The following is a 56269-nucleotide window of genomic DNA, read 5'->3' as shown; positions in this document are numbered from 1 at the left end:
TGGAACTCGTATTCGAAGTCCGACACGGCGCGCAGGCCGCGCAGCAGCACGTTGGCATTCACCTCCTTGACGAAGTGCGCGAGCAGCGAGGAGAACCCGACCACCTCCACATTGGGCATATGCGCCAACACCGCCCGCGCCATCTCGACTCGCTGCTCCAGGTCAAAGGCCGGATTCTTCTTCGGGCTGGCGGCGACCGCCACGACCACCCGGTCGAACAGCTTCGATGCCCGCTCGACCAGATCGGTGTGGCCCTTGGTGATGGGGTCAAAGGTGCCAGGGTAGAGAACCGTATTCATCGATCGGGTGATCCTGAGCCAAAGGTGGGGAAGCAGATGGTAGCGCAATGCGCCGGCTGGACCAAGCGGGAGGGGCCGGAGCCCGCTCCAGTCTGGCTCAGGCAAGCGCTTCCGCCAGCCCGGTAGCGAGCCGCGCGACGATGCCGTATATCGACAGCTGCGGGTTGGCGCCGATGCTGGTGGGGAACAGCGACCCGTCGAGAACCGACAGATTCTGCAGATGATGATGACGTCCACGGCTGTCGACCACGGACTGCGCCGGGTCCTCGCCCATGGCGCAACCGCCCATGACATGGGCGCTGGCCAGGCGTACGTCGTGAAGCCGATAGCTGAGCGCTTCGACCTGGCTGCGGTAGTCGCTCCAGCTGTGGCTCAGCTGGCCATGGCTGTGGGTGGGCGACACGGCACGCGCTCCGGCGGCGAACTGGATCTCACCCATCGCCAGAAACGCCCGACGCGCACCCGCCATCAGGTAGTCGTTGATGGGGTAATCGAGCACCGGGGTACCGTCGTCGCGAAGGAGCACCGCGCCGCCGACGCTCTCCTCGTGAAAACCGTCGCGCATCAGCGCGATCATGACGTTGCTGTGCGAGAGCTTGCGCACCCGTGCGAGGTTGTCGCTGCCATGCCCGCCAAGCAGCGCCGAGGTGATGCTCGGCTGCATCGGGGGCACCTCGAGCTTGAACCCCATCGGGCCGGCGGTGCCCTCCTGCCATTGAAAGTGGTCGGAATAAATCGACTGCGGCGCGCCGTAGAAGCCATTGATCGGCTGGTCGAACTGCCCGACGCTGAAGTTGACCGGATGCAGAAAGGTGCGCTTGCCGGTGCGCTGATGCGGGTCCGGAGCCTTGGAGCGCAGCAGCAGCGCCGGGCTGTTGATGCCGCCGCCGGCGAGCACCACATGCCGGGCGCGCAGCCGAACCTGTTGCCCGTCCGCTTGCGTCAGGCGCGCATTCATCGCCCGGCAGCGGACCTCGCTGATCCGGTCGCCGTCGAATACCAGTTGCTCGGCGCGAACGCGGTGGATCAGCACGGCGCCCTTTTCCAGAGCGGCAGGGAGGGTGGTCACCAGCATCGACTGCTTGGCGTTGGTCGGACAGCCGGTTCCGCAATAGCCCAGATTCCAGCAGCCGCGAACGTTGCGTGGAATCACTGCCCAGTGCCAGCCAAGCGACTCGCAACCGGCGCGCAGCACATCGTTGTTGGCGTTGGGCGGCACCGCCCAGGGCGATATTCCCAGACGCTCCTCCATGCGCGCGAACCAGGGCGCCAGGCTGGCTTCGTCCATGCCCTCGACACCATGCTGCCGGGCCCAGTGCTCCAGCGTAGGCGTCGGCGTCCGGAAGCTGCTGGTCCAGTTCACGGTGGTAGTGCCACCGACGGTGCGTCCCTGCAGGATGCCAATTCCGCCGTCTCGGGTGGCCCGGGCGGCGCCTTCCTGATAGAGCTCGGCATAGGCCTTGGCTTCGTCATTCCTGAAGTCGCCAGACGTCTTCAGCGACCCTTCTTCCACCAGCACAACCCGCAGCCCGGCATTGGCGAGGATCTCGGCCGTGGTACCGCCGCCCGCTCCGGTGCCGATGATCGCCACGTCTGCCTCGAAGGTGCGCTCGCCGTCGAACTCGCTGGCGTCCAGTACCTGCCAGCCGCGCGTGACGCCTTGCATGAACAGATCGGGTACGGGCATATCGGATTCCCTCGGGCGGTTCAGATGGTCGGCGGACCGGGATAGCCGGTTTCGGCCCAGGACTGCGGCAGGGCATACCAGCTCATCAGAAGCAACTGGCAGAGTGCCTTGTAACCCTGGCGAAGCATGTCCAGGCGACTGTTTTGCCAGCGTTCGAGAAAACGCTGTAATGCGTCGGGCGATGCGCTGTCCCAGCTGCCCCAGATGCCGGTCAGCGGACCCCGCGTCACCGGCAGACTGAGCATGCCGAGCAGGTCCAGAACGTCGCGCTGCACGGCCGGCGACGTGCTGTCCAGTGTGGTATCCAGCTGCCGGACAGCCAGTTCGAGCGCAGTACCGTCAGCCTGAAGGGCCGGGTGCGAGCCGACGATCGCCGGGAACAGTGCCCGCAGAACGGGCAGGTCGGAGTCACGCAGCACTGCGAAATCGTTGGCAGCCTGGCTGGACGAACAGCCGCTCAGCGTCGCGGTGAGGCCCGCGGTGCTCAGCACCAGGCTGGCACAGGCCCCGAGCTTGAGCAGTTCACGCCGTGACAGATTGGATGAATCCCTGGCCATGCTGATGCCTGCATTTTTTATTTTAAGAACAGCTTGTACACCATCTTCAGCAGCGCTCCGCCATAGGGCGGATAGACCGGGCGCGCGCCGTTGAAACGTTGCTTGATGTATACACCCTTGGCCTTGCTGAACGTCAGGAAGCCCTCGTGTCCATGATAGTGGCCCATGCCGGAAGGGCCGACGCCGCCGAACGGCATGTCATCCTGTGCCACATGGAACACGGTGTCGTTGATGCACATGCCGCCGGCGTGGGTCTGTTCCATGATCCGCTTCTGCGCGGCCTTGTCGTAACCGAAATAATAGAGCGCCAGCGGCCGCGGGTGGTCGGCAATGTAATCGAGGGCTTCGTCGAGCGTGGCATAGGGGATGATCGGCAATAGCGGGCCGAAGATCTCTTCCTGCATCACTTTCATGTCGTCATTCACATTCAGCAGCAGCGTCGGGGGAATGATCCTGGTCTGCGTGAAGTCTTCGCCTGCCGGATTGACCTCGATCACCCGCGCGCCGCGATTGGTCGCATCGGCAAGGTAGCCGAGCAGCCGCTTGTACTGGCGTGGATTGATGATCTGGGTGTAGTCGCGGTTGTCGGCCAGCGTGGGATAGAAGGTGCTGAACTGCCGCCGCAGCGCATCGACCAGCTCGTTCACGCGCTCGGCGGGGCACAGTACATAATCTGGCGCCACACAGGTCTGCCCCGCATTGAGGCCCTTGCCGAAGGCAATGCGCTCGGCCGCGTCAGCGATAGGCACGTCCGTCGACACGATTGCCGGCGACTTGCCTCCCAGCTCCAGGGTCACCGGCGTGAGATTGTCGGCGGCGGCGCGCATGACGTGGCGTCCGATCCCGGTCCCGCCGGTAAACAGCAGGTGATCGAACGGCATCTGGGAAAACGCCTGCCCGACCTCCGCCTCGCCGGTGATCACGGCGACCTGTTCTTCGTCGAACACGCCGGCGAGCATGTTTGCCAGCGCTTCGGCTGTGGCTGGCGTGGACTCGCTCATCTTGACCATGGCCCGGTTGCCGGCGGCCAGCGCTGTCGTCAGCGGGCCCATCGCGAGATACAGAGGGTAGTTCCAGGGCACGATGATGCCGATCACGCCCAACGGCTGGTAGATGACCCGCGCCTTGCCTGGCTGAAACGCCATCCCCACTCGACGGCGGGAGGGCTTCATCCAGCCGCGCAGGTGCTTGATCGAATAGTTGAGCGCCTCGATAGCGGGCAGGATTTCAGCAAGGCGCGTTTCGTCAGCCGAGCGGCGACCAAAATCCGCATTGATCGCGTCGATCAGCTGTTGCTGATGGGAAAGCAGGGCAGACTTCAGCGCCCTCAGCTGGCCCAGGCGAAGATCGACATCGGGCATGGGTGCGGCACGAAAGGCGGCGCGCTGACGATCAAAGACCTCGCCCATGCGTGTGAGCGATGCCTGCTGATCCTGCATGGGGGCTATATCGGCTACCATTGGGGCCTCGGTAAGGTCGATGACGACTCTTGTTGTTGTCGCTATTGTTAGAGCAATTGCTCTAAAGTGTCAAACGGACATAACAAGCCAGGGCGCCATGAAAACCCGCGAACGCATTCTTCAGGCCAGTCTCCAGCTGTTCAACGAGCAGGGAGAGCGGGCTGTGACCACCAATCACATCGCAGCGCATCTGGAGATGTCGCCGGGTAACCTGTATTACCACTTCCGCAACAAGCAGCAGATCATTGCAGAGCTGTTTGCCCGCTACGAGGCGCAGGTGGATGCATACCTCAGGGTGCCGGAAGGCCGCGCGCTGACGCTTGCCGACAAGAGCACCTACCTGGAATCCATGTTCCATGGCTTGTGGGACTACCGGTTTCTGCTGCGCGACCTGGAGCATCTGCTCGATTGCGACGAGCAGCTTGCCGAACGCTACCGCGCATTTTCACGGCGCTGCATCGACGGCGCCCGGGCAATCTATCAGGGGCTGGTGGACGCCGGCATCCTTCGCCGGTCGCTCACCGACCCGGAGGTGCTGGCGGTAAACAGCTGGTTGCTGATGACCAGCTGGGTCAGCTTCCTCTGCACGTCGGTGCTCGAGGCAGGGCAAGCCTTGACGCCCGAGCTGTTGCGACGTGGTGTGTATCAGGTTCTGGCTCAGGAAAGACCGCTGCTGTCCGACGAGGCACGGCCAGCCGTCGAAGCGTTGCTGCAGGCTTATCATTCCCCGCTGCGCTGATCGTCACGCCAGGGCGGCAATTGCTCGGCCAGCCACTGCGGCAGGCGTCGTTCCAGGTAGAACCGTGGGCGCCAGGGTGGACCTTCGACGAAGCCGACATGTCCGCCGCGCGAATGCAGCTCGAACGTCATCGAGTCGGGCAGCTCTTCAATCGGCGGCAGGCTGCGGGGATAGACGAACGGGTCGTCGCTGCTTTGCACGATCAGCGTCGGCGTGACGATGGCGCCTAGAAAGTAGCGGCTGCTGCAGCGGCGGTAGTAATCCTGCGCATCCGCGTAGCCATGCAGCGGAGCGGTGACCCGCTCATCGAACTCCCAGAAGGTAGACATGCCTTCCAGCGAGCCCAGGGCGACCAGCCTGGCGTGCTCCTGCTCGCGTCGTGTACGGGCAAAGGCTGCCTGCTTGTTTGCCACGTAGGCAACCATCTCGCGCATGAAGCGCGCCTGGTAGATCCGCGAGAACCCTTCGCCGAGGCGATCGGCAGACTGGTCCAGCCTGAACGGGACCGATACGGCCGCAGCGGCGACCAGCGGGCTGGTGGCTCCGCGCTCACCCAGGTACTTGAGCAACACATTGGCACCCAATGAATAGCCGATGGCGGCCAGCGGACGGTGGGAGCCTGCCATATCGCGCAGCTGGTCGATGATCTCGCCCAGATCATCGCTGGCGCCCGAATGGTAGCCGCGTGGCAAATGATTCGGCTCGCCTGAACAGCCCCGCCAGTTCACCGCCACGCTGCGCCAGCCGGCGGCGGCGAGCGCCTTCTGCTGCCCCAGCACGTACAGCGAATCGGAACTCCCGGTCAGGCCATGCAGGAGGATCACCCAGGGGCCGCCGGCCCGATCGGGGCCGTACCAGTCAAGATCGATGAAGTCGCCGTCTGCGAGAATCAGACGCTGGCGCGTCCGCTCGAGCCGAGGCGGGCGCCGGAAAAACGGACTGTACAACGTTTGCAGATGCCCGCCTGGTAGCCATGCGGCGGGGTTGAACGCTGTCACCCCTGACGCCGCCAAAGGCTGTACCACACCTGACCCGCCCGCTTTTCCCGGTACAGCTGCCAGGTGCCCGGATGGGCCAGGGCTGCCGGAGCGGACTCGCTCTCGGTGTAGATCCAGGCGTGGCGGGTCAGCCAGTGGTTTGCTTCAAGCGCTGCACAAGCCGGCTCGAGCAAGCCCTGGCGAAAGGGCGGGTCGAGAAAGACCACGTCGAAGGGTTGGTCGGGCGCGCTTGCCAGCAGGCCCAGCGCATCCTGCTGGCGCACGTCGGCGTGATCGCAGCCGAGCGTTGCCAGATGACCCCGAAGCGTCTGCACCACGCCACGGCTGGTGTCGCATCCGAGCGCATAGGCTGCGCCGCGTGACAGCGCCTCCAGCATCAGCGCGCCGCTGCCGGCGAACGGATCCAGGCAACGCGCTCCTTCCAGTTCGCCGCTGAGCCAGTTGAACAGCGTTTCGCGCACACGGTCCGGGGTCGGACGCAAGCCCGGTTCTTCGGTGAAGCCGAACCGACGACTGCGCCATTCTCCGCCAATGATGCGCAGTTGGCTGGTTGCCGGCTGGGGCCGCCGGCTCATGGCTGCTCCCCTGCGGCGGCTTCCGCCGGCTCGGTCGTTTCGAGCAGCTCCGGTTCGGGTTCCGGCTCCGGCGTCGGCCCGACGGTGACGATCAGCTGCTGGTCGAGGGTGATATGCCGGGCGAAGGCTTCACGGACCTGCTCGACCGTGAGTGCCTGCACCTGATCCATGAACAGCTGCAGATGATTGAGCGGCAGATCGTAGAAGCCGATCATGCCCAGCTGTCCGACGATCGAGGCATTGCTGGCAGTGCTCAGCGGAAAGGCGCCCATCAGCTGGCGCTTGGTACGCTTGAGCTCGGCTTCGGTCGGGCCTTCATCGATGAACCGCTGCAGCGACTCGTTGATGACGCCCAATGCAAGGTCAGCCTGATCGGCCCGGGTCTGCATGCTGATGGTGAACGGGCCGGCTGTCTGCATTGGCGAGAAGCCGCTGCTGACCGAGTAGGACAGGCCGCGCTTCTCACGGATTTCTTCCATCAGGCGCGAGCCGAAGCCGGAGCCGCCGAGAATCTCGTTTGCCACGTACAGGGCCGCGTAGTCCGGATCGTCACGGGAAATGCCGCGCTGGCCGGTGAGAATGTGAACCTGCTGGCCCTGAAATTCGACGTGGCGCCGCCCGCCGTCTTCCGCGGTTGGTTCCGGCGCCGGTATCGGGTCGGCCGCCGGCCCTTGCGGAAGCGCATCGGCAAGCCGCTGGGCGATGCGTTCGGCCTGCTGGCGATCGACAGCCCCGACAATGGAAATCACTGCGTTGCCAGCGCTGTAGAACTGCTGATGAAAATTCTCCAGCGCCTCTGGCGTCAGCGTGCTCAGGCTTTCCGGAGTCCCCTGAGGCAGGTGACCGTAGGGATGATCGCCGTAGAGAGCGTCCCAGAAGGCTTCGCTGGCCAGCGAAGAAGGTTGCTGCAGCCGAAACTGCAGGCCGGCGAGGAGCTGATTACGCAGACGTTCGAAGGCATCCTCGGGAAAGCTGGGTCGAGTGACCACTTCGGCAAACAGGTTGATCGCAGGATCCAGCTTGTCAGCGGCCGATAGGCTGCGCAGGCCTGCCAGAGCCATGTCGCGGTGGGAGCTGTTGCTGAACTGCGCACCGATGCGCTCGAAGCCGGCAGCGATTTCGCCAGCGTCGCGGTTTTCAGTGCCCTCGCCCAACATGCCGTTGGTCAGCGTAGCCAGGCCCGGTTGGCCGTTGTCCCGGCTGGAGCCCGCTGAGAACAGCAGCTGCACGTCGATCATCGGCAGCTCCGTGGCGGACATGAAATACACCCGCGTGCCTTGCTCGGTGGTCCAGTGTTGCAGATCCAGATTGCGCCTGGCCGGCGGTTCGTCCTTGTCCCAGCTGGGTAACGAGTCGAGGACCGGCAGAGCCTCTTCGACCGAGCCATCGACCTCGGCGACCGGCTCGGCCTCCGTGCTGACCGCTTCGCTGGTTGCAGCAGGCTCTTCGGACGGGGCAGTGGAGTTCGATCGGGCCTGGAACAGCAGTACCACCAGCAGTCCGACCAGGAGAGCAACGGCCCACAGCCAGCGGAAACGATGCAGGGAATCGCTCATTGTGTGGCCTCCTCGGCCGGGACGGGGAGAACATGGGCTCGGGTCAGGCGTTCGCGAACCAGATAGCGACGGGCCACCTCGCTGATCTGCTCGGGTGTGATCGCCTGCAGGGTTTCGATGTCATCGTCGAGCAGCCTCCAGGGCAGGCCCACCGCCTCGAGAGCACCGATGCGGTTGGCCTGCTGGCTGATGCCGTCCTGGTCGTAGACCAGATCGGCGATCATCTGCGCCTGCACCCGTTCCAGCTCCGAGCGCTCCGGAGGCTCGCTCTGGATTCGCTCGATCTCCGTCCACAGCGCTTCCTCAAGCTTCTCCAGGGAAACTTCGCGGGCCTGATTGGGAATGCCGCTGAGCATGAACAGCGTGTCGCCGCGGGCGAAGCCGTCGTAACTGGCCGACACGGAAGTAGCGACCGACTCGCCTCGCTCGAGCCGGCTCGGCAGGCGGGCGCTGTAGCCGCCATCGAGGACCGCTTCCAGCAGGCGCAGCGCATGCGCCTCCCAGGGCTGGGCAACAGTGGTCAGACTCGGCACGTTGAAGCCCAGCATCAAGGTCGGTAGCCGCACGTCCAGATGCATGCTGAGCTGACGTTCTCCGCCTCCTGGCAGTTCCAGCGGCCGTTTTGCCTCGGGCGCGGTTCCGGCGGGGATCGGTCCGAAGTAGCGTTCGACCATGGGCCGCACTTCGTCGATCTCGACGTCACCGACGATCACCAGAATCGCATTGCCCGGCTGATAGTAGAGGTCGTACCACTGGCGCAGATCATCGACTGTCAGACGATCGAGATCGTGCATCCAGCCGATGACCGGCTGAGCGTACGGGCTGGCAAAGTGCGCCTGGGTCAGGAAGCGCTCGTAGGCCAGCGCATTGGGATTGTCTTCGGTGCGCAGACGGCGCTCTTCCTTGATCACTTCCATCTCGCGCATGACCTCGTCTTCCGGCAGGGTCAGCTTGCGCATCCGCTCGGCCTCGAGTTCCAGCGCCACGGCCAGTTGATCACGGTTGAGCACCTGATAGTAGGCGGTGTAGTCGCGACTGGTGAAGGCGTTTTCCTGCGCACCCAGGCTGTTGAGTATGCGCGATGCCTGACCCGGGCCGAGTCGCTCGCTGCCCTTGAACATCATGTGCTCCAGGGCGTGGGACATGCCGGTCTTGCCGGGCGGCTCGTAACTGCTGCCGACCTTGTACCAGAGTTGCGACACCGCCACCGGCGCGCGATGGTCTTCGCGAACGATGACCTTCAGGCCATTGTCCAGGGTGAATTCGTGGGTTTGCTGTTGTTGTTCCAGGTCAGTATTGGCACCAGCCATGGTCGGTGCCAAAAAAGCGAGGAAAATCGTCAAGATAGGCCGCAGCATGCTTGGATCCTTGGGAACGACTTCGTACCGCCGACGGCGGAAGTGGGGTAGGATAACCCAACCTTCAACGCGGCAGCCAAACGCAGCCGCCCCGAATCGATAGTGATTGTTCATGTTTGGTTCCAAAGACAAATCCAACCGTGGCGCGGACGACGGCGATCAGAAGCCCAAGCGCGGGCTGTTTGGCTGGGGCCGTCGGCGGCAGGACGATGCTGCACCGGCGCAGGACGATCCGGCCGAGGTCCGGCCTGCCACGGCCGAGACGGAATCCACCCGCGACGCTGCCGACAGCGCGCCGGTACAACCCGTCACCGACCCGGCAACCGTTCCGGCTGCAGAGCCTGTTGTTCGGCCGTCCGCAGCGCAACCCGATGCGGCACGTGATGTCGCCCAATCGTTGTTCGGCGATCTCGGCCAGGCCGAGCCCGACGCAGCACCAGCGCCGCCTGCCGAACCCCGCGGCTTTCTTGCGCGCATGCGCGCCGGTCTGTCGAAGACCAGTGCGAATCTCGGCGAAGGCATGGCCAACATGTTCCTCGGCGAGAAGGAGATCGATAACGAACTCCTCGAGGACATGGAGACACGCCTGTTGATGGCCGATGTGGGCATCGAGGCGGCCACCATGATCATGGAGACGTTGCAGCAAAGCGTCCGCCGCCGCGAAGTGTCCAACCGCAAGGCGCTGTACGCAGCGCTGCAGCGCGAGCTGGAAAAGCTGCTGGCCAATGTGGCCAGGCCGTTGGAGATTCCGGCTGACAAGACGCCGTTCGTGATCCTGGTAGTGGGCGTCAACGGCGTCGGCAAGACCACAACCATCGGCAAGTTGGCCAAGCGCCTGCAGGGCGAGGGCAAGCAGGTCATGCTGGCAGCCGGCGATACGTTCCGCGCTGCGGCAGTTGAACAATTGCAGGTGTGGGGCGAGCGCAACCGGATCCCGGTGATTGCCCAGCACACCGGCGCCGATTCCGCCTCGGTGACGTTCGATGCCCTCCAGGCCGCCAAGTCCCGGGGTGCGGATGTGCTGATCGCCGACACCGCCGGCCGCCTGCACAACAAGGACCACCTCATGGACGAGCTGAAAAAGGTCAAGCGGGTCATGGCCAAGCTCGATCCCGAGGCGCCACACGAGGTGCTGCTGGTGCTCGACGCCGGTACCGGTCAGAACGCGATCAGTCAGACCCGGCTGTTCAACGAAGCCGTCGGCCTGACCGGCCTGGTCCTGACCAAGCTCGACGGCACTGCCAAGGGCGGCGTGATCTTTGCCCTGGCCAAGCAGTTCGGCCTGCCGATTCGCTACATTGGTGTCGGGGAGCAGATCGATGATCTGCGTCCGTTCACCGCCCCGGAATTCGTCAAGGCTCTGTTTGGGCGCGATTGATCGATGATTCGCTTCGAACAGGTCAGCAAGCGCTATCCGAACGGGCACAAGGGGCTGGAGAACCTCAGCTTCCATATCCGCACCGGTGAGATGGTGTTCATCACCGGTCACTCCGGTGCCGGCAAGAGTACGCTGCTCAAGCTGATCATGTGCATGGAGCGTCCTACTGCGGGCCAGGTGCACATCGGTGGTCAGGACCTGCGTCAGCTCGGCAGTGACGACATCCCCTACCTGCGCCGGCAGATTGGCGTGGTCTTTCAGAACCACCAGCTGCTGTTCGACCGTACGGTGTTCGACAACGTCGCTCTGCCGCTGATCATCAACGGAACACCGCGCGACGAGATCGGACGCCGGGTGCGCGCAGCCCTGGACAAGGTTGGCTTGCTCAGCAAGGAAAACGTCCATCCCATCGCGCTATCGGGTGGGGAGCAGCAGCGGGTCGGTATCGCCCGTGCAGTGGTGCACAAGCCGGCACTGTTGTTGGCCGACGAGCCGACCGGGAACCTGGATCCGGCGCTGTCTGCTGAAATCATGGCCTTGTTCGAGGACTTTAATCGCGTTGGCGTCACGGTACTCATCGCCAGCCACGATCTGCCGCTGATAGCCCGTCTGGACCATCGCATGCTCACCCTGGGTGAGGGTCGATTGCTGCGCGACGGAGACCAGCCATGAGCGCCCGCCAGCCTGAGCGCAAACCGGCCGAGAAGCGTGCCCGGCCCACCGGCGCAGCGCGTTCCGGGCAGGACTGGAAGCAGCCGCTGCGAGGTTGGCTGGGCAGTCACCGCGACAGCGCCGGGCAGGCACTGGCGCGGATCCGCCAGCAACCCTTCAGCAGCGCGCTGACGGTACTGGTCATGACCATCGTGCTGGCGCTGCCGATGGGGCTTGCGGTACTGATCGATCAGGTCGAGCGGCTGGGTGTCGACTGGCAGCGGGCCGCGCAGTTGTCTGTCTACCTTGATGACGACGTCATGGCCGAGCCGGCCCTGGCGCTGCGTGACCGGATTCGCGAGCTTGACCAGGTCGCCAGTGCACAGCTGCTCGACAAGGAACTGGCGCTGGCCGAATTCCAGCAGCATTCGGGGCTGGGAAATGCACTCGACCAGCTGGCCTACAATCCCTTGCCCTCGGTGATTCTGGTCACGCCGCACAGCATCGAGGGTGGCGCCGCGGCGCTCGCGCCGCTTCGTGACCGGCTGGCCGGCTTCGATGGCGTCAATACCGTACAGATCGATCTGGAATGGGTAGAGCGTCTCAGCGCCATTCTCGGCATGATCGAGCGTTTCACCGGGGGGCTCGCGCTGTTGCTGATTCTCGCCTTGCTGCTGGTCATGGCCAATACCATCAGACTGGCCATCGAGAGCCGCCGGGAAGAAATTCAGGTGATCAAGCTGGTGGGCGGAACCGATGCCTTCGTGCGTCGTCCGTTTCTGTACGTGGGCGTGCTCTACGGTCTGCTCGCCGGCCTGCTGGCCTGGCTCTTGCTGTCGGGCGGACTGGCCTGGCTGAATCTTGCCGTTCGCGATGTAGCCAGTCTCTATCGGAGTGACTTCGAGCTTGACGGTGTGCCCCTGGAAGACGGCTTGACGCTGCTCGGCGGTGCCATGTTGCTGGGGTTGACGGGCGCCTGGCTGGCCGTCGGTCGGCATATCCGCGACATCGAGCCGCAGTAGCCCGCGCGAGGCCGAAAATTGCCAGCGAAGCCGCGTGAATACTGGCCCCGGGCTTGAACTCGCAGCGCCATTCACAGTCTGATATGCCGGTGATAAACTGAGCCGTCAACTTCTCTCGGAGTTCAAACATGAGCACTGCTTTACAGCCCGTACACAACCTGGTTCCTGGTGCGAACCTGGAAGCGTATGTTCAGACCGTAAGCAGCATCCCGGTACTGAGTATCGAGGAAGAGCGCGAGCTGGCTGATCGTTTGTTCTACCAGCAGGACCTTGAAGCGGCCCGGCAACTCGTCATGTCGCACCTGCGGTTCGTGGTGCACATCGCTCGCAGTTATTCGGGCTACGGCCTGGCGCAGGCCGATCTGGTCCAGGAGGGCAACGTCGGCCTGATGAAGGCGGTCAAGCGATTCAATCCGGAAATGGGCGTGCGGCTGGTGTCCTTCGCCGTGCACTGGATTCGGGCGGAGATTCACGAGTTCATCCTGCGTAACTGGCGCATCGTCAAGGTCGCCACGACCAAGGCCCAGCGCAAGCTGTTCTTCAACCTGCGCAGCGCAAAGAAGAAACTGACCTGGTTGTCGCATGACGAAGTCAACGCGGTGGCCGAGGATCTTGGCGTCGCAACGCGCGAAGTGCGCGAAATGGAAAGCCGATTGTACGGCCAGGACCTGGGATTCGATGGTGCGCAGGATGATGATGACGATGGCGCAGCATACGCCCCGGTCCATTATCTGGAAGACAAGCGCTACGATCCGGCAACGCAGCTGGAGTCGGCCGACTGGTCAGACAGTTCGGTGAACCAGCTCCAGCAGGGTCTGGAACAGCTTGATGACCGCAGCCGCGATATTCTCTACCAGCGCTGGCTGGCGGAGGAAAAAGCCACACTCCACGAACTGGCGGCCAAGTATCAGGTGTCGGCCGAGCGTATCCGCCAGCTTGAAAAGAACGCCATGAACAAGCTGAAGAAGAATCTCGAAGTCGACGTCGAGGCCTGATCAGCACGATTGAAAGCAGGGCACCTCAGGGTGCCCTTTTTATTGCGCCGGTACATTCCTAGGGAGAACAACAATGAGTCCACGCATGGGCGTCCGTCTCGTCACCATCTTCAGCGCCGTGGTGCTGGCCTTCTTTCTGCTGGGAGACTGGCTGGCGCAGCGCGACGCACCCCGGCAGATGGTGTGGTACGAAACCTACCGCGAGTCCCTGTGGCAGCCGTTGCATGAACGCAGCCTGACGCTGGCACAGGCCGATGAGACGCTCGGCCGTGGGCATCTGTGGATGATCAGCGCCGATGGCGAACCTGCGCTGGTCAGCCGCTATAACCTGGAAAGCGAGGAGCGACTCTGGCAGGCCCAGGCGGTCATCGGCCTGGGTGCCGCGGAGATGGACAGCCTGGTCGAGGCGCAGGCCTGGGAGCCGGGTATCGCTGATCAGCCGGTCGCGCCGGCCGTGGGTGAGGCGCTGGCAGACCGGGAGATTCTTCGCATGAGCATGATTCCTGTCGAGCCGCTCGACCTGCAGAGCATTGAGGGCACGTTCGGTGGAGCCGAGGTGCGCATGCCTGTCAGCGACGGCGAAGCCTGGGTCTATCCGCGCATTGGCGCAGTGGTGGCAGTCGGGGAAGACGAAGCCTATTCGATCATGTTCGGGCTGCGCGACGACTCCTGATACACCGCTCAGAAGCGGCTGCGCCAATGTTCGACTGTCAGCCAGTCGGGTAGCGGGCGACCCGATTCTAGCTGATCGAGGTAATGCCTGCCGCCGAGCTGCCTGGACTGGCGCTGGATCCAGCCGGCTCTTTGTTGCACATGTGCCGGCGGGCGGCTGGCGCTCCAGCGCAGCGGACTGGGCAGGACGGCGGCAAGCTGTGCTGCCTGCCGATCGGACAGCACACTGGCGCTTACCCCGAAGTGATGTCTGGCGGCCGCCTCGACGCCGAACACGCCCTCATCCCATTCAGCCACATTCAGGTACATTTCCAGAATTCGCTGCTTGGGCCAGAGCACCTCGATCCACAACGTGAACCAGGCTTCGAGACCTTTGCGCAGCCAGCTGCGCCCGGACCAGAGGAACTGGTTCTTCGCTACCTGCTGGGTCAGAGTGCTGGCCCCGCGAACGCTGCCGCCCTGACGGTTATGTTCCATGGCCGCGCGAATCGCCTGAAGATCAAAGCCGAAATGCTCGGCAAAACGCTGATCTTCTGCAGCAATCACTGCCATCTTCATGTTGTCGGGTATCCTGTCGTACGCGATCCACTGGTGGCGGATGTCCAGGCCGCCGTCGGCACGCGCTGCTGCCCATCGCTCGAGCATCAGCATCGAGCCCGGCGTGGGCACCCAGCGCAAAACGATGACCGGAATGAGACTCAGCGCCATGAGGACCAGCAGCCATCTGGCTGCCTTGGCAAGTATGCGTTTGATCATGCAATCACTACATGCGGGACAGGACCGCAGTATAGACCGGGGGGTTTGAGGGTGGCCAAGATATTGCTTTTGCTCGCATCGTTCAGCGGGTTTACCGGCGTTGCACTGGGTGCCTTCGCCGCACATGGTCTGCGCAACCGACTGCCGGAGAACCTGCTGGCAGCATTCCAGACCGGCGTGCAATACCAGCTCTGGCATACCGCAGCACTGATCGGCGTGGCCCTGCTGTTGCTGCGCTCACCGGACAACCTGCTGCTGAAAGCCGCCGGCATGCTCTTTGCGCTGGGCATTCTGCTGTTCTCCGGGAGTCTGTACACGCTGGCGCTGAGCGGGATCGGCAAGTTCGGGATCATCACGCCGATGGGGGGTGTGCTGTTCCTGGTGGCGTGGATCTGCCTTGGGGCAGGCGGATGGCGTCTGAGCTGACATCGATTGCCCTGGCTGCCCTCGGCAGGGGCGATGTTTAGGGGTATCATGGCGCCTTTCCCACCTGTCCCCGAGTGCAGCATGCAGATTCAGCTGAACGGCGAAGCCTATTCCGTCGAGCAACCAGCCACGCTGGCCGATCTGATCGAACGTCTCGGCCTGATCGGCAAGCGTCTGGCTGTCGAGCTGAACCTCGAGATCGTGCCGCGCAGTCAGTTCGCCGAGACGCAGCTGTCGGACGGCGACCGGGTGGAAATTGTCCACGCCATCGGCGGCGGCTAGCCCCAAGCGGAGCACACCATGACAGATCTGACCCAGGACGCGCTGGAAATCGCCGGCGTTCGCTATCGTTCGCGCTTGCTGGTGGGTACCGGCAAGTACAAGGATCTCGAAGAGACCCGCCAGGCCATCGAGGCCTCGGGCGCCGAGATCGTCACGGTTGCCATCCGCCGCACGAATATCGGCCAGAATCCCGGAGAGCCGAACCTGCTGGAAGTGATTCCGCCGGATCGCTTCACCATTCTACCGAACACCGCCGGCTGCTACACCGCAGAGGACGCGGTACGCACCTGCCGCCTGGCGCGTGAACTGCTCGGTGGCCACAAGCTGGTAAAGCTCGAGGTGCTCGCCGATCAGAAAACGCTGTTTCCCAACGTGGTCGAGACCATCAAGGCGGCCGAAGTACTGGTGAAGGATGGCTTCGACGTAATGGTGTATACCAGCGACGACCCGATCATCGCCCGCCAGTTGGCCGAGATCGGTTGCGTTGCGGTGATGCCGCTGGCCGGCCTGATCGGTTCAGGCCTGGGCATCTGCAACCCGTACAACCTGCGCATCATCCTCGAAGAGGCCACGGTACCGGTGCTGGTCGATGCCGGTGTCGGCACGGCGTCGGATGCAGCCATCGCCATGGAGCTGGGCTGCGCCGGCGTACTGATGAATACCGCGATTGCCCATGCGCAGCAGCCGGTGTTGATGGCCGAAGCCATGAAGCATGCAGTGCTCGCCGGCCGTGGTGCCTTCCTCGCCGGGCGCATGCCGCGCAAACTTTACGCCAGCGCATCATCGCCGCTGGCTGGGACCTTTTTCTGATCGAGCAACCGATGTCCGAGAACCCGCACGACCAGCCCGAGACGCTCGAGCACCCGGAAGAGGCGTTGCACCGCCGCGCCATTCGCAGTTTTGTCATGCGTGCCGGGCGCATGACGGATGCGCAGAAGCGCGGCATTGATCACGGATGGCCTCGCTTCGGGCTGTCGCTGGAGCAGGGGTTGCTGGATCTGGATCAGGTCTTCGGACGCCAGGCGCCGCGGACTCTGGAAATCGGATTCGGCATGGGGCATTCGTTGCTGGAAATGGCCCAGGTGGCACCGGACCAGGATTTCATCGGCGTCGAGGTACACCGCCCGGGTGTCGGATCGCTGCTCAACGGGGTGCTCAACGCCGGCATCGACAACCTTCGGGTGTTCGATTGCGACGCGATCGAAGTGCTGAATCGCTGCATACCGGACGGGAGTCTGGACCGCGTGTTGCTGTTTTTCCCCGATCCCTGGCACAAGAAGAAGCACAACAAACGGCGCATCGTACAGCTTGGCTTCGCCGAAGCGTTGCGTCAGAAGTTGAAGGTCGGTGGCGTATTCCATATGGCCACCGACTGGCAACCCTATGCCGAACACATGCTCGAGGTCATGAGCGCGGCGCCGGGTTATCGCAACCTGGCTGAGGGCGGGGGCTTTGTGCCGCGTCCCGAGGAGCGCCCCGTCACCAAGTTCGAGCGTCGCGGAGAACGTCTTGGGCACGGTGTCTGGGATCTGAAGTTCGCACGCAGCGAGTGAATCGTCGGCATCCGTGACAGCTATGCCGAGGCATATCGAATCGCAAGGGTGATGGCCGCCGCGTCGGCTGGCTCCTACACTGTCCCGATCTTATCGGACAGAAACAGGAGCCAGCCGTGGACTTTGAAACGCTCGACTATCAGGTCGAAGAAGGCATTCTTACCCTTACGTTGAACCGCCCCGATCGCATGAACGCGTTCAATGGGGCGATGCGCCGCGAATTGATCGCCGCGTTCGATGCAGCCGATGCGGACGACGCGGTGCGCGTGATCATCGTTACTGGAGCCGGCAAGGCGTTCTGCGCAGGCGCCGATCTGGAGAAAGGCGGCGACACCTTCAATCGCCACAAGCGCCAGAGCGAGCCCGAAGGCGCCGAGCTGCGTGACGGGGGCGGCACTGTTTCCCTGCGAATCTACGAGTGCACCAAGCCGGTCATAGGCGCGTTCAACGGCGCTGCCGTGGGCGTGGGCGCAACCATGACCCTGCCCATGGACATTCGTATGGCGTCGACCAAGGCGCGCTTCGGCTTCGTGTTCGCCCGCCGCGGGATCACCATGGAAGCCTGCTCCAGCTGGTTCCTGCCGCGCCTGGTGGGTGTGCAGCAGGCCGCCGAATGGGTCTACACCGGTCGTGTATTCGATGCCGAAGAGGCGCTTCGCGGCGGGTTGGTGCGCAGCCTCCACGAGCCGGACGAACTGCTGCCGGCGGCCCGTGAACTGGCGCGTGAAATTGCCGACAACACGTCGGCCATGTCTGCGCTGCTCAACCGTCAGATGATGTGGCGCATGCTCGGCACCGATCACCCGATGGAAGCCCATATCGTCGACTCGCGCGCGATCGCCTTCATGGGCGAATCGGACGATGCCAAGGAGGGGGTCCAATCCTTTCTGGAGAAGCGTCAACCTCAGTTCAAGCTGCGCCCGAGCCAGGATCGCCCGCCGTTCTACCCCTGGTGGCAGGATCGCCCTTTCCGTTGAGCCGGATGCCCCGGGGCGGTGCTAAGCTGTCGCATTCAAGCCTTCACCAGAGGAGTAGTGCATGAGCCGTCACTTCGAAGCCGCCCCCGGTCTGTGCGAGGAGCGTGACCCATCCACGGAAGGGTTCGTGTTCAATCAGACCATGCTGCGCATCAAGTCGCCCGAGAACAGTCTGGATTTCTATACCCGGGTGATGGGCATGACGCTGGTCAAGCGCCTGGATTTCGAGGAGATGAAGTTCAGCCTGTTCTTTCTTGCGGCAATCGACGAGAAGGACATGGGCTACTGGTCACCGGAACCGGACAAGCGACTGGTACAGACCTTCGGTCGACCGGCGATGCTCGAGCTGACGCACAACTGGGGCGCCGAGGATGATCCGCAGTTCGCCTATCACAACGGCAACGACGAGCCCAAGGGCTTCGGTCATATCGGCTTTGCCGTACCGGATCTCGATCTTGCCTGCGAGCGCTTCGAGAAGCTCGGTGTGTCCTTCGTCAAGCGCCCCCAGGACGGCAAGATGAAAGACATCGCTTTCATCCGCGATCCGGATGGTTACTGGATCGAGCTGTTCACGCCGGGGCGATTGCCAGCGGTACTCGGCTGACAGGCGGAGCCGTGTAGGAGCGCACCTGGGCGCGAAAGCGAAGTCCGAGCCACCTTGTTCGCGGTCATGCCCGCTCCTACAGGGTTGGGGCGGACGTAGGTATTTGTGGGAGCGCACCTGGGCGCGCGAAGCCGAGCCCGAGTCACCTTCTTCGCGGTCATGCCCGCTCCTGCAGCGGCTCGCCCAGCAGGGGCGCTATGCTGGCTGCGCCGTCTCGACTGCCGGGGGGCTAACCGCGAACCAACCGCTCCAGCGCTGCCCGCGGGCCCGGCGGAATGGGGCATGGACGATTGTTTGAACGCTCGACGAATACATGTACGAAGCGCCCTGCAGCACAGGCCTCCTCGCTACCCGCCTTGAACACCCCTAGCTCATACTGCACCGAGCTGTTGCCCAGCTTCGCCACCCGCACGCCCACTTCAACCTTGTCCGGAAAGGCGATCGGCTGGAAGTAATCGCAGGCCGAACTCACCACGAAGGCCACCTGGTTCCCCTGATGTATATCGAGGCCCCCTTGCTCGATCAACCAGGCATTCACGGCGCTATCGAAGTAGGCGTAGTAGGTGACGTTGTTGACGTGGCCGTACACATCGTTGTCGTGCCAGCGGGTGACGATCGGGTGCAGGTAGTTGAAATCCGCGCGGCGGAGCGCTTGCTTCTCGGTCATGTAGGTTCCGTACGAATGAACAGACGCCGGGCCGGCAGGCCCGGAGGTCAGGATCAGTAGGCTTTGCGGTAGATGGCCAGTGCGTCGGCTTCGGTCAGCTCGCGCGGGTTGTTTACCAGCAAGCGTTGCTGAAGCATTGCATCGCGCGCCAGCATCGGCAGCGCATCTTCGGGCACGCCGGCGTCGCGCAGGCGGTTGGGCAGGCCTGAGCGCGGGCTCAGCTGGCACAACGCTTCGATCAGCTGCTCGGTCAGGCTGTGATCGTCCCCTGGTTTGAGGTCCGGGACCAGCAGCGGGGCGAGCTCAGCATACAGCGGCGCAGTATGCGAGGCGTTGAACTCGATGACGGCTGGCAGTACCAGCGAATTGGACAGGCCATGCGGTATGTGAAAATGCCCGCCCAGGGGATAGGCCAGCGCGTGCACTGCCGCGACCGGCGCATTGGCGAAGGCCTGGCCGGCGAGCAGCGCACCGAGCAGCATCGCCTGGCGGGCCTCCCGGTTGCTGCCGTTGTGTACCGCCTCATCCAGATTGGCTGCCAGCAGCCGCAAGGCCTCGCGGGCAAGCATGTCCGACAGCGGGTTTTTCTTGATCTTGCTGGTGTACGCTTCGATGGCATGAACCATCGCATCGATGCCGGTGGCTGCGGTAACGCTGGGCGGCAGACCGACCGTGAGCTCTGCATCGAGCACGGCCAGATCCGGCAGCAATACCGGCGAAACGACGCCCATCTTGGTCGTCTCGCCGGTGGTGATGATCGCAATCTGGGTGACTTCCGAGCCGGTCCCGGCGGTGGTAGGCACCTGAATCAGCGGGAGCCGTGGACCGTGGGCGTTACCCACGCCATAGATATCGCTGAGCTGCTGCCTGCACTGCGGGTGGGCAAGGAAGGCCACCAGTTTGGCAACGTCCATCGAGCTGCCCCCGCCGAAACCTATGACCAGATCGGCCTGCATGCGGCGGCCCTGCTCGACGGCGCTCATGACCACGGCCTCGGGCGGGTCGGCCTCGACCTGGTCGAAGATTTCATACCCGAGCTGAGCGGTTGCGAAACCGGGCAACACGGCCTCCAACAGGCCGAGGCGGGTGATGCCGGGGTCGGTCACGATCAGGACGCGTCGGGCGCCGCGCTCCCGACAAAGGTCACCGAGACGGGCTGCAGAGCCGGATTCGCAAAGAATCTGCGCGGTGGTGGCGAAGCTGAACGGGTTCAAGGAAACCTCCTCTGTCGAGACAGTTTGCATAACTGTACGGGTCGCATATGGCACCGCGCAAGCACGCAGCGGACCCGTGAATGATAGGACATCGTTCGCCGGAGGCGGGGCGATGCCTAGAGAAACATCTCCAGCAGGTCGTTCAGAAACAGCCGGCCACGCTCGGTGGGCCGCAACTGTACCTGCCATGGTTCGAGCAACCCGCGTTCCACGGCGAGATCCAGCTTTGCGGCGACTGTTTCGAGCGGCTGCCCGGTACGCTCGCCGTAGAGACGGCTCGGCACGCCGTCGACCAGTCGCAGGGCATTCATCAGGAAATCGAATGGCAGCTCCTGGCCGGCGATTGTCTTGCTGCCGGCAGCGAACGCCTTGGCAGGATCCAGGTAGTCGCGGGGCAGACGCGTTTTCCAGTATCGCTCGACCGCACCGTCGGCGCGGGTAAGCTTGCCATGCGCGCCAGCGCCGATGCCGAGAAAATCGCCGTATTGCCAGTAGTTGAGATTGTGCCGCGCGCGACGGCCGCTGAGCGCGTAGGCCGATATTTCGTACTGCTGCAGTCCGGCCGCAGCCAGTTGCGCCTGCCCGGCCTCCTGGATGTCCCAGAGAATGTCATCCTCCGGCAGCACGGGCGGCTTGCTGTAGAACACGGTGTTGGGCTCGAGGGTGAGCTGGTACCACGACAGGTGTTCGGGACCCAATTCGATGGCCTGAGCAATATCGGCCAGCGCCTGATCGACGGTCTGACCGGGTAGCCCATGCATGAGATCGAGGTTGAGGTTGTCGAAACCCGCACGCCTCGCCATGTCCACCGCGCGCAGGGCTTCGGCGTCATCATGGATGCGGCCGAGCGCTTTGAGATGCCCGGCGTTGAAGCTCTGGATGCCGATTGACAGGCGATTGATGCCGGCCGCTCGGTAGCCGGCAAATTTTTCCTGCTCGAAGGTGCCGGGGTTCGCTTCGAGGGTGATTTCGATATCCGCAGCGAAGGACAGGCGATCCTCCAGTGCGTGGAGGATTCTGCCCAGGCTGGCGGCGGAGAACAGGCTCGGCGTGCCGCCGCCGAAGAAGATCGAAGCAAGCGGCCGGGACTCGCCGCCGATCAGCTGCTGATCAAGGTCTGCAATGAGCGCATCGACATACTCGGTTTCAGGCAGGCCGGTGGCCGATGTATGCGAGTTGAAGTCGCAATACGGGCATTTCTTCACGCACCAGGGTATGTGGACGTATGCCGCCAGCGGCGGCGACACCGCTGGCTGAAGGCTGGAGGCTGAAGGCTGAAGGGCGCGGGAGTTATGCACCTCTGCCGAGCCCGGAGAACGCGTGGAGACCGTCATGACACTTCAAGGCCTTTCATGTGCAGCCCCCTGACGACAGCGGGAAGGGCGGCAGACTCGCCTTCCAGCCTCCAGCCTCCAGCCTCCAGCCTGTGCTCATGCCAATCCCAGCCGCTCGCGCAGCCGCTGCATCGCCCGGGCGCGGTGGCTCATGCCGTTCTTCTCGGCGGCGGTCAGTTCCGCGCTGGCGCGACCGGCCTCAGGCACCCAGAACAGCGGGTCGTAACCGAAGCCGTTGGTGCCGCGTGGCTCGCTCAGGATGCGGCCTTCCCAGACGCCTTCGCAGATGATCGGTGTCGGATCGTCGGCATGGTGCAGTAGCGCCAGCACACAGATGAATCGAGCGCCGCGCTGATCGTCCGGCAGCCCGCGGAGCTCGTCCATCAGCTTGACGTTGTTGGCCGCGTCACCGCCGAAGGCATAGCGGGCGGAATAGATCCCCGGCGCGCCGCCAAGTGCATCGACTGCCAGACCGGAATCGTCTGCCAGAGCCGGTAGCCCCGAGGCACGCGCCGCATGACGGGCCTTGATCAGGGCGTTTTCCACGAAGGTAAGTCCGGTTTCCTCGGCCTCCTCCTGGACGAACCGGCTCTGCGGCAGAACCTCGACCGCGTTGCCGAGCATGGCCTGCAGTTCGGCGAGCTTGCCGGTGTTGCCACTGGCAAGCACGAGTTTGTCGAAGGGCAGTACAGGGTCACTCATCGGGATGAAATTCCTGTTGAAAGCGCAAGGTATGAACCGGGGCGCCTTTCTCGGCCTGCACGTTCACTTCGAAGCGCAGCACACCGCGTTGTGCGGCGGTGTAGTTGGCCACGAAATAGATCGCTTCATCTTCCTGGATACGTATGAACTCGATCGGAGCGCTTTGTTGCAGCAGGTTGCTCACGGTTCCGCTGACGCGGGCGTCCACCGGAATCTTGCCCTCCCTGGTGTCCCGCTGGACCAGCAGAGTGATCACCCCGTGGGTGGGTCCCCGGGAGAGCCCGGCGTTGGCCGCGATCTCAGGTTCCAGATAGCTGCTGTTGAGCAGATTGTAATGCACCAGCAGGTCGCCGAAACGCTGCGGGTTCGATTGTGCCTGGCCCAGCACCGTGGCGGAGGCAAGCAGCAGTAGACAGCCGATCATCTTGCGTAACATGACACTTCCTCTTTAGCGGGTAACTCGGTAGATCGCCACCTCACCCAGCAGGTTCGGCCACAGGGTTGTGATCCGGCTGCTGCGGTGAGTCTGGTCGACCACCAAACGGTCGAGAATCTGAATGTTACGGCTGCGGCACAGGTCTTCGAAGTCCTGAAATGTACAGAAATGAATGTTCGGTGTGTTGTACCAAGTGTAGGGCATGAACTCCGATACCGGCATCCGCCCCTTGGTTCCGAGATAGAACCGGCACCGCCAGTGAGCGAAGTTGGGAAATGTAATGATCGCCTCGTGCCCGATACGCAGCATGTCCTCGATGACGCGGTCCGGGTAGTGCAACGCCTGCAGCGACTGGGTCATGACTACCGTATCGAAACTGCCGTCGGCGAAGTTGTCGAGACTGTGATCGAGATTCTGCTCGATGACGCTCAGGCCTGCTTCGATGCAGCGATTGATCTTGTCCGGATCGATTTCCAGACCGTATCCCTGTACTGACCTGTGGTCGCGCAGGAAGCGCAGCAGCTCACCCACGCCGCAGCCAAGGTCAAGGACGCGGCTCCCGGGCTTGATCCATTGCTGGATGATCTGCAGATCGGCGCGCAGGCTCATTGATCCACCTCGATCTGATTCATGTACCGACTGAGTGCCTCGACGTAGCGGGGGATCGGCAGCAGAAACGCGTCATGCCCCTGGGCGGCGTCGATCTCGACGTAGCTCACTGCCTTGCGCGCCGCCAGCAGACCATTGACCAGCTCGCGCGAGCGGGCCGGAGAAAACCGCCAGTCGGTAGTGAAGGAAATCACCAGAAAGCGCGCCTGTACCGGTTCGAGCGTGAGCGCGAGATTGCCACCATGTGCCTCGGCTGGATCGAAATAGTCCAGCGCCTTGGTCATCAACAGATAGGTGTTGGCGTCGAAGCGTCCGGAAAACTCCTGGCCCTGATAGCGCAGATAGCTCTCGACCTGGAATTCGACGCTGGTGAAGTCATAGTTGAGCCGGTCAGTGCGCAGTTCGCGGCCGAATTTCTCGCCCATGGAATCATCGGACAGGTAGGTGATGTGCCCGACCATGCGGGCGAGCATCAGCCCGCGCTTGGGTATCACACCGAACGCAGCGTAGTCGCCGTTATGAAAGTCCGGATCGGTGATGATCGCCTGCCGGGCCACTTCATTGAAGGCGATATTCTGCGCCGACAGCTTGGGAGCGGTGGCAATGGCGACGCAATGCCGTACCCGCTCGGGGTAGCTGATGGTCCACTGCAGGGCCTGCATACCGCCCAGACTGCCGCCTACCACCGCAGCCCAGGCCCGGATGCCAAGCATGTCGGCCAGCCGGGCCTGACTGTTGACCCAGTCTTCCACGGTCAGAATGGGGAAGCTGGCGCCGTAACTCTTGCCCGTCTCCGGATTGGTACTGCACGGGCCGGTCGAGCCGTGACAGCCGCCCAGATTGTTGAGTGACACGACGAAGAATCGGTTGGTATCCAGGGCCTTGCCCGGACCGATGCAGGCGTCCCACCAGCCCGGCTTGCGCTCGTCCTCATCGTGGTAACCGGCGGCGTGATGATGGCCGGACAGGGCATGGCAGATCAAAACGGCATTGCTGCGGCTGGCATTGAGCTCGCCATAGGTTTCGTAGACCAGATCATACCCGGCCAGGTCCCTGCCACACGCCAGGCGCAACGGCTCGGCGAAGGACTGGTACTGCGGGGTGACCAGGCCGACGGAATCAGCGGGAAATCGGGACATCGTGAACCTGTTCCTATAAGGGTTGGCCGGCAGGACCAGGCAGTATTGGCGGCCAACGATCGAGGCGCCAGTCTAAAGAGCGGGGCGGGGCGACGCAATATTCAGCGGCGCGCTATGCCCATTTCCGCCGGCAACCGCGAAGGGCGCCTGATAGCAACCCGCTTGTATCGGCTTTGATCACCCTGTAACAGGCTGACCTGGCCCAGCGGAACGCCAAACGCTTCTGCCAGAAATCGCAAAAGACGCTCGTTGGCCCGGCCATCGACTGGCGGTGCCGCGATCCGGATCTTCAGCCGTGAGCCATGCACGCCGACAATGCCTTCCTGCCTGGCGCCCGGTTGCAGATGGCAATCAATGACAAGCTGGTCAGCGTTCCAGTGATAATGATATTCCACTAAAAGTTATAACCAGATAATTATCTATTCTTTGACGGTATATAACAGGCGACATACGCTGCTCGCCTCGTATGCCATCTTTTCGGTGAAAGCATGAAAATCCGCCATCTCGATACCGCCGACGGCCCGCTCGCTCGCGAGCACTCGGCTCTGGGCCTGCCGCCGGTCGAGCACAGCATAGCCCAGCCGGCCGCCCATCCGCTGCTGCGCGGTGCAATGTGGCTGATCATCTTCGTTCTGGCGGGTCTGGTGGGATACCTCGGATGGCGGCTGTTCCTTGGCGACCATGCCGGATTGACGGCAGGCGACGTGCTGCGCGGTGCGGCAGAAGATCCGGCGTTCTGGAGCGCGCTCGCCGTGGGCTTTTTTGCGCAGGTCATCGACGGCGCCCTGGGAATGGCCTATGGCATTACCGCAACGAGCTTTCTGCTCAGTACCGGCGTCCCACCGGCCGCGGCCAGTGCCAGCGTACACATCGCCGAAGTATTCACCACTGGCCTGTCGGGGGTCGCCCATGCAAAGCTGGGCAATATCGACCGCCGCCTGTTTCTCAAGCTGCTGTTGCCCGGCATGATCGGTGCGGTGATGGGCGCCTACGTCATCACCCAATTCGACGGAGACATGCTCAAGCCGTTCATCTCGGCCTATCTGCTGTTGATGGGCCTGTACATCCTGTGGAAGGCAATCGGTAAAAAGCTGCAGTCACGCAAGGCGCAACATGTAGCCAAGCTGGCTCTGCTTGGCGGCTTTGTAGATTCGGCAGGAGGTGGTGGCTGGGGACCCGTGGTGACATCGACGCTGCTCGGCTCGGGTAGCGATCCGCGGACAACCATAGGGTCGGTGAACTTCGCCGAGTTCTTCCTGACGCTGATCACCGCGGCGTCGTTCATTCTGCTGGCAGGCCAGCCGGATACCTGGCTGCTGGTGTCCGGCCTGGTCCTCGGTGGGCTGTTCGCAGCGCCGTTTGCAGCGCTGTTGTGCCGAGTGCTGCCGGCTCGAGCGCTGCTCTTCGTGGTGGGAGTGCTGATTACCGCAATCAGCGCCTGGAATCTGCTCCAGACGCTGGGTTGAGCGACCCGCTCGTCACAGGGCCAGGGTGAGGCCGCGGGGCATGCCGGTTGCCTGAGCGAGATTGGCGATCAGCAGCATGTCGAGCAGGCGCAGGGCAATAAAGGCAAAGATCGGCGACAGATCCAGGCCGCCCAGTGAGGGCAGGATCTTGCGGATCGGCGCCAGTACCGGCTCGCAAACCTGATGAACCAGCTGGGCTGCGGGATTGTGGCTGTTCGGCGCGACCCAGGAAAGAATCACGCTGATGATCAGTGCAAAGAAAAACACCTTGAGAAACAGCGCCGTCACGCCGACCAGCGACCATACCAGCAACTGCAGGATGCCGGGCAGTGCGTAGCCCATCAGCTTGACGATAATCGTCATCAGGACCAGCTGCACGATGATAGCCAGCACCAGCGAGGCGAAGTCGATGCCCTTGAAACCCGGAATGACCTTGCGCAGGGGGAACACCAGCGGCTGGGTGGCGCGCACGATGAACTGCGACAGCGGGTTGTAGAAGTCGGCGCGTACCAGTTGAAAGATGAAGCGCAGCAGTACGATCAGCAGGTACAGGCTGCCAAGTGTCTGTACGACGTATACGGCAGCCATGTTCAGGTTGTTCATGTTGTATTCCTTACGCGAGTTCCCGGGACAGTTCGGCACCACGGGCGGCAGCGGCCTGCATGCCCCGGGCGATGATCTCCGGGAAGCCATCCCGGGCAAAACTGTTGATGGCCTGTTCGGTCGTGCCACCGGGCGAGCTGACCCGGCGACGCAGCTCGGCAGCGTCCACGTCGCTGTGCACCGCCATGTCCGCGGCACCGAGCGCCGTGAACAGCGTCAGACGCTCTGCTGTTTCACGCGGCAAGCCAAGCTTTTCGCCTGCGGCGGTCATCGCCTCGATCAGATAGAAGAAGTACGCCGGCCCGCTGCCGGAAACAGCGGTCACCGCGTCGATCTGCGCCTCGTCATCCAGCCAGAGGCTGATACCCACGGCGTTGAGGATGTTCTCGGCCTGCTGCTTCTGCTCATCACTGACCCGGCCTGTGGCGAACAGGCCGGACACGCCTTGGCGTCGCAGCGAAGGCGTATTCGGCATGCAGCGTACCAGCGCCGTGCCTGCGCCAAGCCATTGCTCCAGGCTTTCGCAGGAAATGCCCGCAGCGATGGAAATGATCAGCTGACCACTCTTGCGCTCGGTCGGCAGCGCGCGACATACCGCCTGCATGACCTGGGGCTTGACTGCCAACACCAGCACGTCGCACTGGCGCGCCAGCTCGGCGTTGTCGCTGCTGGTACGGATGCCGAACTGTCTGGCGAGCTTGTCGCATTGCTCGGCGCTGTGATCGCTGGCCATGATGCGAGAGGCCTTGATGTTCTGCTGCAGCATGCCGCCGATCAGGCTGGTGGCCATGTTGCCGGCGCCGATAAAACCAATATGCGGAGCGCTCATGAAAACTATCCTTGCTCGTGTTTGATAGTGGGGTAGTCGCGCTCGCCGAACAGGGCTGTGCCGATGCGGACGATGGTCGCGCCTTCCTGCACCGCTTCGGTGAGGTCGTCGGTCATGCCCATCGACAGCGTGTCCAGCGGTATGTCGAGGCTGTTCATCAGCTCGCGCAGCGCAGCCAGCGGCGCCCGTTTGCCGGCGCCGTCGTCAGCCGGTGCAGGGATTGCCATCAGCCCGCGGAGCCTCAGATTGGGCAGTTCGGCCACCTCTGCAGCGAGTGCAGCGACGCCCTCCGGCAGCACGCCGGACTTGCTCGCTTCACGACTGATGTTGACTTGCAGGCAGATGTTGAGCGGGGGAAGGTGTGCGGGACGCTGCTCGGAGAGACGCCTGGCCACCTTTATACGGTCGACACTATGCACCCAGTGGAAGTGTTCGGCGATGGGTTTGGTTTTGTTCGACTGGATTGGCCCGATGAAATGCCAGATCAACGGCAGCTCGTCTAGTTGCGCTATCTTGTCGAGCGCTTCCTGCAGATAATTCTCGCCGAAATCGCGGACGCCGGCAGCCCAGGCATCACGGATGGCACTGGCCGGGCGGGTCTTGCTGACGGCCATCAGAACCACCGAATTCGCCGGTCGCTCGGACGCGACAACAGCACGGTGAATCCGTTCACGAACGTTTGCAATATTCTCTGCTATCGTGGACATTACTGTCGTTAGACACCTTGCCAATCGAATGTAACCTGCCCCGCATTCTACATGCTCGCAGGACGCAATGGGGAACCCAATGGATATTACCGAGTTGTTGGCCTTCAGCGCCAAGCAGGGCGCGTCGGACTTGCATCTTTCGGCAGGATTGCCGCCCATGATTCGTGTGGATGGCGACGTGCGTCGGATCAACGTGCCGGCCATGGAGCACAAGCAGGTGCATGCGCTGATCTACGACATCATGAACGACAAGCAGCGCAAGGACTTCGAGGAATTCCTCGAGACCGACTTCTCTTTCGAAGTCCCTGGCGTGGCCCGCTTCCGCGTCAATGCCTTCAACCAGAATCGCGGTGCCGGCGCCGTCTTCCGGACCATTCCTTCCAAGGTCCTGACCATGGAAGACCTGGGCATGGGTGACGTGTTCAAGAAGATTTCCGACGTGCCACGCGGTCTGGTGCTGGTGACCGGGCCGACCGGTTCGGGCAAGTCGACGACGCTGGCGGCGATGCTCGACTACATCAACAGCACCAAATATCACCACATCCTGACCATCGAAGACCCGATCGAGTTCGTTCACGAATCGAAGAAGTGTCTGGTCAACCAGCGTGAAGTCCACAAGGACACCCTGGGCTTCGCCGAGGCACTGCGTTCAGCTCTGCGGGAAGACCCGGACATCATCCTCGTCGGCGAGATGCGCGACCTGGAAACCATCCGCCTGGCGCTGACCGCAGCGGAAACCGGGCACCTGGTGTTCGGCACGCTGCACACCACCTCGGCAGCCAAGACCATCGACCGCGTGGTCGACGTGTTCCCCGGTGATGAAAAGTCAATGGTGCGATCCATGTTGTCCGAATCCCTGCAAGCGGTCGTGTCGCAGACCCTGCTGAAGAAGATCGGTGGCGGACGGGTGGCTGCCCATGAAATCATGATCGGCACCCCGGCGATTCGTAACCTGATCCGCGAAGACAAGGTGGCGCAGATGTATTCGGCCATCCAGACTGGCGGCAACATCGGCATGCAGACCCTCGACATGTGTCTCAAGAGCCTCGTGGCCAAGGGGCTGGTCAGCAAGGACGCGGCGCGCGAGAAAGCCAAGAGCGCCGATAGCCTGTAATCACATTCAGTACAGCTGAGCCGGCGCCGGACAGCGCCGTCGCAGAAGCAGAGGGATAGCATGGAGTTCGAAAAGCTGTTGCGCCTGATGGTCGAGAAGGGCGCCTCCGACCTGTTTATCACTGCCGGCGTCGCGCCGAGTATGAAGGTTAACGGCAAGATCCTGCCGGTGACCAAGACTCCGCTCTCCCCCGAACAGACCCGTGAAACCGTGCTCGGCGTGATGACCGAGGCGCAGCGTCGCGAGTTCGCCGACAAGCGCGAGTGCAACTTCGCGATCAGTGCCCGCGGAATCGGGCGCTTCCGGGTCAGCGCCTTCTACCAGCGCAACCTGGTCGGCATGGTGTTGCGACGTATCGAGGTCAATATTCCCACCATGGAGGATCTGCGCCTGCCGGAGGTCCTCAAGAAACTGGCCATGACCAAGCGCGGCCTGGTGATCTTCGTCGGTGCCACCGGTACCGGCAAGTCGACTTCGCTGGCCTCGATGATCGGCTACCGCAACAAGAATTCCAGCGGCCACATCATCACCATCGAAGACCCGATCGAATTCATTCACCAGCACCAGAATTGCATCGTGACCCAGCGCGAGGTCGGCATCGATACCGACTCGTTCGAAGTTGCGCTGAAGAACACGCTCCGGCAGGCGCCAGACGTAATTCTGATCGGTGAGGTGCGTACTCGCGAGACCATGGATCACGCCGTGGCCTTCGCCGAAACCGGTCACTTGTGTCTGGCTACCCTGCACGCCAACAATGCCAACCAGGCACTTGACCGGATCATTCACTTCTTCCCCACCGAGATGCATCAGCAGGTGTGGATGGACCTTTCGCTGAACCTCAAGGCGATCGTGGCGCAGCAGCTGATCCCGACGCCGGATGGCAAGGGCCGGCGGGCGGCCATTGAAGTGATGCTCAATACCCCGTTGGCGGCCGATCTGATTCGCAAGGGCGACGTGCACGAACTGAAATCGCTGATGGCTCGCTCCAACGAGCTGGGCATGCAGACCTTCGATCAGGCGCTATATCGCCTGTACAGCCAGGGCGAGATCACCTATGAAGACGCGCTGGCCCACGCCGACTCGGCGAACGATCTGCGTCTGATGATCAAGCTGGGATCGGAGACCGATGGCAAGCATCTGATGGGCAACGCGAACAGCGGTTTCGCGCTGGAAGAGGACGACGACATTCGCCGTCGCTAATCGGCCGATGCGGCTCTGCTGGCCTTCTCGAACCGGTTGCGTCCCAGGCGCTTCGCCGCCAGCAGCGCGCTGTCTGCGTGGTTGATGGTATCGGAATAGGTCTCGTCGTCGTGATGTTCGGCGAGCCCCATGCTTACCGTTACCGCAACCGTTTCGGTATGCACTCGTACGTTCAGCCGCTCCACCGCTCCGCGCACCCGGTCCAGTACCACGCCGGCCGATGCCAGGGGCGTCTCCGGCAGCAGCAAGAGAAATTCTTCCCCGCCCCACCGACCGCACAGATCCTGATCGCGTAGCTCCGAGCGCAACACGCGGGCGACCTCGGTCAGTACCTGATCGCCCACTTCATGGCCCCATCTGTCATTGACCTGCTTGAAGTGGTCGATGTCGAGCATGGCGATGCTGAAGGGGTGACGATAACGCCGGAACCGCTCGGATTCTTCACGCAGTCGTTCAAGCATCAACCGGCGGTTGGGCAAGCCGGTCAGAGGGTCGTGCGTGGATGCCTCGCGAAGCGCGAGATTCAGGTCATGCATGATCTTCTGGTAATGGTCGGATATACGCGCGACCTTTTCCAGCTGACGCAACTGTTTGTTGAGGCGTTGCGCGAGACTCATCTCGTTGCGCTTGGCTTCGCTCTGGTAGGCATCGGAAATGCGGCTGATGCGTTCGATACGCCGAGCCATGTCCTGATGTGCTTCCCAGAGTTCAGCCAGTGGTTCGCTCAGAGGGTTCGCCGGCGAGGTCTGGTCCGCCAGCACCCGCCGTATTCGCTCCTCGAGCGCCTCGCGATTGGCTTTCATGTCAGCTGTGACTGACGATCTGGAACGGAAACGTGCAGTCTTCCTTGAACTCTTCAGCCAGTTCGGCGACGCGTTCGTTGCGCTGGTCGTAGAACCAGTCGACGCTCACCGGCTTGCCGTCGCCGTGGGCAGCTTCCAGTGTGTCGAAAATGTCCATCATGGCCTTGATACTGCTCGTATTCAGATACAGCAGGTGCAATTCGAGCTTGAGCGGCCGCTCCTCTTCTCCCAGAAATGCCTCGATCCATTCGAACACCTGGTTGAACAGCTCGTAGGAGTTTTCCGGATAGGAATCACCCTTCATAAACAGCTTGCCTGCTTCCCAGTCACTGCGAATCTCGGGGGTCGACTGGGTGCCGGCAATGGAAAAATCGGTCATGACGGTTTGGCTCATAGCATTCAGATGACAGCGCTCAGGCTGAAGAAGCCCCGACCATCCGGGACGGGTTGAAGGGTGGCTGCCAGTGGCTGGCTTGCCTTGCGGGCGATGTCGATCAGCCCCAGGCCGGCGCCCGTTGGCTTGGCTGCGTCCCGCGGGCGCCGGAGTTGCTCCTTGTAGGCGGACTTGAGCTGCGCCTTGTCGAGCCCGGCAAGCGAGTCGACAGCGTCGAGCAGACGCTGGCCGTCTGTCATCTCGATCAGATTCCCTGCCGAAACGATGTAATGCCCGTCGTCGTCCCGCGAGACCACGACCGTCGCGCCGCCTTCCTGCTCATTCCAGCCCTTGGCGCGAGAATAGTGGCTGATGTTCTGGGTCATCTCGATGTACACCGCGAACACGTCCATGGCCGCCGACGGATGAGCATGATCGGCGGAGAGGTAGTTGCGCAGAGCATTGCCGATCTCTTCGATCAGGCTACGGGTGATCGGCCCGTTGAAGCAGAGCATGATGCGCTGATCGTTGAATCGCTCGCGCATGGCGAACAGATCGATGTTTTCCATTACTGCTCCCGGAAAGGATGCTGGCGGAGTCGAAAGAGCATAGCAGGGCTCGCCTGCTCAATCGAAACGGAAACACAGCATGGTGATGTCGTCTCGCTGAGGATACTCACCCTGGTATCGCGCCAGCGTTTCGCTGAATGCGGCACTCTGTTCGTCCAGCGGCAGCTCGGCGTGCTGACGCAACATGCTGGCGAAGCGGCTGTTACCGAAGCCGAAGCCTCGTTCGCCGCCAGCCTGGTCGAGAAACCCGTCGGTGGCAAGGTAGAAGGTCCGTCCCGGAGAAAGTGCCACAGCCGTGTTCTGGTACTCACCACCCCGTCGGTCGCCGAGAGCTCTGCGCGAGCCGTCGACATGATCCACCTGCTCGCCGTCACTGAAATACAGGGCGATTTTCGCACCCGAGAAGGTGACCTGGCGCTGATCCAGATCAACGTGAGCGAGACCCACGTCCATGTTGGTCGCCACCGAGCGGCGCTGGCCGGAATCGCTGAGCATGTGACGGATGATCTGATCGGTTCGCCGCAGGATCGCCGCCGGGTCATTCAGCGGTTCACTGGACATTGCCTGGTCGAGCGCAGCGTGGGCCAGCATGGTCATCAGCGCGCCCGGCACGCCATGCCCGGCGCAATCGACAACACCGAACAGGCAGGCTCGCTGCGCACTGCGAAAGACGTAGAAGTCACCGCCAACGACATCACGCGGGCGCCAGAGCACAGCGTGATTGTGCCCCACGGCACTTATCAGCTCGCGGTTGGGCAATATCGATCGCTGGATGAGGCTGGCATAGTCGATGGAGTCATCGATTTTCTTGTGCGCCGCGGCCATTTCCTGATTGGCCCGCTCAAGATCGAGCGTGCGCGCCTGGACCCGCTGCTCGAGCTCCTGGGTGTGGCTTCTGACCTTCTGCGCCATCACACCGAAGGCCGTGCTGAGCTCGCCGATTTCATCCGAGCGACCGGCTGGCATGCGCACATCGTAGTCGCCTGCTGCCATGGCTTGCGCGCTGCGCTTGAGCTGCTCCAGAGGACGCAGCAGCAGTCGGTCGATGGCCAGGGCAAAAAGCACGATCAGCACCAGGACGAGGCCGGCCAGGGCAATCAGCAGCGGCACCAGCCAGCGGCTGTCGATGATCTGCGCGCTGCTCAGGTCGACACCGTTGACCACATACCAGCCAAGTTCGGGAATGAAGGCAAGCGCCAGCAGCTGATGGCTGCCGTCAATCGACACGGGGACGATTTCCAGTCGGTCCGGCTGGGATCGGGTGCGCTCCATGGCAACACGCACCGCCTTGCGCTGCGTGTTGTCGGCGAGCAGGCCGAAGAGGCTGTTGTCCGCTTCGGCATCACTGCGCGCTCCGGAGTTCAGCGCAATCAGCGAGCGGTTCTGATGAGCCTGGATCGCGCCTTGCGTGTCGATGATCATGGGGCTCACGCCCGGCTCATCGGTGGCGATGAAATCGCGGATGAACGTTGAGAGATCCACTCCGGAGCCGGCCAGGCCGAGAACCTTCTGATCGTCGGTGACCAGGATATTGAACCAGACCTTGGTCGTGTCGAGCAGTGCGTTGTAATCGACGTTGATGTTGAACGCTTCGGCGTTGCGCAGGGTGGCAAAGAACCAGGAGTCACTGTCCTTGTCCCGGCTCAGGGTGTAACGCGGCTCGCTGCTGGTCGGTTGTTCGTCGCTGTTGAAATAGTAGCCGAGGCTGCCGACGCTGCCGATGAAGTAGGCGTTGTCGCGGAAATCGCGGCGGTAGCGCTCGGCTTCGCGGAAAAACAGCTGGCGCTTCGCGGGGTCCTGTTCATCGTTCAACCACTGGCGAGTGACTTCCGAATCTGCCAGGCGCAGCGATAACGCCAGCTCCCGGGAAATCGGCGCCCGGATGCGCTCACGGCTGAGGAGGGTAGCGTTGCGTGCATAGGCTTCGCCGAAGTGGTCGCGAATGCCCTCAAGGGCGAGCCAGCCGATCAGGGCGGCAGGCACCAGTGCGAGAATGCAGGCGAGCAAAAGCGCCAGAAGCGATTTGCCACGTAGTCCGAACGCCGCCATGGAGAGTCCCTTATGCCCTGACCGCAAAGCGGGCTAATCTAGACGATTTGCTGCGCCTGGTACACCAGTTTTCCCTGACTGAACGTGTGGGTTACCACGCCGGGCGCACCTTCTCCGACGAAAGGACAGTTGCTGCCTCGCGAGAGCCAGTTCTGACCGATCTCGCTGGCCTGAGCCGGGTCGAACAACACGATGTCCGCCACATCGCCGGGCGCCAGTCTGCCAGCGGGCAGCGCCAGCGCCGCAGCCGGTCCGCTGGTCAGACGCGCCAGCACGGCCGGAAGCTCGAGCACGCCGTCGGCGACCAGGTTCAGCGCCAGCGGCAGGAGAATCTCCACGCTGCTGATGCCGGGGGCGGATGCGGCAAAGGGCACGCGTTTGGCTTCCGATTCGTGTGGTCGATGGTGCGAGGAGATGGCCTGCACCACGCCGCTCTTGACCGCTTCGAGCAGAGCTGCACGGTCTGTCGCGCTGCGCAGCGGCGGCTGCACATGTAGCAGGCTTGAGAAGCCCTCGAGTTGTTCGTCGCACAGCAGCAACTGATACATGGCCACGTCGGCGGTGACCGGCAAGCCGCGCGCCTGGGCGTCGGCCAGCATGTCCATGGCACGCGCGCTGCTCAGCCCGCTGAAATGCGCGCGTACGCCGGTCTGCTCTATGAGCAGGAGATCCCGTGACAGTGCCACGGTTTCGGCTGCCTCGGGAATGCCGACCAGGCCAAGCCGTGACGCGGTCGGGCCTTCATGGGCCATGCCGCCTTCCGCCAGATCCGGGTCCTGCGGAGTGAAGATCACCGGCAGGTTGAAGCCCGCCGCGTACTCGAGCGCCCGTCGCAGAATGCGATTGCTCTTCATCGGCGCCAGACCCTGGGTGAAGCCGACACAGCCGGCGTCGCGCAGGGCGACCAGCTCGCTGAGATGCTCGCCATCGAGCCCCCGCGTCAGCGCGCCGATGGGGAATACGCGCACCTGGCCGGCGCGTTCGGTACGGTCGAAGATCAACTCGGCCACCGCCGGCGTATCCAGCACCGGCCGCGTATCCGGTGGGCAGCACAGACTGGTCACGCCGCCGGCTGCTGCAGCGCGGGTTTCGCTGGCGATGGTCCCCTTGTGCGACTGACCGGGCTCGCGCAGGCTGGCGTTGAGATCGACCAGTCCCGGTGCAGCAATCAGCCCTCGGGCGTCGATCACCTGATGCGCGGCGAATCCTTCCGGCGCGGCTCCGATCGCATGCACCAGCCCGTTGTCGAGGTGTATATCGGTAATCTGGTCCAGTTGCGTGGCCGGGTCGATCACCCGGGCGCCTTCGATGGTGACTCGCATCAATGGTTTTCCTGGTTGAGCTGGCGCTGGGTGTTCTGACCGGCCATGGCCATCGACATGACGGCCATGCGCACCGCGATGCCGTAGGTGACCTGGTTGAGGATGACCGACTGCGGACCGTCAGCGACCGCCGATTCGATCTCCACGCCGCGGTTGATCGGTCCGGGATGCATCACCAGAGCGTCCGGACGGGCCAGCGCAAGGGTGTCCGATGTAAGACCGTAAAGGCGGTAGAACTCGCCTTCGCTCGGCAGCAGACCGCTTTGCATACGCTCCTTCTGCAATCGAAGCATGATCACCACGTCGACGTCGCGCAGCCCGACACGCAGGTCGTTGTAGACGGTGACGCCGTACTGCTCGATTCCTACCGGCAGCAGCGTCCTTGGCGCGATGACGCGGATGTCCGGACACCCCAGCGCCTTGAGCGCGAGCATGTTCGAGCGCGCTACGCGCGAGTGCAGGATATCGCCGACGATCGCCACCGACAGGCCAGTGAAGTCGCCCCTGTGCCGGCGGATGGTCAGCATGTCGAGCATCGCCTGCGTCGGGTGCGCGTGATTGCCGTCCCCGGCGTTGATGATCGCGACGTCAGGACAGACGCGTTCGGCAATGAAATGCGCGGCGCCCGAGTCGCCGTGGCGCACGATGAACATGTCCGCCGCCATCGCTTCGAGATTGCGCAGGGTGTCGTACAGCGTTTCGCCCTTGCTGGTCGAGGAGGTGGAGATGTTCAGGTTGAGTACGTCCGCCGAAAGGCGCTTGGCGGCGAGCTCGAAGGTGGTCCGGGTGCGTGTCGAGTTTTCGAAGAACACGTTGCACACGGTCTTGCCGCGGAGCAGCGGCACCTTCTTCACCGCCCGCTCGCCGACCTCCAGGAAGGAGTCGGCGGTGTCGAGCAGCTCGGTGAGAATGTCCCGCGACAGCCCCTCGATCGACAGGAAGTGCCTGAGTTGACCCTGGGCATTGAGTTGCAGATGGCTGGGCTTGGCGATCATGTGTCTCTCATTGGCTCGGGTTCAGGGTCAGCTTGAGCGGCTCGGGGCCCGTCAATTTTACCCGTTGGCCGGGTGGAAGGGCCAGGCTCGCCCCAAGCACATCGGCACGGATCGGCAACTGACGCGCTTCGATATCGAGCAGCGTAACCAGCGTGACCGAGGCCGGCCGGCCATAGTCGAACAGCTCGTTGAGCGCGGCGCGGATGGTACGCCCGGTCATCAGCACGTCGTCGACCAGAACCAGATGGCGATCATCGACGCTGAACGGCAGCTCCGATGGCCTGACCCGCTGCGGGAGTCCGTGCTGCTCGAAGTCGTCGCGATAGAAGGCAATATCCAGCGTGCCCAGTGGCGCATCGGGCAGACAGCGCTGGCGCAGCCGTTCGGCCACCCATACTCCGCCGGTGTGTATGCCGACGAAAGCTATGTTGTCGCGGGCATTGCGTGCGAGGTGCTCATCCAGCGAACGGGCCATGGCGTCGAGCAGCGTGTCGACGTCCGGAAGTGTGATCATGAGTGCTCCGTGGGTTTCTCACCCAGCCAGGTCTGTAACAGCAGCGCCGCAGCCAGCGCGTCGACAGGATCGTCGCGGTAGCTGCTGGGCGTACGGCGGGCGTCGCGCAGCGTCTGCTTGGCCTCGAAGGTCGACAGCCGCTCGTCCACGCAGTGCACTGCAAGGTGATAGCGACCCTCCAGGCGGCGGGCGAACTTCTGCGCCCGTGCGCTCATATCGCTGGGGGTGCCGTCCATGTTCAGCGGCAGCCCGACAACCAGGGCGTCGGGTTTCCACTCATCGATCAGCGCGGCGATCTGCTGCCAGTCAGGTATGCCGTCACGCGCCTTCAGCACGCACAACGGTTGCGCATTTCCGGTCAGCGTCTGGCCGACGGCGACGCCGATCTGGCGCGTACCGTAGTCGAATCCCAGCAGCCTCTGCGGTCGGTCCATCAGGCGTGACCAGCCTGGCTGGTCAGCAGATTCAGGTCTATGCCCAGGCTTTGCGCTGCTGCAGCCAGCCGCTGCTCGCTGGGAACCTGAAACAGGATGTGGTGCTCGGCCGGCACGCTCAGCCAGCAGTTGTCTCCCAGCTCCTGGTCCAGCTGCCCGGCTTCCCAGCCGGCGTAGCCCAGGGCGACGAGTGATTCGTCCGGACCTGCCCCATGTGCCATGTCGACCAGGATATCCCGAGACGTGGTCAGATGCAGTGCCCCGAGATCAAGGCTGGCTTCCCATCGGGTATGGCCGGAATGCAGCACGAAACCGCGCTCTGTCTGCACCGGTCCGCCGTTGTAGACCGGGCGCAGACCCACCGAAGGGGGCACATCCACGTCCGGAGCTGCCTGCTCGATGATGTCCGACAGGTTCAGGCCGCTGAGCTGGTTTATGACGATACCCATCGCACCTTCCTCGCTGTGCTCGCACAGGTAGATCAGGCTGTGAACGAAGCGCGGATCAGCCATGTGCGGCATCGCGATGAGGAAATGATGGGTCAGGTAGGTCGCTGTGGTCTGAGTCATGCGCCTAGTATTGGGGCGAAGCGCGAGCAGAGCAAGGGTGTGATCGGACGCATGTCCGTTGCTGCGCAACCTGTCTCAGAAGCTCGAGACGCGGTCGCCCCGCTCGAAGCGCCAGGTACGGATGATCTCCAGTACATCGACATCGATCAGGTCGCCGGTGAATGGGGCGTAGGGGGCGGCCAGGCGCACGATGCGCAGCGCGGCATTGTCCAGCACGGTGTGTCCAGAGCTCTCGAGGATGCGCACTTCGCGCAGCGTTCCGTCGCGGTTGATGGCGACCAGCATGCGCAGGCTGCCATAGATGCGCTGGTCGCGAGCCTCGGCAGGGTAGTTCTGGTTGCCGACGCGTTCGACCTTGCGCCGCCAGGCATCCTTGTAATAGGCACCCTTGTCCTGCATCGTCGAGGCGGCGTTGAGCCGATGAACACGCGGGCGCTTGGCGTAGAGCTGGCGTTCTTCTGCCAGTTGGGCCTCGAGGCTGGCAATTTCCTGCGAGAGGCGCGACATGTCGAAGCGTTGCGCGGGGCTAGGTGCCTCCACCGGGTCGGGTATCTCGGGTGCGCGACGGACGCGGTCGGGGGAGGCTGCGCTGGTGGTGACGATCTGTTTGGGCTGAACCGGCTCGGGCGGTGGTGCGCTGGCTTCCTGTGCCGGCGTTACCTGATTGATCTCGCTGTCCTGCAGTTCGGCCTCTTCCGTGGTACTCGGTGCGGCCTTCTCGTCCAGCGTGCCACTGCCCTCCTGATTGACCTGGGCAAGATAGTCGGCCTGCTCGGGAGTCTGCTCGCTGGGTTGTGTAGCCAGGGTGATTTCCAGCGCACGCGACAGCTCGCTGGGTGTTGGCAGGTCAAAGGTCACGCCGAGAATCAGCAGGGCGTGCAGAACTGCCGCCAGAAACAGGGTGAATCCGAGGCGGTCGCGGGGTGTCACGGTAGGGGTAACAGGCGCGGCGGTGACTGTTGCTGCTGTATTCATGCTATCCGTAGGCTGTAGCGAGCGGCCGATTGCAGCGCAGTCTGCCGCTCCCTGTGGCAAAAGTCTATGCGCCAGGTCTCGCTTCCAGCTTTCTGGCAATGGCATCCATCAGTTGGCCACCGATGTCGGTCTGGTAGGCCGCGTCGATCTCGCGGATGCAGGTCGGGCTGGTCACGTTGATCTCGGTAAGATAATCGCCAATCACGTCCAGGCCGACGAACATCAGCCCGCGTTCGCGCAGGGCCGGGCCGATTTGTGCAGCAATCCAGCGATCACGATCGCTTAGCGGCCGCGCTTCGCCACGTCCACCGGCAGCCAGGTTGCCCCGTGTTTCGCCGTGCTGGGGTATCCGCGCCAGGCAGTAGGGTATCGGCTCGCCTTCAATCATCAGAATCCGTTTGTCGCCATCCGCTATCTCGGGAAGGTATCGCTGGGCCATGATCTGCTGCTGACCGTGCTGCGTGAGGGTTTCGATGATGACGCTGAGATTCGGGTCGTTCTCGCGAATGCGGAAGATCATCGACCCACCCATGCCGTCAAGCGGTTTGAGAATGACGTCACGGTGTTCTTGTGCGAATGCGCGCAAAATGTCAGCTCGGCGAGACACCACATTCGGCGGCGTACACTGCGGGAACTGTGTGGCATAGAGCTTTTCATTGCAGTCGCGCAGGCTTGCCGGGCGGTTTACCACCAGCACCCCGGCGCGCTCGGCGGCCTCGAGGATATGCGTCGCATACAGAAACTCGTTATCGAACGGCGGATCCTTGCGCATCAGGATGGCGTCCAGTTCGTCGAGCCCCGTGCGGCTGGTTTCGCCGAGGTCATACCAGTGCGCCGGGTCGGCATGAACGCTGAGGGGGGCCATGCGTGCCATGGCGCGGCCGTCCTCCAGGTACAGATCGGCCGGCTCCATGTAGAGCAACTCCCAGCCGCGTGACTGGGCTGCCAGCAGCATGGCCAGCGAGCTGTCCTTTTTGTACGAGATCCGGCTAATGGGATCCATGACGATGCCGATACGGATGCGCATAGGGTGTGACCTGAGAGGAAAAGTCCCGGCAGTGTAGCGTCGGGTTCATGTACTGAAAAGTTTGACTGGAACGCCGCTTTGCCGCATACCTGAGCATGCCCATGGAACGGCCCAGGAATCTATGCTAAAAGTACGCGGAAAAGGGAATGGCTGGTCTTGGGGTTGGCACCATGCCGCCTGCGAACACGACCCACATCTATAACAAGGGCTGGTCTTATGGAAGAAAATTTCGAGAGCCTCAAGGTCATGGTCATTGATGACAGCAAGACCATTCGGCGCACCGCGGAAACGCTGCTGAAAAAGGTTGGTTGCACCGTCATCACCGCCGTCGATGGCTTTGATGCTCTGGCCAAGATTGCCGATAACCACCCCGATATCATCTTCGTCGACATCATGATGCCGCGCCTCGATGGCTATCAGACCTGCGCGCTGATCAAGAACAACAGTGCCTTCCGCTCGACGCCGGTGATCATGTTGTCGAGCAAGGACGGTCTGTTCGACAAGGCAAAGGGTCGTATCGTCGGTTCCGACCAGTACCTGACCAAACCCTTCAGCAAGGAAGAGTTGCTGGGCGCAATCCGCGCGCACGTACCGCAGTCCGATAAAAAAATGGCAGGCGCTACCGGAGTTTGATCCGGAGTGCATTTGATTTGACCGGGGAAGGATATGGCCAGAATTCTTGTAGTGGATGATTCGCCGACCGAGCTGTACAAGCTCACCGGCATGCTGGAAAAGCATGGTTTCGAGGTGCTCAAGGCGGAAAACGGCGCTGATGGCGTTGCCCTGGCACGCCAGGAAAAGCCCGACGCAGTGCTCATGGATATCGTCATGCCGGGCCTCAACGGCTTTCAGGCGACGCGCCAGTTGACCAAGGATGCCGAGACAGCTCACATCCCCGTGATCATCGTCACCACCAAGGACCAGGAGACCGACAAGGTCTGGGGCAAACGTCAGGGTGCGAAGGATTACCTGACCAAGCCGGTCGAGGAAGCGACCTTGATCCAGACATTGAAGTCGGTGCTCGGTAGCTGACAGCTACCGTTGTTTCGGTGCCGCATAACAACGAGAACAGGGACGGCATGACAAACGCTACTCACCCATTCGACCTCCTGCAGCTGCTCGTCGCGCAATGCCGACAGCAGGCTGTCGGCCTGCCTGCGCAGGAAGTGGTCAGCGAAACCTGGAGCGGGGTCGGTTTCCGCCTTGCTGGTCAGCCGATGGTTGCAGCCATGGGTGAAATCAGCGAAATCCTGCATGAGCCGCGTTACACCGCGCTGCCCCGGGTCAAGTCCTGGGTACGCGGAGTCGCCAACGTCCGTGGTCGGCTGCTACCGATCGTCGATTTGAGCCGGTTCTTTGGCGCCACTGTTTCCGCGCCGCGTAAGCAGCGCCGGGTTCTGGTACTCGATCGCGACGAGCTGTTCGTCGGATTACTGGTAGACGAAGTGCTCGGGATGCAGCATTTTCCCGTAAGCAGTTTCATCAGCGACACGCCCGATGTCCCCGCAGCGTTCAGACCCTATGTGGTCGGAGCCTATCGGCGCGATCCGGTTTCGCTGGTTTTCAATTTTCGAGCATTGGCGCGAGACCAGGGTTTTCTGGACGTGGCGATTTGATCGGGAGCGGCGCCGGGTGCCGGCGTCGCAACAGGGACAACACGAATAGGAAGTAGGCCAGGTAGGGGCCAAAAGATGAAAAAGCTAGACACTCAATTTCTATCCTCCATGCGCAGTAACCGGCAGTTCCTCGGCTTGTTCGCGGCACTGATCGTTTCCTTGCTGCTGCTCTTCGTCAACTTCCTGTACCTGAACGTCCAGAGCACCTACGACACCGAATACATCGGTCACTCCGGTGAGCTGCGCGTTCTGTCCCAGCAAATTTCCAAGTCGGCCACCGAAGCCGCCACGGGTACGCCGGAGGCGTTTGCCCTGCTGGCCGAGGCGCGCAACGACTTCCAGGAGCGCTGGAACTACCTGACCGAGGGCCGCGAAGAAACGGGCCTGCCGGCAGCCCCGGGCTCGCTGCAGGAAGAAGTTGCCGCAGTGCAGGCCAACTGGGACCGCGTGGGCAGCAATGCTGACGCGATTCTGGCCAGCCAGAACACCGTACTGTCGTTGCACGAGGTTGCCGCAACACTGTCCGACACCGTTCCGCAGCTGCAGGTCGAATACGAAGACGTGGTTGACCTGCTCATCGCCAACGAAGCGCCGGCGCAGCAGATCGCGATTGCCCAGCGCCAGTCGCTGCTGGCCGAGCGTATTCTCGGCTCGGTGAACCGCGTACTCAGCGGTGACGCCGACTCCGTCATGGCAGCAGACAGCTTCGGTCGCGACGCCAGTCTCTTCGGTCGCGTGCTGGAAGGCATGATCAACGGGGACGAGGTGATGGAAATCAGCCAGGTGACGGACCCCGAAGCGGTCTCGCGTCTGACTGAAATCGCCGACCTGTTCCAGTTCGTATCCGACTCGGTGGACGAGATCCTGCTGACGTCGCCCGAGCTGTATCAGGTGCGTTCTGCTGCCAACGACATCTTCACCGACTCGCAGGCACTGTTGGAAAACGCCTCGGCCCTGTCCCTTGGCTTCGAAGCACGTGCCGATGCCCGCTGGATCAACACTTTGCTGGGTGCACTGCTGGCGATCATCGCGCTGGGCAGCATCGTATTGATCGGTATGCAGATGACCCGCGAAACACGCGTGCGTCTGGCCGAGACCGCCGAGAAGAACACCCGGAACCAGGAAGCGATTCTGCGACTGCTCGATGAAATCGCCGACCTCGCCGACGGTGACCTGACCGCCCAGGCCACGGTCACCGAGGACTTCACCGGTGCGATTGCGGACTCGATCAACTTCTCTATCGACCAACTGCGCCAGCTGGTAGAAACGATCAACCACACTGCAGCCCAGGTGGCACTCGCCGCTCAGGACACCCAGAACACCGCGATGCACCTGGCCGAAGCGTCCGAGCACCAGGCTCAGGAAATCGCTGGAGCATCGGCTGCAGTAAACGAGATGGCCGTGTCGATTGACCAGGTATCGGCCAACGCTGCCGAATCCTCGGCCGTAGCGGAGCGCTCGGTAGCCATCGCCAACAAGGGCAACGAGGTGGTACAGAACACCATCGTCGGCATGGACACCATCCGCGAACAGATCCAGGACACCTCCAAGCGCATCAAGCGTCTGGGTGAATCGTCCCAGGAAATCGGTGACATCGTCAGCCTGATCAACGACATCGCCGACCAGACCAACATTCTTGCATTGAACGCTGCGATCCAGGCCTCCATGGCTGGTGATGCGGGTCGAGGCTTCGCGGTGGTTGCCGACGAAGTACAGCGACTGGCGGAACGTTCCTCGGGTGCGACCAAGCAGATCGAAGCGCTGGTCAAGACGATTCAGACCGACACCAACGAAGCGGTTATCTCCATGGAGCAAACCACCTCCGAGGTGGTGCGCGGTGCACGCCTGGCACAGGACGCCGGTGTCGCCCTGGAAGAGATCGAGAAGGTATCGACGAGCCTAGCAGCGTTGATTCAGAACATCTCCAACGCCGCCCGCCAGCAGGCTTCGTCTGCCGGTCATATCTCCAACACCATGAACGTCATCCAGGAGATCACCTCGCAGACCTCGACCGGTACGACTGCCACTGCGCGGAGCATCGGTGAATTGGCCAAACTGGCGGAAAGCATGCGTCAGTCGGTCGATGGCTTCACGCTGCCGCAGCAGGACAGCTGAGCAGCACAGAAACAGGGGTGACCGTCAGGCGCCCCGATTGCCGGCTCGAGCAAGGGACTCATTGTGCAAAGAACGCCGAACTGGTCATTGCAGCAGCTGCCGGACATGGACATGGGCCAGTTTCGCCAGTGGCAAGCCCTGCTCGAAGAGCGTACCGGCGTCTGCGTCAGTGACCAGCGCAAGACGTTCCTGCAAACAAGTCTCTGCGCGCGCATGCGCGAGCAGCAGATGGATGACTACCAGACCTATTACGACTATGTGACCCAGGGCCCCCTGGGTGCGATCGAATGGTCTGCGCTGATAGAACGACTGACCGTACGCGAGACCAGCTTCATGCGTCATCGCGCCTCCTTCGACTGTGTTGCCCGATACCTCCATGAACGGCTATCCCAGCCCGGCAGGCAGACTCCGCTGCAACTCTGGAGCGTGGGTTGTGCCAGCGGTGAAGAGGCGTATTCCCTTGCCATTGTGGTCGAGCAGGCGCTGATCGACACCGGGTCGTCGAAACGAGACTACGGAATCTGGGCCACCGACATCAGTCTGCAGGCGCTTGAACAGGGTCGCGCCGCGCACTACCCCACCGGCAGGCTTGGCGGCCTGACGCAGGCCGAGCGCAATACCTGGCTGACCGACACGCCCGACGGGCGTCACGCAGTGCTCCCGAGCCTGCGCGAGCGCGTGTGTTTCAGCCGAATGAACATTCTTGAACTGGCCCAGGCACCGTTACGGGACCTGGATATCATCTTTTGCCAGAACCTTCTCATCTATTTCCGGCGCTGGCGCCGTCGCGATCTGCTCAACCTGCTGGCGAAGCGGTTGGCACCGGGCGGCATGCTGGTCGTCGGACTGGGTGAAATTGTGGACTGGAACAACCCCTTGCTCGAGCGCGTACCCGATGACCGGGTGCAGGCCTACGTGCGTCGGGACAGCAGCGAAAGTCTGGAGTGACTATGGGTGATCGGCATGATTATGTCGCCCTCGATTGGGTAAAAGGCGAGATTTCCGAAACGCTTGGGCAGGCACGCCAAGCCCTGGAAGCCTACGTTGAACACCCCGAGGATTCGACGCGACTGCGGTTCTGTCTGACCTATATCCATCAGGTCCACGGTACCCTGCAAATGGTCGAGTTCTACGGCGCGGCCCTGCTCGCCGAAGAAATGGAAAAGCTCGCTCAGGCGCTGATGCACGGCAGCGTGGACCGCGAAGGCGAGGCGCTGGAAGTGTTGATGCAGTCGATCCTGCAGATGCCAGCGTATCTCGACCGCGTTCAGTCCGGTCGCCGCGATCTGCCGCTGGTCCTGCTGCCGCTGCTCAACGACATGCGCTCCGCTCGGGGCGAAAAACTGCTGTCGGAAAATGCACTGTTCAGTCCGCAGATTGCCGAACAGGACGCCAGCAGCGCGGCCAGCGACGAACAGCGCGCCAACTTTGCCGGCCCGGACATAGCCCGTCAGCTGCGCAAGCTTCGCCAGGCCATGCAGATCGCCCAGGCAGGCATCGTCCGTGAACACAACGTTCCGGCCAATGCTCACCAGTTGCTGCGGGTGTTCGAGTACCTGGAAAAGATTTTCCGCGGCGCGCCGCTGGCCAACCTGTGGAAGGTTTTCGCCGGAATAGCCGAGGGCCTTCAAACCGGTAGCATCGAGCCGGGTGCCGCCATCAAGCAGCTGTTGCGTCAGGCAGATCGGGAGTTGCGTCAGCTACTTGATGCCGGGCCCGACGCGCTCAGCGCCAGGCCGGCCCCTGAACTGCTGCGCAACCTCCTCTTTTACGTCGCCAAGAGTTCCGGCGCCAGTCCCCGTCTGGACGCGTTGAAAGAGCGTTATCAGCTCAACGGCGCCTGGGATCAGGCCGATCAGGACACTGATCGCACCAGCCGGCTGGTCGGCCCCGACCGCAGCGCCATGCAGTCCGTGGTGATAGCGCTGGGCGAGGAGCTTAACCAGGTCAAGGACCGTCTGGACCTGTTCGTGCGCAGTGACCGCAGTCAGCCGGAGCAGCTGGCAGACATGCTGCCCACCCTCAAGCAGATTGCCGATACGCTGGCCATGCTTGGCCTGGGCCAACCGAGGCGTGTGCTGCTCGAGCAGATCGAACAGGTCGACCGTCTGGCCGTCTCCCGGTCGCCGATCGGCGACGGTTCGTTGATGGATATCGCCGGCGGGCTGCTGTTTGTCGAAGCGAGCCTGCAGGGCATTTCCGGACAGGAACGCAGCGACGGAACGCGCAAACCGGACAGCGACGAGGCCCAGCGAGTCGCCGCGGCCCGGGACATGCAGGCCGTTCACCGCCAGGTGGTCCATGAAGCGCGCAACGATCTCGAGCTTACCCGCGAAGCGATCAATGCCTTCATCGCACACCAGTGGAATCATCAGCATCTCCAGCCAGTCGATGGATTGCTCAACAGCGTTCGCGGCAGTCTGTCGATGCTTGGCCTGGCGCGCGCCTCGACGGTGGTAGGGATATGCCGGCAGTGCGTCAACGAATCGCTGCTCGCACCGCGGGCGGTGCCCAGCTGGGAATCGCTTGACGCGCTGGCCGATGTCATTACCAGCGTGGATTATTACCTCGAGCGCCTGGCTGAAGACGACGCCAACCGGGGCGACGGGATTCTTGCTGTGGCCGAGGAACGGCTCGCCACGCTCGGGTACGACGCTGAAAGCCTCCGAACCTTCGCTCCCGAATCGTCCCCCCTGGCTGAAGCTGAAGCTGAAGCTGAAGCTGAAGCTGAAGCCGCAGACGTCACCGGGGAAACTGCCGACGCAGAGCCGACCGGCAGCACACTCCCTCAAATCGACCTCGACGCAGGCGAGGAGCCGGAAGCCGGCGCCCCCGAGCCGGAGTCGGACCTGCCGATCGAAGCGAGTGCTCCTGCACCCGAAAGCGAGCCCGTCGCCGAGCCGCCGGCTGCGGTTCAGATGGCAGCCAGCGATGCCGACGAGGATGAGCTGGACGAAGAGCTGGTCGAGATATTCATCGAGGAGGTCGGAGAGGTCCTTGAAACGCTGCAGGAGTTCGTGCCGGCGTGGCAGGCCGATCCCGATGATCACAAGGCCCGAGCAGAAGTCCGTCGTGGCTTCCACACACTCAAGGGTAGCGGCAGGATGGTGCGCGCCGGTGTGCTGGCGGAGCTGGCATGGTCCGTCGAGAACATGCTCAATCGCGTCATAGACGGCAACATCGGGACCAGCCCGGAGCTGTTCGGCGTGGTAAACGATGTGCGCGCGCTGATGCCGCAACTGGTGGACGACTTCGCCGCCCATCAGCAGCAGATGCGACCGCAGGTGCAGTACCTGTCGAGCTGTGCCGACGCGCTGGGCAAAGGACAGCCGATGCCTGCTCCGATCTCGGAAGGGCCTGCGGCCGAGTCGTTGCTGGACGATGATAGCGGTGCGCAGGACGATGCGGCGCAGGCAGGCGAGGCTCCTGCGGATGTTCAGTTCAGTATCGACCCTGATCCCATCGAGGCAGCGGATCAGGACGATCCAATCGTCCTCGAAACCGATCACTCTGAAACCAGCCTGGATGAGGCGGGTGAAGAAGAACACACGGTTGACGCGCAGGGCTCCTTGTCGGACGCCGAGGCGTCGGCAACGAACGAGCTGGCCGACGACGCATCCACTGTCGAATTCGAGTTTATAGAGCCGCAGCCGACAGAGCCGGAGCAGACAGACCAGGAAGACATTATCCTGGCCGGGCTGGATGTCGGCAGTGATGAAGGTGACGATGCAGCGCTTGAGAGTCTGGTCGATGCGCCGGTCGAACCAACCGCTGACGCGTTGACAGCGGAGAGGGTCGAGGAAGACGCCGAGCCTGCCGACACGGCTGAAGCGTCCGCCATGGAGATGGAGACCAATGGTCTCGATCCGGTGCTGCTGGAGATTTTCTGGAACGAAACCCAGGCTCACATCGAGGAGATCAGGGACTTCCTGCGGCTGTGCGATCAGAGCGTGCCGCGCAGCATCAACGATTCCCTGCAACGCGCCCTGCATACGCTCAAGGGCAGCGCGCACATGGCAGGCATCAAGCCGATCGCCACGTTGGCGACGCCGCTGGAGAAGCTGGCGAAGGAATTCAAGGCCAACCTGATCGCCGCCGATCGCGAATTCGCCGATCTGCTGGGCGACGCCGTGAGCATGATCGAAAGCGGTCTGGCGCGGCTTGAGGTCAACGCCGATGAACCGATAGAAGACACCGACGCGTTTCTCGCACGCCTGCAGCAGATTCACGCCAGGGCACTCGAGACCCGCGACAAGCGCCGCAGCGAGTCGGATCAGAGCCCTTCAGGCGAGGCGGGGCTGCTTTCCATCTTCCTCACTGAAGGCCTTGATCTGTTGCTCGATGCAGCTGACCAGCTGTTGGCCTGGAAGCCGGGCCAACCGGAACCGGTCGACAATCAGGCGCTGGTATCAAGTCTCAGGGCGCTGGGTGAAGTAGCCGGGGACGTGGAGCTGGGTGAGCTCGAGTCGCTGTGCCAGTCGCTGGAAGATGTGCATGGCGCGCTCGCAGAGCAGCGTCTGGATCTGGATGCCGAAGGCGCCTCCACGCTGGTGGCCGCGCACGAACGGCTCATTACCATGATGGACCAGGTGGCCGCGCATCAGCATGTAGCCGCACCTGCTGCAGAAATAGCCGCGCTGGCTGCGTTGCTGCAACAACGTGAAGCTGACCAGCCCGCGGATGACGAGGCGCCGACCGAGGTAAGCGTCGACGATGCCGAACCGCCAGTCGTAGCGGCAGGCGCAAGCGAAGAGCTGTGGGATCCGGCGGCATCGGCGACCGATGTCGAGCTGGTGGACATCTTCCTGGAAGAAGCCCAGGAGATCATCGAAAGCTCCAGCGAAAGCTTGCGGCACTGGCTTGAAGACACCGGTAATGGCATTGCCGTGGCGGCATTGCAACGTGACCTGCACACACTGAAGGGCGGCGCCCGCATGGCCGAGATTACCCCGGTCGGGGATCTCGCCCACGAACTCGAGTTCCTTTACGAAGGGCTGGGCGAGATGCGTTACCAGCCCAGTGAACCCTTGTTCGCCTTGCTGCACGCCTGCCACGATGCGCTGGCAGAGATGATCGAAGGCATTATCGCGCGCCGACCGGTGCGCACCGGTCGTGCACTGATTGCAGCGATTCGCCAGTACCGGTCCAATCCCGAGGCGCCGGTGGTGCTGCCGGGTCAGGCCGCTCCAGCGCCGGCGGCCTCCGCCGTCGAGGACTCGGTAGAGCCCGCTTCGCCTGCGGCGCGACTGGTCAACCAGCCGCTCAAGGGCATGCTGGGGATGTTCGTCGAAGAAGCGCGCGAACTGCTCGCTCCGTGCAGCGCGCTGCTTGAAGCACGGCGCAGCGATGCGGCCGCCGCGCATGAGTTGCTGCATCGCATTCAGACGCTCAAGGGCAGCGCCAGACTGGCCAGTCAGCACGTCCTGGCCGAGCAGGCGAAGCGACTCGAGTCCGCGCTGCATGATGTCACCGCAGAGCATGATGATGCGCTTGCTGGCGCACTGGATGGCTTGCGAGCGGCGGTCGAGCAGATCGCGGCAGGTGGCGAAGTGGAGGACGCCGGCTGGAATACGCCGCAGAACTGGTCTTCCAACCCGGTGCGCGACATTGCGCCGATTGAAGCGCTTGAGCCTGCGCAGCCGACCCAGACGCTGGCCACTGTCAAGGCGGTGCTCGAGCAGGCCATGCAGGTCGGCCAGGGTTCCGAGTCGCGCACCAGCCGCAGTAGCGGACAGGAAACCGTCAAGGTTCCCGCTGCGCTGCTCGAAGAGCTGGTCAACCTGGCCGGTGAAACGTCCATTTTCCGGGGCCGGGTCGAGCAGCAGGTGAGCGACCTGAGCCAGACGCTGTCCGACGTCGAAACGACCATCGAGCGGGTCCGCGACCAGCTGCGCCGGCTGGACATGGAAACCCAGGCGCAGATCCTCTCGCGGCACCAGGAGGAGATCGAGCAGGGTTACGAGGATTTCGACCCGCTGGAGATGGACCGCTATTCGCAGTTGCAGCAGCTGTCGCGATCGCTGTTCGAGTCCGCATCCGACTTGCTCGATCTGAAGGAAACACTGGCCGCTAAAAGTCGCGATGCCGAAACGCTGCTGGTCCAGCAGGCGCGGGTCAATACCGAACTTCAGGAAGGCCTGATGCGCACGCGCATGGTGCCCTTCGAGCGGCTGTTGCCGCGCATGCGCCGTGTGGTTCGGCAGGTTGCCACCGAGCTCGGCAAGCAGGTCGAGCTGACTGTCGGCAACGCTGAAGGCGAAATGGATCGCAGCGTGCTCGAACGCATGATCGGCCCGCTGGAGCATATGCTGCGCAACGCGGTCGACCATGGCATCGAGATGCCGGACCGGCGTAGCGCGAGTGGCAAGGCGGAGCAGGGCAACATCATGCTCGACCTGCGTCGTGAAGGCGGCGAGATCGTCCTGCAGCTGGCCGATGATGGCGCCGGCATCAATCTCGACGCGGTGCGGCGCAAGGCGATCGAGCGCGGACTGATGGACGCCTCTGCCGAACTCACCGACCAGGAGATTCTGCAGTTCATTCTTGAAGCCGGCTTCTCCACCGCGGAAAAGGTTACCCAGATTTCCGGGCGTGGTGTCGGCATGGATGTGGTCAATGCCGAGGTCAAGCAGCTCGGCGGCAGCATGACGCTGACCACCGAGCCGGGTCAGGGATCGGTGTTCACCATCCGCCTGCCGTTCACCGTGTCGGTGAACCGTGCGTTGATGGTGTATTCCGGCGAGGACCTCTACGCCATTCCGCTGAACACCATCGAGGGTATCGTGCGGGTTTCCGGCTACGAGCTCGAAGCCTACTACGCGCCGGACGCCCCGGCGTTCCAGTACGCCGGCAAGACCTATGACCTGCGCTATCTCGGCGATCTGCTGGTCACCGGGCAGCAGCCCAAGCTGAGCGGGCACAGTCTGCCGCTCCCGGTGATTCTCGTGCGCGGAACCGAGCACAGCGTCGCCGTTCAGGTCGATGCGCTGGCAGGCTCGCGGGAAATCGTGGTGAAAGGCCTTGGCAAGCAGTTCGCCGTGGTGCCGGGCATCTCCGGCGCGACCATCCTGGGTGACGGCCGCGTAGTGGTGATTCTCGATCTGCTGGCAGTGATTCGTGCCCAGCAGGCGCTGCATTCGCAGCAGCGTCTGGCTGCCGAGCGTCAGCAATTGACCCAGGCGCAGAACGAGGAGCGGCCCACCCTGGTCATGGTGGTGGACGATTCGATTACCGTACGCAAGGTCACCAGCCGTCTGCTCGAGCGGCACGGGATGGAAGTGGTTACGGCGAAGGACGGCCTCGAAGCGATCGCCAAGCTGCAGGACATTCAGCCGGACATCATGCTGCTGGATATCGAGATGCCGCGCATGGACGGCTTCGAAGTGGCCACCCTGGTACGCCATGACGAACGTCTTCAGGACCTGCCGATCATCATGATCACCTCGCGGACCGGTGAGAAGCACCGCGACCGGGCGCGGGCGATCGGCGTGAACGAGTACCTCGGAAAGCCGTATCAGGAGGGTCAACTGCTTGAAGTCATCGGCCGCCTGGTCGCGCTCAGTGACTGATGCGCTCGCGCCTGCCATCGCTCTGCTTGCCAGCGGGCGGTGCAGGCGCGAGGTGCTTGCCGAGGTGCTCGCCGGGTTCGGCTACCGGCTGGTGTTCATTGACGGGCCGGAGCGTTTGACGCCGGCGCAACTCGGGTCGATCGATACCGATCTGTGGTTGCTGGACGTCTCGGACGAATGCGAAGCGATCGACTGGCTGCTGGACCAGAGCGATGTCCCGGTGCTGCTGGGGGTCGGCGACACGCCGGAGGCCGACAGCGAAGACTATCCGCGCTGGAAACGACAGCTGTACAACAAGCTGCTGCCGCTGATAGGCGCTGCGCCCGGGGGCGAGGCGCCGACTATGGCTCCAGCTTCGACGCCGAACGCACCCGCTTGTGTCTGGGTACTGGCGGCCTCGCTCGGCGGTCCGGCCGCGGTCAAGGCGTTTCTTGATCACTTGCCGGCAAGCCTGCCGGTAGCTTTCGTTTACGCTCAGCACATCGATGCGACGTTCGAAGCGCAGTTGCCGCAAATCGTGGGCCGGCACAACGAATGGCGGATCATCAATTGCGTGCCGGGTGTAGGGCTTGCCCCGGGCGAGGTGCTGATAGCACCGATCGAGCGCTCAATGCAGTTTGGCGGCGACCGCCAGGTCCAGATGCGTGATGCGCCCTGGCCTGGTCCGTACCAGCCGGCGATCGAGTCGGTGATCGATGAGGTCATGCGCGGCTTTGCGCCCGCGTGTGGTGCGATCATCTTCAGTGGTATGGGCGAGGATGGGGTGGCGGCCTGCGGGCGGCTGCGCCAGAGCGGCATGGAGGTGTGGACGCAGACCGCAGAGAGCGCCGCCTGCGGAGTCATGCCCCAGGCTGTACAGGATGCCGGCCATAGTAGCCGGCAGGGAACGCCAGAACAGCTGGCCAGTGCCATGCGGGACTGGCTGGAGCAGGAATGGGCGGTGGCGCATTAGCGAGCCGCACGAGCAGAAGAGGCAATTCGATGGCAGACGCACTGGAAAGCTTGAATGGACTCATCGTACCGCTGGGCGGGCAGCCCCTGCTGTTGCCCAACATCGCGGTTGCCGAGTTGGTGGGTTATCGCCTGAGTCAGCCGGCGGCACAGGGCCCGGAGTGGTTTCTGGGCTGGACGACATGGCGCGACCAGAAGGTGCCGCTGCTCGATCCCGAACTGCTGTTGGGTCAGCCCAGCAGCCAGGCTGCCGAGGTGCAGCCCCGAACGTTGATTCTCAACGCGCTCGGTGGACGCACGGGTCTCAATTTCATTGGGCTGCGGATCTGGGGCATCCCGCGCTCGCGCAAGGTGCTGCGCGGCGAGATCGAGCCGGTGGGCGAAGCGGCGGCATATATTACCCAGCCGGTCCGCCTGGCTGACGAACCGGCAGAGTTGCTGATTCCAGATCTGCTGGCCATAGAGCAGGCCCTGGCTGACTCCGGCCTGCTGCGCTGATCAGAGCGGAAAACTGAGCCGCGCCTCGGTGCCGCCGCCGGTGCGGTTCAGCAGCTGCACCGTCGCGCCGTGACCATCGGCGATACGTTTGACGATCGCAAGTCCCAGCCCGGTGCCCTTGGTCGAGCGAGCCCGGTCCCCACGGGTGAAGGGTGTGAACAGTGCCTCGCATTCGGTTGGATCAATACCCGGACCGCGATCCAGGACGCTGACCACCAGGTAGGAATGCGTCGCTGCACGCGTGACATGGGTACACACCTCTACCCCTGAGCCGCCATGGTTCAGGGCGTTTTCCACCAGATTCGCCATCACCCGCTTGATCGACAGCCGGCGCACCGGAATATCCGGCACCGGCTCCAGGCATAGTCGCACCCGCTCATCGCCGGTATTGAGCGGCGCAACGACTTCGCGGATCAGGTCATTGATGTCCGCCGGCTCGATCGGTTCGGCGCTGCCATCGCGAATGAAGGCCATGAACTGATCGAGGATCGCGTCCATGTCTTCGATATCGCGAATCATGCCATCGGTCAGTTCCGGCTCGGCGCTGGAGAGCAGCTCGGTGGACAGGCGCATGCGCGTCAACGGCGTGCGCAGGTCGTGGGAGACGCCGGCCAGCAGCAGCGAGCGGTCACGGTTGGCCTGCTCGACGTCCTGGGCCATCTGATTGAAGGCGCGATACACCTCCGCGATTTCGGCGGGGCCGCCGGTATCCAGCAGGCGAATGCTGTGGCCCTGGCCCACACGTCGCGCAGCGAGCTCCAGCACTTTGAGCGGGCGGTTGAGCTGACGCACGAAGATCCAGGCCGCCGCGGTGGAGAGCATGCCGATCAGCAGCATCCAGCTGAATACCATCCAGATCCGCTGGCCACGCAGCGGATGAGCGTAGATCGGCACCTTCAACCACTGGTCCCGGTAAGCGGGCTGGTTCACCCACAGTGCCGGTTCGTCCTGAATACGCACACGCACCTGCGTGCGGTCGCCCAGCTCGTCGCGCAGTTGATTGGTGAATACGCCGGAGTAGGGCCAATGCACCTCGCCCGGTGGTACTTCGTTCGCCGGAACCAGGGTCACGCCGGTCATCGCTTCGATGTCCGCGCGTGCATCCGGTCCGCTTGCCCAGTAGGCGCGGATGAGCATCGCGGTGCCATGGCTGTACTGGCGGTCGACCAGCAGGTCCTCGTTGCTCAGCAGGTAGACCATGGTGAGCAGCTTGGAGAACAGCGTAACGACGAGCACCAGCAGGATGGTCCGGGCGAAGAAGCTACGCGGCAACAGGGGGTGCCAGCCCGGACCTCCCTTCACGTTGCCTGACCGTCCGGTACGAATACGTAACCGACACCCCAGACGGTCTGGATGTAGCGCGGCTTGGACGGATCAGGCTCGAGCATCCGGCGCAGTCGGGAGATCTGCACATCGATCGAGCGCTCGAGTGCGTCCCACTCGCGGCCACGGGCGAGTTGCATCAGCTTGTCGCGGGTGAGGGGCTCGCGAGGGTGACGAACCAGTGCCTTGAGCACGGCGAACTCGCCAGTGGTGAGCATGTTCACTTCATCGCCGCGCTTGAGTTCGCGGGTAGCGAGATTGAGCACGAAGTCGCCAAAGGTCACCTGATCGTCTTCGGCACTCGGCGCACCGGGGACCTGCGGCGCCTGACGGCGCAGTACGGCCTTGATCCGCGCCACCAGCTCGCGTGGGTTGAACGGCTTGGGCAGGTAGTCGTCGGCGCCCAGCTCCAGCCCCTGAATCCGGCTGGTCTCGTCACCCTTGGCAGTCAGCATGATGATCGGGGTGGTGTTCTGCTGCTCTCGCAGCCGCTTGCAGGCGCTCAGGCCGTCTTCCCCGGGAAGCATGAGATCGAGGACAATCATCGAATACAATTCACGCGCCAACAGCCGGTCCATCTGTTCGGTGTTTTCGACGGCCCGCACGCGATAGCCCTGCTCGCTCAGAAAACGCTCGAGCAACCGCCGCAACCGCACATCGTCGTCGACAATTAGAATCTTCTCGCCTTCGCTGTTCATGCTTCCCGCCTCGTTTTTGCGTCCTGGCATTGTCGCAGATGCCGGTTTGCTTGCCTTTGAGCCATCGTTACAAGAGGTTTCTTTTGTACATCGTCTGCCATCGCACGCCAATAGGGCGATGCACGGCGGGTGCCTTTGGAGCAGCGCGGTCGGCTATACTGCGCGGCTCGTTACACTGATCGGACCATCATCCATGGATAGTATTGCCTCGCGCATCGCTAGCGAACTGGCGGTTCGTCCCGAGCAGGTCAAGGCCACCGTCGGCCTGCTCGACGAGGGCGCCAGCGTGCCCTTCATCGCCCGCTACCGCAAGGAAGTCACCGGCAGCCTGGATGACACGCAGCTGCGCTACCTTGAAGAGCGTTTGCGTTACCTGCGCGAGTTGGAAGACCGCCGCAGCGCGATCCTCTCCAGCATCGACGAGCAGGGCAAGCTCACCCCCGAGCTCAAACGCGACATTACCCAAGCGGATACCAAGACCCGGCTCGAGGATCTGTATCTGCCGTACAAGCCCAAGCGCCGCACCAAGGGCCAGATTGCCCTTGAAGCCGGCCTCGGTCCGCTGGCCGAGCAGCTGTATGCCGATGCCCAGCTCGATCCCGAGCAGCTCGCGCGCGACTACGTCGATGCCGGGAAGGGTGTTGCCGATACCAAAGCCGCGCTGGACGGCGCCAAGTACATCCTCATGGAGCGCTTCAGCGAAGATGCTGCGCTGATCGAGAAGTTGCGCCATGCGCTGCGCCAGGATGGGCGGGTGGTGTCGCGGCTGGTATCCGGGAAAGAGCAGGAGGGAGCCAAGTTCCGCGATTATTTCGAGTATGACGAGCCGCTGAAGAGCGTGCCCTCGCATCGGGCGCTGGCCATCCTGCGTGGGCGTAACGAAGGCGTCCTGAGCATTGCCCTGGAACTGGGCGAAAGCGACGCCTCGGCGCCCAGCATGCATCCCTGCGAAGGGATCATCGCGCAGGCGGTAGGCATCGAGCAGCAGGGCCGCCCGGCGGACAAGTGGCTGGGCGAAGTGGTGCGCTGGACCTGGCGAGTGAAACTGCTGGGGCACCTGGAAACCGAGCTGCTGGGCGATCTGCGCGAAGCCGCCGAGGATGAAGCGATCCGGGTATTCGCCAGCAACCTGAAGGACCTGCTGCTGTCGGCGCCCGCCGGCCCGCGGGTGACGCTGGCGCTGGATCCGGGCCTGCGCACCGGCTGCAAGGTGGTGGTGGTCGATGCAACCGGCAAGCTGGTCGATACCGCCACCGTGTTTCCGCATGCGCCCCGCAATCAGTGGGACCAGTCGCTCGCTGTGCT

The 56269-nt window shown here is 63.0% G+C and carries 57 protein-coding genes (2 of these 57 running past the window's edge); 24 read left to right on the top strand and 33 right to left on the bottom strand.

The features are described from left to right. The 4 genes from coaD to KEM63_RS16205 form a co-directional block, all read right to left on the bottom strand. Positions 1-299: the 5' portion of a pantetheine-phosphate adenylyltransferase gene (gene coaD, locus KEM63_RS16220; protein ID WP_223653483.1), read on the bottom strand. Its footprint begins 190 nt before the window's first position; only the first 299 of its 489 coding nucleotides appear in the window; the start codon lies at positions 297-299; the stop codon falls past the left edge of the window. 97 nt (positions 300-396) lie between these two features. Continuing rightward, on the bottom strand, positions 397-1986 hold the full coding sequence (locus tag KEM63_RS16215; protein ID WP_223653482.1) for a GMC family oxidoreductase: 1590 nt from the start codon (positions 1984-1986) through the stop codon (positions 397-399). Positions 1987-2006: 20 nt separating this feature from the next. Further along, on the bottom strand, positions 2007-2543 hold the full coding sequence (locus KEM63_RS16210; RefSeq protein ID WP_223653481.1) for a twin-arginine translocation pathway signal protein: 537 nt from the start codon (positions 2541-2543) through the stop codon (positions 2007-2009). A 17-nt stretch (positions 2544-2560) separates the two neighbouring features. After that, complete coding sequence (locus KEM63_RS16205) at positions 2561-4003, bottom strand: coniferyl aldehyde dehydrogenase (RefSeq protein WP_223653480.1); 1443 nt, start codon at positions 4001-4003, stop codon at positions 2561-2563. A 97-nt stretch (positions 4004-4100) separates the two neighbouring features. Here KEM63_RS16205 and KEM63_RS16200 point away from each other — a divergent pair, with 97 nt between their 5' ends. Further along, positions 4101-4742, top strand: a complete 642-nt coding sequence (locus KEM63_RS16200; RefSeq protein ID WP_223653479.1) for a TetR/AcrR family transcriptional regulator — start codon at positions 4101-4103, stop codon at positions 4740-4742. Here KEM63_RS16200 and KEM63_RS16195 read toward each other — a convergent pair. Genes KEM63_RS16195 through KEM63_RS16180 form a run of 4 tightly spaced genes read right to left on the bottom strand, consistent with a single transcriptional unit; the run spans position 4724 to position 9229 of the window. Then, on the bottom strand, positions 4724-5740 hold the full coding sequence (locus tag KEM63_RS16195) for a hydrolase (RefSeq protein ID WP_223653477.1): 1017 nt from the start codon (positions 5738-5740) through the stop codon (positions 4724-4726). The two genes, KEM63_RS16200 and KEM63_RS16195, sit on opposite strands and share 19 nt — an antisense overlap. Beyond that, positions 5737-6315 (bottom strand): 16S rRNA (guanine(966)-N(2))-methyltransferase RsmD, encoded by a 579-nt coding sequence (rsmD, locus tag KEM63_RS16190; protein ID WP_223653475.1) that lies wholly within the window; start codon positions 6313-6315, stop codon positions 5737-5739. The genes KEM63_RS16195 and rsmD overlap by 4 nt, the downstream gene beginning before the upstream one ends. Further along, positions 6312-7871 (bottom strand): M16 family metallopeptidase, encoded by a 1560-nt coding sequence (locus KEM63_RS16185; RefSeq protein ID WP_223653473.1) that lies wholly within the window; start codon positions 7869-7871, stop codon positions 6312-6314. Before KEM63_RS16185 ends, rsmD begins: the two co-directional genes overlap by 4 nt. Beyond that, positions 7868-9229 (bottom strand): M16 family metallopeptidase, encoded by a 1362-nt coding sequence (locus tag KEM63_RS16180; RefSeq protein WP_423747819.1) that lies wholly within the window; start codon positions 9227-9229, stop codon positions 7868-7870. Before KEM63_RS16180 ends, KEM63_RS16185 begins: the two co-directional genes overlap by 4 nt. Positions 9230-9341: 112 nt before the next feature. Here KEM63_RS16180 and ftsY point away from each other — a divergent pair, with 112 nt between their 5' ends. From ftsY to KEM63_RS16155, 5 genes are all read left to right on the top strand, one after another. Then, on the top strand, positions 9342-10607 hold the full coding sequence (gene ftsY / locus KEM63_RS16175) for a signal recognition particle-docking protein FtsY (protein ID WP_223653471.1): 1266 nt from the start codon (positions 9342-9344) through the stop codon (positions 10605-10607). A gap of 3 nt (positions 10608-10610) precedes the next feature. Continuing rightward, entirely contained in the window at positions 10611-11279 is a 669-nt protein-coding gene (gene ftsE / locus KEM63_RS16170) for a cell division ATP-binding protein FtsE (protein WP_223653470.1), read from the top strand. Beyond that, positions 11252-12280 carry a permease-like cell division protein FtsX gene (ftsX, locus tag KEM63_RS16165; RefSeq protein WP_423747870.1) on the top strand — a complete coding sequence of 343 codons (1029 nt, stop codon included), beginning with the start codon at positions 11252-11254 and terminating at the stop codon, positions 12278-12280. The genes ftsE and ftsX overlap by 28 nt, the downstream gene beginning before the upstream one ends. A gap of 128 nt (positions 12281-12408) precedes the next feature. Further along, complete coding sequence (gene rpoH / locus KEM63_RS16160; RefSeq protein WP_223653467.1) at positions 12409-13275, top strand: RNA polymerase sigma factor RpoH; 867 nt, start codon at positions 12409-12411, stop codon at positions 13273-13275. A gap of 73 nt (positions 13276-13348) precedes the next feature. Next, entirely contained in the window at positions 13349-13948 is a 600-nt protein-coding gene (locus tag KEM63_RS16155; protein WP_223653466.1) for a hypothetical protein, read from the top strand. Positions 13949-13956: 8 nt separating this feature from the next. Here KEM63_RS16155 and mtgA read toward each other — a convergent pair whose 3' ends face one another. Next, positions 13957-14703, bottom strand: coding sequence for a monofunctional biosynthetic peptidoglycan transglycosylase (gene mtgA, locus KEM63_RS16150; RefSeq protein ID WP_223653465.1), 747 nt, complete (start codon positions 14701-14703; stop codon positions 13957-13959). Between the two features lie 51 nt (positions 14704-14754). Here mtgA and KEM63_RS16145 point away from each other — a divergent pair, with 51 nt between their 5' ends. The 6 genes from KEM63_RS16145 to gloA all read left to right on the top strand — a co-directional run bounded on the left by KEM63_RS16145 (position 14755) and on the right by gloA (position 18545). Next, on the top strand, positions 14755-15129 hold the full coding sequence (locus KEM63_RS16145) for a DUF423 domain-containing protein (protein ID WP_223653464.1): 375 nt from the start codon (positions 14755-14757) through the stop codon (positions 15127-15129). Positions 15130-15210: 81 nt separating this feature from the next. Continuing rightward, the gene (thiS, locus tag KEM63_RS16140; RefSeq protein WP_223653463.1) at positions 15211-15411 is read left to right on the top strand and encodes a sulfur carrier protein ThiS; all 201 of its coding nucleotides are present in this window, start codon (positions 15211-15213) and stop codon (positions 15409-15411) included. A gap of 18 nt (positions 15412-15429) precedes the next feature. After that, positions 15430-16221, top strand: coding sequence for a thiazole synthase (locus tag KEM63_RS16135; protein ID WP_223653462.1), 792 nt, complete (start codon positions 15430-15432; stop codon positions 16219-16221). 11 nt (positions 16222-16232) lie between these two features. Beyond that, positions 16233-16964, top strand: a complete 732-nt coding sequence (gene trmB / locus KEM63_RS16130; protein ID WP_223653461.1) for a tRNA (guanosine(46)-N7)-methyltransferase TrmB — start codon at positions 16233-16235, stop codon at positions 16962-16964. Between the two features lie 116 nt (positions 16965-17080). Beyond that, a complete protein-coding gene (locus KEM63_RS16125; protein ID WP_223653459.1) occupies positions 17081-17941 on the top strand; it encodes a crotonase/enoyl-CoA hydratase family protein in 861 nt (286 codons plus the stop codon). Between the two features lie 61 nt (positions 17942-18002). Further along, a complete protein-coding gene (gene gloA, locus KEM63_RS16120; protein WP_223653457.1) occupies positions 18003-18545 on the top strand; it encodes a lactoylglutathione lyase in 543 nt (180 codons plus the stop codon). A gap of 229 nt (positions 18546-18774) precedes the next feature. Here gloA and KEM63_RS16115 read toward each other — a convergent pair whose 3' ends face one another. From KEM63_RS16115 to KEM63_RS16080, 8 genes are all read right to left on the bottom strand, one after another. Then, a complete protein-coding gene (locus tag KEM63_RS16115) occupies positions 18775-19212 on the bottom strand; it encodes an acyl-CoA thioesterase (RefSeq protein ID WP_223653455.1) in 438 nt (145 codons plus the stop codon). A gap of 53 nt (positions 19213-19265) precedes the next feature. Then, the gene (locus KEM63_RS16110) at positions 19266-20426 is read right to left on the bottom strand and encodes an iron-containing alcohol dehydrogenase (RefSeq protein WP_223653453.1); all 1161 of its coding nucleotides are present in this window, start codon (positions 20424-20426) and stop codon (positions 19266-19268) included. 116 nt (positions 20427-20542) lie between these two features. Beyond that, complete coding sequence (hemW, locus tag KEM63_RS16105; RefSeq protein WP_223653451.1) at positions 20543-21760, bottom strand: radical SAM family heme chaperone HemW; 1218 nt, start codon at positions 21758-21760, stop codon at positions 20543-20545. A 96-nt stretch (positions 21761-21856) separates the two neighbouring features. Beyond that, positions 21857-22462, bottom strand: a complete 606-nt coding sequence (gene rdgB / locus KEM63_RS16100) for an RdgB/HAM1 family non-canonical purine NTP pyrophosphatase (protein WP_223653449.1) — start codon at positions 22460-22462, stop codon at positions 21857-21859. After that, positions 22455-22898 carry a DUF4426 domain-containing protein gene (locus tag KEM63_RS16095; RefSeq protein ID WP_223653446.1) on the bottom strand — a complete coding sequence of 148 codons (444 nt, stop codon included), beginning with the start codon at positions 22896-22898 and terminating at the stop codon, positions 22455-22457. Before KEM63_RS16095 ends, rdgB begins: the two co-directional genes overlap by 8 nt. A 12-nt stretch (positions 22899-22910) precedes the next feature. Beyond that, positions 22911-23501, bottom strand: coding sequence for a methionine biosynthesis protein MetW (gene metW, locus KEM63_RS16090; RefSeq protein ID WP_223655899.1), 591 nt, complete (start codon positions 23499-23501; stop codon positions 22911-22913). 2 nt (positions 23502-23503) lie between these two features. After that, positions 23504-24646 (bottom strand): homoserine O-succinyltransferase MetX, encoded by a 1143-nt coding sequence (gene metX, locus KEM63_RS16085; protein WP_223653444.1) that lies wholly within the window; start codon positions 24644-24646, stop codon positions 23504-23506. Positions 24647-24747: 101 nt separating this feature from the next. Then, a complete protein-coding gene (locus KEM63_RS16080; RefSeq protein ID WP_223653442.1) occupies positions 24748-25041 on the bottom strand; it encodes a DUF167 family protein in 294 nt (97 codons plus the stop codon). A gap of 93 nt (positions 25042-25134) precedes the next feature. Between KEM63_RS16080 and KEM63_RS16075 the strand changes: the two genes are divergently transcribed. Beyond that, the gene (locus KEM63_RS16075; RefSeq protein WP_223653440.1) at positions 25135-26112 is read left to right on the top strand and encodes a sulfite exporter TauE/SafE family protein; all 978 of its coding nucleotides are present in this window, start codon (positions 25135-25137) and stop codon (positions 26110-26112) included. A gap of 12 nt (positions 26113-26124) precedes the next feature. Here the strand turns inward: KEM63_RS16075 and KEM63_RS16070 are convergent, their stop codons facing one another. Genes KEM63_RS16070 through KEM63_RS16060 form a run of 3 tightly spaced genes read right to left on the bottom strand, consistent with a single transcriptional unit; the run spans position 26125 to position 28251 of the window. After that, the gene (locus tag KEM63_RS16070) at positions 26125-26715 is read right to left on the bottom strand and encodes a YggT family protein (RefSeq protein WP_223653438.1); all 591 of its coding nucleotides are present in this window, start codon (positions 26713-26715) and stop codon (positions 26125-26127) included. Between the two features lie 10 nt (positions 26716-26725). After that, positions 26726-27544: a pyrroline-5-carboxylate reductase gene (proC, locus tag KEM63_RS16065; protein WP_223653436.1), complete on the bottom strand. Its 819-nt coding sequence runs from the start codon at positions 27542-27544 to the stop codon at positions 26726-26728. A 5-nt stretch (positions 27545-27549) separates the two neighbouring features. Continuing rightward, a complete protein-coding gene (locus KEM63_RS16060; RefSeq protein WP_223653434.1) occupies positions 27550-28251 on the bottom strand; it encodes a YggS family pyridoxal phosphate-dependent enzyme in 702 nt (233 codons plus the stop codon). Positions 28252-28330: 79 nt separating this feature from the next. Between KEM63_RS16060 and KEM63_RS16055 the strand changes: the two genes are divergently transcribed. Both KEM63_RS16055 and KEM63_RS16050 read left to right on the top strand, forming a co-directional pair. After that, a complete protein-coding gene (locus KEM63_RS16055; protein ID WP_223653432.1) occupies positions 28331-29365 on the top strand; it encodes a type IV pilus twitching motility protein PilT in 1035 nt (344 codons plus the stop codon). Between the two features lie 60 nt (positions 29366-29425). Next, the gene (locus tag KEM63_RS16050) at positions 29426-30565 is read left to right on the top strand and encodes a PilT/PilU family type 4a pilus ATPase (protein WP_223653428.1); all 1140 of its coding nucleotides are present in this window, start codon (positions 29426-29428) and stop codon (positions 30563-30565) included. Here the strand turns inward: KEM63_RS16050 and siaD are convergent. The 11 genes from siaD to gshB form a co-directional block, all read right to left on the bottom strand. After that, positions 30562-31368 (bottom strand): biofilm regulation diguanylate cyclase SiaD, encoded by an 807-nt coding sequence (gene siaD / locus KEM63_RS16045; protein ID WP_223653427.1) that lies wholly within the window; start codon positions 31366-31368, stop codon positions 30562-30564. The genes KEM63_RS16050 and siaD overlap by 4 nt on opposite strands. A 1-nt stretch (position 31369) precedes the next feature. Further along, positions 31370-31747, bottom strand: a complete 378-nt coding sequence (gene siaC, locus KEM63_RS16040; RefSeq protein ID WP_223653421.1) for a biofilm regulation phosphoprotein SiaC — start codon at positions 31745-31747, stop codon at positions 31370-31372. Between the two features lie 20 nt (positions 31748-31767). Continuing rightward, complete coding sequence (gene siaB, locus KEM63_RS16035; RefSeq protein WP_223653419.1) at positions 31768-32310, bottom strand: biofilm regulation protein kinase SiaB; 543 nt, start codon at positions 32308-32310, stop codon at positions 31768-31770. Between the two features lie 57 nt (positions 32311-32367). After that, positions 32368-34359, bottom strand: a complete 1992-nt coding sequence (gene siaA / locus KEM63_RS16030; protein ID WP_223653417.1) for a biofilm regulation protein phosphatase SiaA — start codon at positions 34357-34359, stop codon at positions 32368-32370. A gap of 38 nt (positions 34360-34397) precedes the next feature. After that, positions 34398-35681: a dihydroorotase gene (locus KEM63_RS16025; protein WP_223653415.1), complete on the bottom strand. Its 1284-nt coding sequence runs from the start codon at positions 35679-35681 to the stop codon at positions 34398-34400. Continuing rightward, complete coding sequence (locus KEM63_RS16020; protein WP_223653413.1) at positions 35681-36676, bottom strand: aspartate carbamoyltransferase catalytic subunit; 996 nt, start codon at positions 36674-36676, stop codon at positions 35681-35683. The genes KEM63_RS16025 and KEM63_RS16020 overlap by 1 nt, the downstream gene beginning before the upstream one ends. A 7-nt stretch (positions 36677-36683) precedes the next feature. Further along, positions 36684-37187 (bottom strand): bifunctional pyr operon transcriptional regulator/uracil phosphoribosyltransferase PyrR, encoded by a 504-nt coding sequence (gene pyrR, locus KEM63_RS16015; protein ID WP_223655898.1) that lies wholly within the window; start codon positions 37185-37187, stop codon positions 36684-36686. After that, on the bottom strand, positions 37187-37624 hold the full coding sequence (ruvX, locus tag KEM63_RS16010) for a Holliday junction resolvase RuvX (RefSeq protein ID WP_223653411.1): 438 nt from the start codon (positions 37622-37624) through the stop codon (positions 37187-37189). Before ruvX ends, pyrR begins: the two co-directional genes overlap by 1 nt. Then, positions 37624-38193: a YqgE/AlgH family protein gene (locus KEM63_RS16005; protein WP_223653409.1), complete on the bottom strand. Its 570-nt coding sequence runs from the start codon at positions 38191-38193 to the stop codon at positions 37624-37626. Before KEM63_RS16005 ends, ruvX begins: the two co-directional genes overlap by 1 nt. 75 nt (positions 38194-38268) lie before the next feature. Continuing rightward, on the bottom strand, positions 38269-39168 hold the full coding sequence (locus KEM63_RS16000; protein WP_223653408.1) for an energy transducer TonB: 900 nt from the start codon (positions 39166-39168) through the stop codon (positions 38269-38271). Positions 39169-39232: 64 nt separating this feature from the next. Beyond that, positions 39233-40195 carry a glutathione synthase gene (gene gshB, locus KEM63_RS15995; protein WP_223653406.1) on the bottom strand — a complete coding sequence of 321 codons (963 nt, stop codon included), beginning with the start codon at positions 40193-40195 and terminating at the stop codon, positions 39233-39235. A 216-nt stretch (positions 40196-40411) separates the two neighbouring features. On the opposite strand from gshB, the gene pilG reads away from it, so the two are divergent. From pilG to KEM63_RS15955, 8 genes are all read left to right on the top strand, one after another. Continuing rightward, positions 40412-40828 (top strand): twitching motility response regulator PilG, encoded by a 417-nt coding sequence (gene pilG, locus KEM63_RS15990; RefSeq protein WP_223653404.1) that lies wholly within the window; start codon positions 40412-40414, stop codon positions 40826-40828. A 33-nt stretch (positions 40829-40861) separates the two neighbouring features. After that, positions 40862-41227 (top strand): twitching motility response regulator PilH, encoded by a 366-nt coding sequence (gene pilH / locus KEM63_RS15985; protein WP_223653403.1) that lies wholly within the window; start codon positions 40862-40864, stop codon positions 41225-41227. A 47-nt stretch (positions 41228-41274) separates the two neighbouring features. After that, positions 41275-41811, top strand: a complete 537-nt coding sequence (locus KEM63_RS15980; RefSeq protein ID WP_223653401.1) for a chemotaxis protein CheW — start codon at positions 41275-41277, stop codon at positions 41809-41811. Between the two features lie 75 nt (positions 41812-41886). Beyond that, the gene (locus tag KEM63_RS15975; RefSeq protein ID WP_223653399.1) at positions 41887-43926 is read left to right on the top strand and encodes a methyl-accepting chemotaxis protein; all 2040 of its coding nucleotides are present in this window, start codon (positions 41887-41889) and stop codon (positions 43924-43926) included. A 63-nt stretch (positions 43927-43989) separates the two neighbouring features. After that, entirely contained in the window at positions 43990-44874 is an 885-nt protein-coding gene (locus KEM63_RS15970; protein WP_279346788.1) for a CheR family methyltransferase, read from the top strand. Between the two features lie 2 nt (positions 44875-44876). Then, a complete protein-coding gene (locus tag KEM63_RS15965; RefSeq protein ID WP_223653397.1) occupies positions 44877-51494 on the top strand; it encodes an Hpt domain-containing protein in 6618 nt (2205 codons plus the stop codon). Then, positions 51487-52446 carry a chemotaxis protein CheB gene (locus tag KEM63_RS15960; RefSeq protein WP_223653395.1) on the top strand — a complete coding sequence of 320 codons (960 nt, stop codon included), beginning with the start codon at positions 51487-51489 and terminating at the stop codon, positions 52444-52446. The genes KEM63_RS15965 and KEM63_RS15960 overlap by 8 nt, the downstream gene beginning before the upstream one ends. A gap of 29 nt (positions 52447-52475) precedes the next feature. Beyond that, the gene (locus tag KEM63_RS15955; protein WP_223653393.1) at positions 52476-52943 is read left to right on the top strand and encodes a chemotaxis protein CheW; all 468 of its coding nucleotides are present in this window, start codon (positions 52476-52478) and stop codon (positions 52941-52943) included. On the opposite strand, the gene KEM63_RS15950 is transcribed toward KEM63_RS15955, so the two are convergent. Next, positions 52944-54245: an ATP-binding protein gene (locus KEM63_RS15950; RefSeq protein ID WP_223653391.1), complete on the bottom strand. Its 1302-nt coding sequence runs from the start codon at positions 54243-54245 to the stop codon at positions 52944-52946. Further along, positions 54242-54964: an osmolarity response regulator transcription factor OmpR gene (gene ompR / locus KEM63_RS15945; RefSeq protein ID WP_223653383.1), complete on the bottom strand. Its 723-nt coding sequence runs from the start codon at positions 54962-54964 to the stop codon at positions 54242-54244. Before ompR ends, KEM63_RS15950 begins: the two co-directional genes overlap by 4 nt. Positions 54965-55157: 193 nt before the next feature. Between ompR and KEM63_RS15940 the strand changes: the two genes are divergently transcribed. Further along, a protein-coding gene (locus KEM63_RS15940; RefSeq protein ID WP_423747818.1) for a Tex family protein crosses the window boundary here: on the top strand, positions 55158-56269 show its 5' end (the start). 1237 nt of this gene lie beyond the right edge of the window; 1112 of the gene's 2349 nt are visible here — the first part of the coding sequence; its start codon is at positions 55158-55160; its stop codon lies beyond the right edge, outside the window.

The organism is Halopseudomonas nanhaiensis (genome assembly GCF_020025155.1).
GTDB classification, from domain to species: domain Bacteria; phylum Pseudomonadota; class Gammaproteobacteria; order Pseudomonadales; family Pseudomonadaceae; genus Halopseudomonas; species Halopseudomonas nanhaiensis.
Note: the sequence above shows the minus strand (reverse complement) of the source record. Positions and strands in the feature narration are given on the sequence as shown.

Excerpts from the sequence above, each read along its gene's own strand:
- KEM63_RS16215 (WP_223653482.1), bottom strand. The coding sequence starts at position 1,986 with ATGCCCGTACCCGATCTGTTCATGCAAGGCGTCACGCGCGGCTGGCAG.
- KEM63_RS16210 (WP_223653481.1), bottom strand. The coding sequence starts at position 2,543 with ATGGCCAGGGATTCATCCAATCTGTCACGGCGTGAACTGCTCAAGCTC.
- KEM63_RS16205 (WP_223653480.1), bottom strand. The coding sequence starts at position 4,003 with ATGGTAGCCGATATAGCCCCCATGCAGGATCAGCAGGCATCGCTCACA.
- KEM63_RS16200 (WP_223653479.1), top strand. The coding sequence starts at position 4,101 with ATGAAAACCCGCGAACGCATTCTTCAGGCCAGTCTCCAGCTGTTCAAC.
- rsmD (WP_223653475.1), bottom strand. The coding sequence starts at position 6,315 with ATGAGCCGGCGGCCCCAGCCGGCAACCAGCCAACTGCGCATCATTGGC.
- KEM63_RS16185 (WP_223653473.1), bottom strand. The coding sequence starts at position 7,871 with ATGAGCGATTCCCTGCATCGTTTCCGCTGGCTGTGGGCCGTTGCTCTC.
- KEM63_RS16180 (WP_423747819.1), bottom strand. The coding sequence starts at position 9,229 with ATGCTGCGGCCTATCTTGACGATTTTCCTCGCTTTTTTGGCACCGACC.
- ftsY (WP_223653471.1), top strand. The coding sequence starts at position 9,342 with ATGTTTGGTTCCAAAGACAAATCCAACCGTGGCGCGGACGACGGCGAT.
- ftsE (WP_223653470.1), top strand. The coding sequence starts at position 10,611 with ATGATTCGCTTCGAACAGGTCAGCAAGCGCTATCCGAACGGGCACAAG.
- rpoH (WP_223653467.1), top strand. The coding sequence starts at position 12,409 with ATGAGCACTGCTTTACAGCCCGTACACAACCTGGTTCCTGGTGCGAAC.
- KEM63_RS16155 (WP_223653466.1), top strand. The coding sequence starts at position 13,349 with ATGAGTCCACGCATGGGCGTCCGTCTCGTCACCATCTTCAGCGCCGTG.
- mtgA (WP_223653465.1), bottom strand. The coding sequence starts at position 14,703 with ATGATCAAACGCATACTTGCCAAGGCAGCCAGATGGCTGCTGGTCCTC.
- thiS (WP_223653463.1), top strand. The coding sequence starts at position 15,211 with ATGCAGATTCAGCTGAACGGCGAAGCCTATTCCGTCGAGCAACCAGCC.
- KEM63_RS16135 (WP_223653462.1), top strand. The coding sequence starts at position 15,430 with ATGACAGATCTGACCCAGGACGCGCTGGAAATCGCCGGCGTTCGCTAT.
- trmB (WP_223653461.1), top strand. The coding sequence starts at position 16,233 with ATGTCCGAGAACCCGCACGACCAGCCCGAGACGCTCGAGCACCCGGAA.
- gloA (WP_223653457.1), top strand. The coding sequence starts at position 18,003 with ATGAGCCGTCACTTCGAAGCCGCCCCCGGTCTGTGCGAGGAGCGTGAC.
- KEM63_RS16115 (WP_223653455.1), bottom strand. The coding sequence starts at position 19,212 with ATGACCGAGAAGCAAGCGCTCCGCCGCGCGGATTTCAACTACCTGCAC.
- hemW (WP_223653451.1), bottom strand. The coding sequence starts at position 21,760 with ATGACGGTCTCCACGCGTTCTCCGGGCTCGGCAGAGGTGCATAACTCC.
- rdgB (WP_223653449.1), bottom strand. The coding sequence starts at position 22,462 with ATGAGTGACCCTGTACTGCCCTTCGACAAACTCGTGCTTGCCAGTGGC.
- KEM63_RS16095 (WP_223653446.1), bottom strand. The coding sequence starts at position 22,898 with ATGTTACGCAAGATGATCGGCTGTCTACTGCTGCTTGCCTCCGCCACG.
- metX (WP_223653444.1), bottom strand. The coding sequence starts at position 24,646 with ATGTCCCGATTTCCCGCTGATTCCGTCGGCCTGGTCACCCCGCAGTAC.
- KEM63_RS16075 (WP_223653440.1), top strand. The coding sequence starts at position 25,135 with ATGAAAATCCGCCATCTCGATACCGCCGACGGCCCGCTCGCTCGCGAG.
- KEM63_RS16070 (WP_223653438.1), bottom strand. The coding sequence starts at position 26,715 with ATGAACAACCTGAACATGGCTGCCGTATACGTCGTACAGACACTTGGC.
- proC (WP_223653436.1), bottom strand. The coding sequence starts at position 27,544 with ATGAGCGCTCCGCATATTGGTTTTATCGGCGCCGGCAACATGGCCACC.
- KEM63_RS16060 (WP_223653434.1), bottom strand. The coding sequence starts at position 28,251 with ATGTCCACGATAGCAGAGAATATTGCAAACGTTCGTGAACGGATTCAC.
- KEM63_RS16055 (WP_223653432.1), top strand. The coding sequence starts at position 28,331 with ATGGATATTACCGAGTTGTTGGCCTTCAGCGCCAAGCAGGGCGCGTCG.
- KEM63_RS16050 (WP_223653428.1), top strand. The coding sequence starts at position 29,426 with ATGGAGTTCGAAAAGCTGTTGCGCCTGATGGTCGAGAAGGGCGCCTCC.
- siaD (WP_223653427.1), bottom strand. The coding sequence starts at position 31,368 with ATGAAAGCCAATCGCGAGGCGCTCGAGGAGCGAATACGGCGGGTGCTG.
- siaC (WP_223653421.1), bottom strand. The coding sequence starts at position 31,747 with ATGACCGATTTTTCCATTGCCGGCACCCAGTCGACCCCCGAGATTCGC.
- siaB (WP_223653419.1), bottom strand. The coding sequence starts at position 32,310 with ATGGAAAACATCGATCTGTTCGCCATGCGCGAGCGATTCAACGATCAG.
- siaA (WP_223653417.1), bottom strand. The coding sequence starts at position 34,359 with ATGGCGGCGTTCGGACTACGTGGCAAATCGCTTCTGGCGCTTTTGCTC.
- KEM63_RS16025 (WP_223653415.1), bottom strand. The coding sequence starts at position 35,681 with ATGCGAGTCACCATCGAAGGCGCCCGGGTGATCGACCCGGCCACGCAA.
- KEM63_RS16020 (WP_223653413.1), bottom strand. The coding sequence starts at position 36,676 with ATGATCGCCAAGCCCAGCCATCTGCAACTCAATGCCCAGGGTCAACTC.
- ruvX (WP_223653411.1), bottom strand. The coding sequence starts at position 37,624 with ATGGACCGACCGCAGAGGCTGCTGGGATTCGACTACGGTACGCGCCAG.
- KEM63_RS16005 (WP_223653409.1), bottom strand. The coding sequence starts at position 38,193 with ATGACTCAGACCACAGCGACCTACCTGACCCATCATTTCCTCATCGCG.
- KEM63_RS16000 (WP_223653408.1), bottom strand. The coding sequence starts at position 39,168 with ATGAATACAGCAGCAACAGTCACCGCCGCGCCTGTTACCCCTACCGTG.
- gshB (WP_223653406.1), bottom strand. The coding sequence starts at position 40,195 with ATGCGCATCCGTATCGGCATCGTCATGGATCCCATTAGCCGGATCTCG.
- pilG (WP_223653404.1), top strand. The coding sequence starts at position 40,412 with ATGGAAGAAAATTTCGAGAGCCTCAAGGTCATGGTCATTGATGACAGC.
- pilH (WP_223653403.1), top strand. The coding sequence starts at position 40,862 with ATGGCCAGAATTCTTGTAGTGGATGATTCGCCGACCGAGCTGTACAAG.
- KEM63_RS15980 (WP_223653401.1), top strand. The coding sequence starts at position 41,275 with ATGACAAACGCTACTCACCCATTCGACCTCCTGCAGCTGCTCGTCGCG.
- KEM63_RS15975 (WP_223653399.1), top strand. The coding sequence starts at position 41,887 with ATGAAAAAGCTAGACACTCAATTTCTATCCTCCATGCGCAGTAACCGG.
- KEM63_RS15965 (WP_223653397.1), top strand. The coding sequence starts at position 44,877 with ATGGGTGATCGGCATGATTATGTCGCCCTCGATTGGGTAAAAGGCGAG.
- KEM63_RS15955 (WP_223653393.1), top strand. The coding sequence starts at position 52,476 with ATGGCAGACGCACTGGAAAGCTTGAATGGACTCATCGTACCGCTGGGC.
- ompR (WP_223653383.1), bottom strand. The coding sequence starts at position 54,964 with ATGAACAGCGAAGGCGAGAAGATTCTAATTGTCGACGACGATGTGCGG.